The 57,671-nt window shown below is 48.8% G+C and carries 56 protein-coding genes and 1 pseudogene (2 of these 57 running past the window's edge); 29 read left to right on the top strand and 28 right to left on the bottom strand.

The window, feature by feature from the left end; genetic code table 11:
• The 3 genes in view from araD to HGT71_RS00830 are tightly spaced (at most 16 nt apart) and all read right to left on the bottom strand, a layout consistent with a single transcriptional unit that may run on beyond the window.
• Positions 1-380: the 5' portion of an L-ribulose-5-phosphate 4-epimerase gene (araD, locus tag HGT71_RS00840; protein ID WP_214216120.1), read on the bottom strand. It extends 319 nt beyond the left edge of the window; 380 of the gene's 699 nt are visible here — the first part of the coding sequence; it begins with the start codon at positions 378-380; its stop codon lies off the left edge, out of view.
• A 16-nt stretch (positions 381-396) separates the two neighbouring features.
• The gene (araA, locus tag HGT71_RS00835) at positions 397-1,902 is read right to left on the bottom strand and encodes an L-arabinose isomerase (protein ID WP_214216119.1); all 1,506 of its coding nucleotides are present in this window, start codon (positions 1,900-1,902) and stop codon (positions 397-399) included.
• A 12-nt stretch (positions 1,903-1,914) separates the two neighbouring features.
• Positions 1,915-3,594, bottom strand: coding sequence for a ribulokinase (locus HGT71_RS00830; protein WP_214216118.1), 1,680 nt, complete (start codon positions 3,592-3,594; stop codon positions 1,915-1,917).
• Between the two features lie 232 nt (positions 3,595-3,826).
• On the opposite strand from HGT71_RS00830, the gene araC reads away from it, so the two are divergent.
• Positions 3,827-4,732 (top strand): arabinose operon transcriptional regulator AraC, encoded by a 906-nt coding sequence (gene araC, locus HGT71_RS00825; RefSeq protein ID WP_214216117.1) that lies wholly within the window; start codon positions 3,827-3,829, stop codon positions 4,730-4,732.
• A 17-nt stretch (positions 4,733-4,749) separates the two neighbouring features.
• On the opposite strand, the gene HGT71_RS00820 is transcribed toward araC, so the two are convergent.
• Positions 4,750-6,141 (bottom strand): sugar porter family MFS transporter, encoded by a 1,392-nt coding sequence (locus HGT71_RS00820; protein WP_241606582.1) that lies wholly within the window; start codon positions 6,139-6,141, stop codon positions 4,750-4,752.
• Between the two features lie 246 nt (positions 6,142-6,387).
• On the opposite strand from HGT71_RS00820, the gene HGT71_RS00815 reads away from it, so the two are divergent.
• Positions 6,388-7,401 (top strand): LacI family DNA-binding transcriptional regulator, encoded by a 1,014-nt coding sequence (locus HGT71_RS00815; protein ID WP_214216116.1) that lies wholly within the window; start codon positions 6,388-6,390, stop codon positions 7,399-7,401.
• On the opposite strand, the gene HGT71_RS00810 is transcribed toward HGT71_RS00815, so the two are convergent.
• On the bottom strand, positions 7,371-8,816 hold the full coding sequence (locus HGT71_RS00810) for a glycoside hydrolase family 32 protein (protein ID WP_425328661.1): 1,446 nt from the start codon (positions 8,814-8,816) through the stop codon (positions 7,371-7,373). The genes HGT71_RS00815 and HGT71_RS00810 overlap by 31 nt on opposite strands.
• Before the next feature lie 204 nt (positions 8,817-9,020).
• Here HGT71_RS00810 and HGT71_RS00805 point away from each other — a divergent pair, with 204 nt between their 5' ends.
• On the top strand, positions 9,021-10,256 hold the full coding sequence (locus HGT71_RS00805) for an oligosaccharide MFS transporter (protein WP_214216114.1): 1,236 nt from the start codon (positions 9,021-9,023) through the stop codon (positions 10,254-10,256).
• Positions 10,257-10,299: 43 nt separating this feature from the next.
• Here the strand turns inward: HGT71_RS00805 and HGT71_RS00800 are convergent, their stop codons facing one another.
• Complete coding sequence (locus tag HGT71_RS00800; protein ID WP_048913200.1) at positions 10,300-10,641, bottom strand: zinc ribbon domain-containing protein YjdM; 342 nt, start codon at positions 10,639-10,641, stop codon at positions 10,300-10,302.
• A 100-nt stretch (positions 10,642-10,741) separates the two neighbouring features.
• Positions 10,742-11,665: an aminoimidazole riboside kinase gene (locus tag HGT71_RS00795; RefSeq protein ID WP_214216113.1), complete on the bottom strand. Its 924-nt coding sequence runs from the start codon at positions 11,663-11,665 to the stop codon at positions 10,742-10,744.
• A gap of 89 nt (positions 11,666-11,754) precedes the next feature.
• On the opposite strand from HGT71_RS00795, the gene HGT71_RS00790 reads away from it, so the two are divergent.
• Positions 11,755-12,987 carry an amino acid permease gene (locus HGT71_RS00790; protein ID WP_214216112.1) on the top strand — a complete coding sequence of 411 codons (1,233 nt, stop codon included), beginning with the start codon at positions 11,755-11,757 and terminating at the stop codon, positions 12,985-12,987.
• 33 nt (positions 12,988-13,020) lie between these two features.
• On the opposite strand, the gene exaC is transcribed toward HGT71_RS00790, so the two are convergent.
• Positions 13,021-14,541 (bottom strand): acetaldehyde dehydrogenase ExaC, encoded by a 1,521-nt coding sequence (exaC, locus tag HGT71_RS00785; protein ID WP_214216111.1) that lies wholly within the window; start codon positions 14,539-14,541, stop codon positions 13,021-13,023.
• Positions 14,542-14,754: 213 nt separating this feature from the next.
• Here exaC and HGT71_RS00780 point away from each other — a divergent pair, with 213 nt between their 5' ends.
• Positions 14,755-15,330: a class I SAM-dependent methyltransferase gene (locus tag HGT71_RS00780; RefSeq protein WP_214216110.1), complete on the top strand. Its 576-nt coding sequence runs from the start codon at positions 14,755-14,757 to the stop codon at positions 15,328-15,330.
• Between the two features lie 12 nt (positions 15,331-15,342).
• Here HGT71_RS00780 and HGT71_RS00775 read toward each other — a convergent pair whose 3' ends face one another.
• The 4 genes from HGT71_RS00775 to HGT71_RS00760 form a co-directional block, all read right to left on the bottom strand.
• Positions 15,343-16,509 (bottom strand): amidohydrolase, encoded by a 1,167-nt coding sequence (locus HGT71_RS00775; RefSeq protein ID WP_214216109.1) that lies wholly within the window; start codon positions 16,507-16,509, stop codon positions 15,343-15,345.
• Position 16,510: 1 nt separating this feature from the next.
• Entirely contained in the window at positions 16,511-17,083 is a 573-nt protein-coding gene (locus HGT71_RS00770) for a TorD/DmsD family molecular chaperone (protein ID WP_214216108.1), read from the bottom strand.
• 126 nt (positions 17,084-17,209) lie between these two features.
• A complete protein-coding gene (locus tag HGT71_RS00765) occupies positions 17,210-17,458 on the bottom strand; it encodes a GlsB/YeaQ/YmgE family stress response membrane protein (protein ID WP_048912025.1) in 249 nt (82 codons plus the stop codon).
• A 142-nt stretch (positions 17,459-17,600) separates the two neighbouring features.
• Positions 17,601-18,254, bottom strand: coding sequence for a transglycosylase SLT domain-containing protein (locus HGT71_RS00760; protein WP_214216107.1), 654 nt, complete (start codon positions 18,252-18,254; stop codon positions 17,601-17,603).
• 252 nt (positions 18,255-18,506) lie between these two features.
• Here HGT71_RS00760 and ldcA point away from each other — a divergent pair, with 252 nt between their 5' ends.
• The 5 genes from ldcA (at position 18,507) to HGT71_RS00735 (ending at position 21,802) form a co-directional block, all read left to right on the top strand.
• Complete coding sequence (ldcA, locus tag HGT71_RS00755; RefSeq protein WP_214216106.1) at positions 18,507-19,430, top strand: muramoyltetrapeptide carboxypeptidase; 924 nt, start codon at positions 18,507-18,509, stop codon at positions 19,428-19,430.
• 38 nt (positions 19,431-19,468) lie between these two features.
• Positions 19,469-19,819: a hypothetical protein gene (locus HGT71_RS00750; protein ID WP_244986346.1), complete on the top strand. Its 351-nt coding sequence runs from the start codon at positions 19,469-19,471 to the stop codon at positions 19,817-19,819.
• Positions 19,820-19,920: 101 nt separating this feature from the next.
• Positions 19,921-20,169, top strand: a complete 249-nt coding sequence (locus HGT71_RS00745) for a glycine zipper domain-containing protein (RefSeq protein WP_048913611.1) — start codon at positions 19,921-19,923, stop codon at positions 20,167-20,169.
• Positions 20,170-20,452: 283 nt separating this feature from the next.
• Positions 20,453-21,367 (top strand): DMT family transporter, encoded by a 915-nt coding sequence (locus HGT71_RS00740; RefSeq protein ID WP_099822708.1) that lies wholly within the window; start codon positions 20,453-20,455, stop codon positions 21,365-21,367.
• Between the two features lie 252 nt (positions 21,368-21,619).
• Positions 21,620-21,802 (top strand): hypothetical protein, encoded by a 183-nt coding sequence (locus HGT71_RS00735; protein ID WP_099822707.1) that lies wholly within the window; start codon positions 21,620-21,622, stop codon positions 21,800-21,802.
• Positions 21,803-21,854: 52 nt separating this feature from the next.
• Here HGT71_RS00735 and HGT71_RS00730 read toward each other — a convergent pair whose 3' ends face one another.
• Positions 21,855-22,691, bottom strand: a complete 837-nt coding sequence (locus tag HGT71_RS00730; protein ID WP_241595883.1) for an endonuclease — start codon at positions 22,689-22,691, stop codon at positions 21,855-21,857.
• Positions 22,692-22,886: 195 nt separating this feature from the next.
• On the opposite strand from HGT71_RS00730, the gene HGT71_RS00725 reads away from it, so the two are divergent.
• Positions 22,887-23,807 carry a Kdo(2)-lipid IV(A) acyltransferase gene (locus HGT71_RS00725; RefSeq protein ID WP_214216103.1) on the top strand — a complete coding sequence of 307 codons (921 nt, stop codon included), beginning with the start codon at positions 22,887-22,889 and terminating at the stop codon, positions 23,805-23,807.
• Between the two features lie 26 nt (positions 23,808-23,833).
• Here HGT71_RS00725 and HGT71_RS00720 read toward each other — a convergent pair whose 3' ends face one another.
• Complete coding sequence (locus HGT71_RS00720; protein WP_214216102.1) at positions 23,834-24,580, bottom strand: molybdate ABC transporter permease subunit; 747 nt, start codon at positions 24,578-24,580, stop codon at positions 23,834-23,836.
• A gap of 18 nt (positions 24,581-24,598) precedes the next feature.
• Positions 24,599-25,549, bottom strand: a complete 951-nt coding sequence (locus tag HGT71_RS00715) for an extracellular solute-binding protein (RefSeq protein WP_214216101.1) — start codon at positions 25,547-25,549, stop codon at positions 24,599-24,601.
• A gap of 156 nt (positions 25,550-25,705) precedes the next feature.
• On the opposite strand from HGT71_RS00715, the gene HGT71_RS00710 reads away from it, so the two are divergent.
• Positions 25,706-26,788, top strand: coding sequence for an oxidoreductase (locus HGT71_RS00710; protein WP_214216100.1), 1,083 nt, complete (start codon positions 25,706-25,708; stop codon positions 26,786-26,788).
• A gap of 40 nt (positions 26,789-26,828) precedes the next feature.
• Here HGT71_RS00710 and HGT71_RS00705 read toward each other — a convergent pair whose 3' ends face one another.
• The gene (locus HGT71_RS00705; protein ID WP_214216099.1) at positions 26,829-27,839 is read right to left on the bottom strand and encodes a zinc-binding alcohol dehydrogenase family protein; all 1,011 of its coding nucleotides are present in this window, start codon (positions 27,837-27,839) and stop codon (positions 26,829-26,831) included.
• 177 nt (positions 27,840-28,016) lie between these two features.
• On the opposite strand from HGT71_RS00705, the gene HGT71_RS00700 reads away from it, so the two are divergent.
• Positions 28,017-28,256, top strand: coding sequence for a DinI-like family protein (locus HGT71_RS00700; protein ID WP_214216098.1), 240 nt, complete (start codon positions 28,017-28,019; stop codon positions 28,254-28,256).
• A gap of 41 nt (positions 28,257-28,297) precedes the next feature.
• Here HGT71_RS00700 and HGT71_RS00695 read toward each other — a convergent pair whose 3' ends face one another.
• Positions 28,298-29,686 (bottom strand): sugar porter family MFS transporter, encoded by a 1,389-nt coding sequence (locus tag HGT71_RS00695; protein ID WP_214216097.1) that lies wholly within the window; start codon positions 29,684-29,686, stop codon positions 28,298-28,300.
• Positions 29,687-29,809: 123 nt separating this feature from the next.
• Between HGT71_RS00695 and HGT71_RS00690 the strand changes: the two genes are divergently transcribed.
• The gene (locus HGT71_RS00690; RefSeq protein ID WP_244986388.1) at positions 29,810-30,001 is read left to right on the top strand and encodes a hypothetical protein; all 192 of its coding nucleotides are present in this window, start codon (positions 29,810-29,812) and stop codon (positions 29,999-30,001) included.
• Here the strand turns inward: HGT71_RS00690 and HGT71_RS00685 are convergent.
• Positions 29,998-30,459, bottom strand: coding sequence for an Lrp/AsnC family transcriptional regulator (locus HGT71_RS00685; RefSeq protein ID WP_214216096.1), 462 nt, complete (start codon positions 30,457-30,459; stop codon positions 29,998-30,000). The two genes, HGT71_RS00690 and HGT71_RS00685, sit on opposite strands and share 4 nt — an antisense overlap.
• A 141-nt stretch (positions 30,460-30,600) precedes the next feature.
• Between HGT71_RS00685 and HGT71_RS00680 the strand changes: the two genes are divergently transcribed.
• Entirely contained in the window at positions 30,601-32,283 is a 1,683-nt protein-coding gene (locus tag HGT71_RS00680) for an alpha-keto acid decarboxylase family protein (RefSeq protein ID WP_214216095.1), read from the top strand.
• On the opposite strand, the gene HGT71_RS00675 is transcribed toward HGT71_RS00680, so the two are convergent.
• The 4 genes from HGT71_RS00675 to HGT71_RS00660 all read right to left on the bottom strand — a co-directional run bounded on the left by HGT71_RS00675 (position 32,273) and on the right by HGT71_RS00660 (position 35,094).
• Entirely contained in the window at positions 32,273-33,178 is a 906-nt protein-coding gene (locus HGT71_RS00675) for a DMT family transporter (RefSeq protein WP_214216094.1), read from the bottom strand. The two genes, HGT71_RS00680 and HGT71_RS00675, sit on opposite strands and share 11 nt — an antisense overlap.
• The gene (locus HGT71_RS00670; RefSeq protein WP_214216093.1) at positions 33,175-33,738 is read right to left on the bottom strand and encodes a TetR/AcrR family transcriptional regulator; all 564 of its coding nucleotides are present in this window, start codon (positions 33,736-33,738) and stop codon (positions 33,175-33,177) included. The genes HGT71_RS00675 and HGT71_RS00670 overlap by 4 nt, the downstream gene beginning before the upstream one ends.
• Positions 33,739-33,799: 61 nt before the next feature.
• Positions 33,800-34,552 (bottom strand): SDR family oxidoreductase, encoded by a 753-nt coding sequence (locus tag HGT71_RS00665; protein WP_214216092.1) that lies wholly within the window; start codon positions 34,550-34,552, stop codon positions 33,800-33,802.
• A gap of 65 nt (positions 34,553-34,617) precedes the next feature.
• Positions 34,618-35,094: an OsmC family protein gene (locus tag HGT71_RS00660; RefSeq protein ID WP_214216091.1), complete on the bottom strand. Its 477-nt coding sequence runs from the start codon at positions 35,092-35,094 to the stop codon at positions 34,618-34,620.
• Positions 35,095-36,261: 1,167 nt separating this feature from the next.
• Here HGT71_RS00660 and HGT71_RS00655 point away from each other — a divergent pair.
• A complete protein-coding gene (locus tag HGT71_RS00655) occupies positions 36,262-37,482 on the top strand; it encodes a cupin domain-containing protein (RefSeq protein ID WP_241595866.1) in 1,221 nt (406 codons plus the stop codon).
• 211 nt (positions 37,483-37,693) lie between these two features.
• Positions 37,694-38,722 (top strand): TIGR04086 family membrane protein, encoded by a 1,029-nt coding sequence (locus HGT71_RS00650; RefSeq protein WP_214216090.1) that lies wholly within the window; start codon positions 37,694-37,696, stop codon positions 38,720-38,722.
• 247 nt (positions 38,723-38,969) lie between these two features.
• On the opposite strand, the gene HGT71_RS00645 is transcribed toward HGT71_RS00650, so the two are convergent.
• The gene (locus tag HGT71_RS00645; RefSeq protein WP_214216089.1) at positions 38,970-39,509 is read right to left on the bottom strand and encodes a P-loop NTPase family protein; all 540 of its coding nucleotides are present in this window, start codon (positions 39,507-39,509) and stop codon (positions 38,970-38,972) included.
• Positions 39,510-39,825: 316 nt separating this feature from the next.
• On the opposite strand from HGT71_RS00645, the gene HGT71_RS00640 reads away from it, so the two are divergent.
• Both HGT71_RS00640 and HGT71_RS00635 read left to right on the top strand, forming a co-directional pair.
• Positions 39,826-40,224 (top strand): bifunctional diaminohydroxyphosphoribosylaminopyrimidine deaminase/5-amino-6-(5-phosphoribosylamino)uracil reductase RibD, encoded by a 399-nt coding sequence (locus HGT71_RS00640; protein ID WP_214216498.1) that lies wholly within the window; start codon positions 39,826-39,828, stop codon positions 40,222-40,224.
• A gap of 623 nt (positions 40,225-40,847) precedes the next feature.
• Positions 40,848-41,030, top strand: a pseudogene (locus HGT71_RS00635) (integrase); the annotation flags it as partial.
• A gap of 102 nt (positions 41,031-41,132) precedes the next feature.
• Here HGT71_RS00635 and icd read toward each other — a convergent pair.
• Positions 41,133-42,383 (bottom strand): NADP-dependent isocitrate dehydrogenase, encoded by a 1,251-nt coding sequence (icd, locus tag HGT71_RS00630; RefSeq protein ID WP_214216088.1) that lies wholly within the window; start codon positions 42,381-42,383, stop codon positions 41,133-41,135.
• 380 nt (positions 42,384-42,763) lie between these two features.
• Between icd and rluE the strand changes: the two genes are divergently transcribed.
• From rluE to HGT71_RS00585, 9 genes are all read left to right on the top strand, one after another.
• On the top strand, positions 42,764-43,369 hold the full coding sequence (rluE, locus tag HGT71_RS00625) for a 23S rRNA pseudouridine(2457) synthase RluE (protein ID WP_214216087.1): 606 nt from the start codon (positions 42,764-42,766) through the stop codon (positions 43,367-43,369).
• An 18-nt stretch (positions 43,370-43,387) separates the two neighbouring features.
• On the top strand, positions 43,388-43,828 hold the full coding sequence (locus HGT71_RS00620) for an NUDIX domain-containing protein (RefSeq protein ID WP_099822684.1): 441 nt from the start codon (positions 43,388-43,390) through the stop codon (positions 43,826-43,828).
• Positions 43,829-43,984: 156 nt separating this feature from the next.
• Entirely contained in the window at positions 43,985-44,938 is a 954-nt protein-coding gene (locus HGT71_RS00615; protein ID WP_214216086.1) for a DMT family transporter, read from the top strand.
• A 92-nt stretch (positions 44,939-45,030) separates the two neighbouring features.
• Positions 45,031-46,152 carry a tRNA 2-thiouridine(34) synthase MnmA gene (mnmA, locus tag HGT71_RS00610; RefSeq protein ID WP_214216085.1) on the top strand — a complete coding sequence of 374 codons (1,122 nt, stop codon included), beginning with the start codon at positions 45,031-45,033 and terminating at the stop codon, positions 46,150-46,152.
• Complete coding sequence (gene hflD / locus HGT71_RS00605) at positions 46,152-46,805, top strand: high frequency lysogenization protein HflD (RefSeq protein WP_338327766.1); 654 nt, start codon at positions 46,152-46,154, stop codon at positions 46,803-46,805. The genes mnmA and hflD overlap by 1 nt, the downstream gene beginning before the upstream one ends.
• 37 nt (positions 46,806-46,842) lie before the next feature.
• Positions 46,843-48,213, top strand: coding sequence for an adenylosuccinate lyase (purB, locus tag HGT71_RS00600; RefSeq protein ID WP_214216084.1), 1,371 nt, complete (start codon positions 46,843-46,845; stop codon positions 48,211-48,213).
• Between the two features lie 100 nt (positions 48,214-48,313).
• A complete protein-coding gene (gene phoP / locus HGT71_RS00595; RefSeq protein WP_214216083.1) occupies positions 48,314-48,985 on the top strand; it encodes a two-component system response regulator PhoP in 672 nt (223 codons plus the stop codon).
• Positions 48,975-50,441, top strand: a complete 1,467-nt coding sequence (phoQ, locus tag HGT71_RS00590) for a two-component system sensor histidine kinase PhoQ (protein WP_214216082.1) — start codon at positions 48,975-48,977, stop codon at positions 50,439-50,441. Before phoP ends, phoQ begins: the two co-directional genes overlap by 11 nt.
• 68 nt (positions 50,442-50,509) lie before the next feature.
• The gene (locus tag HGT71_RS00585; protein WP_214216081.1) at positions 50,510-51,652 is read left to right on the top strand and encodes a ribosomal protein uL16 3-hydroxylase; all 1,143 of its coding nucleotides are present in this window, start codon (positions 50,510-50,512) and stop codon (positions 51,650-51,652) included.
• A 38-nt stretch (positions 51,653-51,690) separates the two neighbouring features.
• Here HGT71_RS00585 and cobB read toward each other — a convergent pair whose 3' ends face one another.
• Genes cobB through lolC form a run of 4 tightly spaced genes read right to left on the bottom strand, consistent with a single transcriptional unit; the run spans position 51,691 to position 55,721 of the window.
• Positions 51,691-52,521 carry a Sir2 family NAD+-dependent deacetylase gene (gene cobB, locus HGT71_RS00580; protein WP_048912014.1) on the bottom strand — a complete coding sequence of 277 codons (831 nt, stop codon included), beginning with the start codon at positions 52,519-52,521 and terminating at the stop codon, positions 51,691-51,693.
• A gap of 59 nt (positions 52,522-52,580) precedes the next feature.
• Entirely contained in the window at positions 52,581-53,825 is a 1,245-nt protein-coding gene (lolE, locus tag HGT71_RS00575) for a lipoprotein-releasing ABC transporter permease subunit LolE (protein WP_214216080.1), read from the bottom strand.
• Positions 53,825-54,529 carry a lipoprotein-releasing ABC transporter ATP-binding protein LolD gene (gene lolD / locus HGT71_RS00570; protein ID WP_214216079.1) on the bottom strand — a complete coding sequence of 235 codons (705 nt, stop codon included), beginning with the start codon at positions 54,527-54,529 and terminating at the stop codon, positions 53,825-53,827. The genes lolE and lolD overlap by 1 nt, the downstream gene beginning before the upstream one ends.
• Positions 54,522-55,721, bottom strand: a complete 1,200-nt coding sequence (lolC, locus tag HGT71_RS00565; protein ID WP_214216078.1) for a lipoprotein-releasing ABC transporter permease subunit LolC — start codon at positions 55,719-55,721, stop codon at positions 54,522-54,524. The genes lolD and lolC overlap by 8 nt, the downstream gene beginning before the upstream one ends.
• Before the next feature lie 272 nt (positions 55,722-55,993).
• Between lolC and mfd the strand changes: the two genes are divergently transcribed.
• Positions 55,994-57,671, top strand: the beginning of a protein-coding gene (gene mfd, locus HGT71_RS00560) for a transcription-repair coupling factor (protein ID WP_214216077.1). It continues 1,778 nt past the right edge of the window; only the first 1,678 of its 3,456 coding nucleotides appear in the window; the start codon lies at positions 55,994-55,996; its stop codon lies off the right edge, out of view.

Below are 57,671 nucleotides of genomic sequence, written 5' to 3'. Positions count from 1 at the left end.
GGGATCTCTCCGTAAAAATAGTCTGCATGGGTGGTACCTAACGCCGGTAAACTCCGCCCTGCTTGCGCCCAAATCGTGGCATGACGCGAATGAGTATGCACAATCCCGCCCAGTTGAGGATAAGTAAGATAAAGATAGCGGTGGGTCGGTAAATCGGAGGAAGGCCGATAATGTCCCTCCACCACTTCACCACTCTCTACACTCACCACCACCATATCCTCTGCGGTCATGCTCCGATACTCGACACCAGAAGGTTTTATCACTATCCACTGTCGCGTCTCATCCACCCCACTGACATTCCCCCAAGTGAGAGTCACCAGATTGTGCTGGGGCAACGCTTGGTTTGCCGCGAACACTTGTTGCTTTAGCGCCTCAAGCATAAGACCTCCTTTCTACTCAGCGTTGAAAACGGAAATACGCATCGTTCCAACGTAACTGGTCACGGAAACTCGCCAAGGTGGTGTGCTGATCGATGACCGCCATTTCAATACCGTAGAGGTCGGCTAAGCGACGCGTATCCTCAATGGTTAAGGCCTGACTGAATACCGTATGATGGGCACCGCCAGCAATCATCCATGCCTCAGAGGCCGTAGGTAAATCGGGCTGAGCACGCCATAACGCATTGGCAACCGGTAGCTTAGGTAACTTATGGGGTGCAGTAATGGCCTCAACTTGATTGACCAATAGTCGGAATCGATCACCGAGATCAATCAGGCTCACATTAACCGCTGGGCCCGTAGCGGTAGAGAAAATCAGCCGTGCCGGGTCGGCCTTACCGCCAATGCCTAAGGGCTGGACATCGAGAATCGGTTTCTGAGGCGTGGCAATCGTTGGGCAGACCTCAAGCATATGCGAACCCAGTACTAGGTCATTCCCCTCCTCGAAGTGGTAAGTATAATCTTCCATAAAAGAGGTGCCGCCCGGCAAGCCGATGGCCAGGACTTTAAGCATTCTCACTAACGCGGCGGTTTTCCAATCCCCTTCACCGGCAAAACCATACCCTTGTTGCATCAACCGTTGCACAGCCAGACCGGGCAGTTGCGCCAGTCCGTGTAAATCCTCGAAGGTCGTAGTGAAAGCGTGGGCCTCACGCTCTTGCAGAAACTGTTTTATCCCCAGTTCAATACGGGCGGCATCGATCACATTTTGCCGCTTATCCCCCTTAGATTGCGCGGCTGGGGTCAATTGATAAGAGGCTTCGTATTGATCCATCAAGGCATTGACTGCTCCCTGACTGACCTGATTAACCACCGACACTAAATCACCGACAGCCCAAGTGTTGACTGAGTAGCCAAAGCGGATTTGTGCCGCAACCTTATCCCCCTCAGTAACCGCCACTTCACGCATATTGTCGCCAAAGCGTACGACTTTAAGCGATTGCGTATCTTGTTTAACGATAGCGGTGCGCATCCACTGAGCCAAGCGCTGTTGAGTCGCCTGTTGCTGCCAATGCCCGGTAACCACTTGGTGTTCTAACTGCATTCTCGCGCCGATAAAGCCAAATTCCCGCCCGCCATGTGCCGTTTGATTTAGGTTCATAAAGTCCATATCAATCTCGCCCCATGGTAAGGCGGCATTATATTGGGTATGGAATTGCAGCAACGGTTTATGCAGATCCACTAAGCCATTAATCCACATTTTCGCCGGTGAGAACGTATGCAGCCAAACCACTATCCCTGCACAATGCGTATGATAGTTGGCTTCGCGGGTGAGCGCGGTCACCTCTTGTGGCGTGGTAACCAAGGGTTTGAGTACCAATTGGCAGGGTAAAGTCCCCGATTGATTAAGGGCGTGCACGACCTTTTCACCCTGTGTAAATACCTGCTTTAAGGTCTCTGCGCCGTAGAGATGCTGGCTACCGATTACAAACCAAATTTCGTACTGCTCGAAAATATTTTTCATCATTCTCTCCTGCTACGCTGCATCAACTTTGTGCGGATGCCGATAGTGTGATTCGACGCTGACTGCCCACTGGCAGTAGCGTTGGTATAGGTGTTGGTAGGCTTCGACATTAGCGGGTTGCGGCGATAGCGTTTTCTCAATCCCGCTGGCCATCACGCGTTGAGCACTGGCGATATCCGGATAATGTCCGGCGGCCACCGCACCGAAGATAGCGGCCCCCAAGGCACAGCACTGGTCCGAGGCAACAATCTCTAGAGGCCGATTTAAGACATCGCAACATACCTGCATAATGGCCGGATTTTTACGGGCGATGCCGCCCAACGCCATGACATGATCGATGGCAACGCCTTGTTCGATAAAGCAGTCCATAATGGCTCGCGCACCAAAGGCGGTAGCCGCAATCAAGCCACCGAACAACGCAGGAGCCTCCGTCGCCAAGGTTAAGCCGGTAATCACCCCTTTTAGGCGCTGATTGGCAACGGGCGTACGACGACCATTAAACCAATCGATAATCAGAGGAAGGTGGTCAAGCTTAGGATCGCGCTGCCATGCTTCAGTCAGGTCACTGAGTAGGCATTGGCTATAGCGTTCAATTTCAGGTGCGAGGGTGGGTTGCTTGTCAGCTAATTGCTGCAAGGGCCAGCGTAACACGCGTTCAAACCACGCATAGATATCGCCAAAAGCCGATTGGCCTGCCTCCAAGCCAATTAATTCAGGGACAACACTGCCCGGAACCTGCCCACAGATCCCCTGAATCGTTTTCTTACCGAGATGTGTAGGGTCAATTGTGACAATGTCACAAGTTGAGGTGCCAATTACTTTGACTAATGTGTTAGGTGGAGCACCGGCGCCAACGGCCCCCATATGGCAATCGAATGCCCCCCCACTGACCACCACTTGAGTGGACAAGCCAAGCTTTTCGGCCCAGTCTGCACTGAGCGTTCCGACGGCTTGCTCGGCGGTAGAGGTAGCCTGATAGAGCGGATAAGGAAGGTACTCAAATAAGCGCGGTTCAATCGCTTCGAAAAAGTGTTGTGGAGGCAACCCCTGCCAATCGTCATGCCATAAGGCTTTATGGCCTGCACTGCAGCGCCCCCTTATCAAAATGTCTGGTGTCACTTTGTTGGTTAACAGTCCCGGAACCCAATCACACAATTCAACCCATGATGCTGCGTGTTGGGCGACCAGGGGATCTTGGCGCGTGATGTGGATAATTTTGGCCCAAAACCACTCACTCGAATAAACGCCCCCCGTGTAAGCAGTGTAGTCTACCGCTCCCGCCGCCTGACACTGGGCGGTGATTGCTTCAGCCTCTTGGACTGCAGTATGATCTTTCCATAGCATAAACATGGCATTGGGATTCTCGGCAAACTCAGGCCGTAGCGCCAACACCTGCCCTTGGCTATCTATCGGCGCAGGCGTCGAGCCGGTACTGTCGACCCCGATACTGATAACATTCTGTCGCTGAACGTCTGTCAACTGCTGCACTGTCTCAGTGATCGCCTGCTGCATCGACTCAATATAATCAGCGGGATGATGGCGAAATTGTCCATGTTCTGGGCGACAATACAGGCCCTGCTGCCAGCGTGAATAGTAAGCAACACTACTCGAGACTTCCGCGCCGGTTTCGCAATCAACGGCCAATGCACGAACTGAATCACTCCCAAAATCAAGACCTAAGCTGATAGGCATGATCGCTCCCCTTATCGTAAATTCTCAGTCCACCTTACGGGGTGCTACGTATTTGACGTAAGGGCGAGGATGCTAAGGATATGGAGAAAACCGCTATCTATAAATGAAGTGTGATGGAGCACTAATTTCTGCTCGATGAGATAACACCTCCGCCTCAATCCTCCCTACTATGCTCTGACCCTGCGAAAATCGGTTGCACAATAGCGCCTCAATGTAAGGCTAAGGATCTATGATGTTACGTACATTGACCTCCAGTCATGCCCCAGAGCCTCAACTCGATCCGTTATTACCCGGCTACTCCTTTAATACGCACTTGGTGGCTGGGCTCACCCCGATCGATAAAGCGAGTTATCTGGATTTTTTTATCCATCGCCCAGAAGGGATGAAGGGCTACATCATCAATTACACGGTGAAAGGTGAAGGGATTATTTTAGAGGGCACTACGCCCCATGCGTGTCGCGCCGGCGATCTGTGGCTGTTTTCGCCTGAGGCGGTCCATCATTATGGACGTCATCCTGATGCAGCCTGTTGGCACCATCAATGGGTCTATTTTCGACCTAGGGCCTATTGGCGAGAATGGCTTAAATGGCCATCCTTAGTGGCTCACACTGGCTTCTATCGCCCGCAAGAGGAAGACGAAGCGATTTATAGCGCCCTTTTCACTCAAATCATTGAGACGGTAAGTCTAGGCGGCCTCTATTCGGAGATGCTCGCCATGAATCTGTTAGAACAATTATTAATTCGACGCCAACAGTCGGTCACCGACCCGCTGCAACGACAGCTGGATCCGCGTATTCATGCCGCCTGCCAATATATGAACGAGCATCTTAGTGATAATCAGTTGGACATTAGCGATGTGGCTGAAAGCGTCTGCCTCTCCACCTCGCGCTTGTCGCATCTTTTTCGTCAGCACTTAGGGGTGAGTGTTTTAAAATGGCGGGAGGATCAACGGATCAATCAAGCAAAACTGTTACTGAGTACCAGTCAATTGTCGATCGCCGCTATTGGTAGCAGTGTGGGATTTGATGACCAACTCTATTTCTCGCGCGTCTTTCGTAAATGTACCGGTAGCAGCCCCAGTGAGTTTAGAGTCAACTGTAGCCAGCAACGATTAACTAATGCAGAAGGCCAGCGCTAATACGCTGGCCCTCGTCGTTAGACGCCAATATTGCGTAGCTTTTCGCCGCGCATCAGACGTCGCTCGATAAATTCTAGTGTCACATTTTTGGTTTCCGGGATTAACCAGAGCGTGATAAGAATAAAAGCAATATTCATCACGGTGTATAACCAGAAAGTGCCTGCGGCGCCAATGGCATCGAGTAAGGTTAAGAAGGTTGCACCGATAATCATATTGGCGACCCAGTTGGTGGTGGTCGAACAGGTTACGCCAAAGTCGCGACATTTAAGCGGTTGGATCTCAGAGCAGAGGATCCAAACGACTGGCGCGGCGCTCATCGCATAACCGGCAATACATAGCATGGTCATGGCGACAGAGAGCCATGGGAGTAAAGGTGAAGCGTGGCCTTGCTCAAATAACTTCAAGCAGTAACCCAAGACAAAGGTTCCGAGCGACATAACACAAAAGCCGATAATTAATGCCGGTTTACGCCCGGCTTTATCCACCATAAATATGGCGATAAAGGTGGCAAACATAAAGGTGAGTCCTACCACTAAGGTCGCGATCATCTGCTGCTCAGTCGTGGTAAAGCCTGCCATCTTAAAGATCCGCGGTGCATAATACATAATGATATTCATTCCCGTGAACTGCTGCATTGCTTGCAACAGCATGCCGAGAAATACAACCCGCCGAACGTTACGGTTTGCCAAGAATAAGCGCCAGCCACCTTGTTTAATCCGTAAGCTCTCACGAATTTCGTCGAGTTCATGACGTGCTTGCTCGGAACTGTCACGTAATAAGCGCAGTACCTTTTCGGCTTCGATATCTCTGCCCTTTTCAGCTAACCAGCGTGGGCTGTTAGGCAAAAAGACCACCATAATAATCAGGGCGACCGCAGGGAAGGCTAACACTCCAAGCATCATTCGCCAGTTTCCTGAGTAGCTAAACGCCGTATCCGATAAAAACGCGAGTACAATCCCGAAGGTGACCATCAGTTGGTACATGCTGATCATCTTGCCGCGCACATTCTCGCTCGCCATTTCAGAGAGATAGAGCGGCGCGGTATAAGAGGCGATACCCACGGCTATGCCAAGTAGTACCCGGGCAATCAATAATAGTTCGATATTCGGCGCTAACGCAGAACCCACCGACCCGATGGCAAAGAGTAGCCCACCAATCAGTAGGCTGTACTTGCGCCCTAAATGAAACGATAACCAGCCATTACCCAGTGCGCCGATGGCGGCGCCCAACATCATGCTGCTCACCACCCACTCTTGTAGCCGATTACTGAGCGTAAAGTGATCAGCAATAAAAGGCAGAGCGCCCGCGATGACGCCGATATCTAATCCAAACAGTAGGCCAGCCACTGCGGCCGCCACGGAAACAAACAGGGTCATTCGACGTGTCTCCTGTCCCTCTTTTTTAGTCATCTCAGCAATCTTCATTATTTTTGCCTATAGCGGTTAGGTAAACGTCTTCACCTTAAGCCAATCTGTGACGGCTGTTCAGAGCGAGAAAATGCGAAGATATGGACAAAACAGCTGTCACCTGTTGTTTTGTGATCTCCCTTGGAGTTCGGAGGATTACGCAAGGATGGAAGACTGCACACGCGGAGTTAGTGCTGTGACCGGTTTCGCTTTTTGGTAGACTACCGGTAAGCATAAAAAGGGGATGATATGGCTTCACTTAAAGACGTTGCTCAGTTGGCAGGAGTATCCATGATGACGGTGTCCCGGGTGATCAATAATGCCCCACGGGTCACCCCAGCAACGCGTCAGCGTGTCGAAGAGGCCATCAAGCAGCTCCACTACGTGCCGGACCTGTCTGCACAGAAAATCCGCGGGCAGGCCAATAAGCCCCGCACTCTCGCTGTTCTGGCAGAAGATACCGCCACCACCCCTTTCTCTGTTGATCTGCTATTAGCTATCGAGCAAACAGCCCAGCGGCTAGGCTGGGATAGTTTCATCATTAACGTTTCCGCGGCAGATGATCGACAACGGGCGGTCCGCGAACTGTTGGCGCATCGACCTGATGGCATTATTTATACCACGATGGGACTGCGTAAAATTCAGCTACCTGAAGCTCTACAGGGCCTGCCCGTGGTATTAGCTAACTGTGTATCGGACGATCCACACCTCGCCAGTTATATCCCTGACGATTATCAAGCGCAATATGATGCCACACACTACTTACTGGCACGTGGCTACCAACGTCCTCTCTGCTACTGGTTACCCGAGCACGAACTCGCGCCAATGGCGAGACGGTTAGGCTTCGAGCACGCTTGGCGTGATGCGGGCAAAAGTTTGGATCAGGTGACGCAATTGCATATGCCGAAAGGGGATGAAGGTTACTTAGCGTTCGCCTCGGTGCTGGCAACACATATTACGCCCCCTTCATTCGCTTATGACGTGGTGGTGTGTGGTAATGATCGGGCCGCCTTTGTGGCCTATCAGCAACTTCTGACGATGGGTATCAAGATCCCGCACGAGATGGCCGTAATCGGTTTCGATAATTTGGTGGGCGTCGGTCATCTCTTTTTACCCGGATTGACCACCTTACAGCTCCCTCATTATCAAATTGGCGAGCACGCGGCTCGCCATCTGATTGAGCAGTGGGACAAGCCTGGCGTGCATAAGTTCGCCTGTCCCCTACTGGAGCGTCAGTCTATTGCCGAGCGTAGCGGCCAATAATTTAGCTGAGTGATCGCCACATCCCCTGCGGTACTGAATACCTTAAGCTGGCGATCGCCTTCCGTTGGATAGATACGGCTAGAGAAGACGGCTTCACCGTCATTGATAAACACCTCGATCGATGAGCGATCGATAAAGATCTGCCAGTGCATCATGGTGCAATCACTTATCTCGAAATGCCGTGAATCCGCTAATCCTTCAATCGAATAGTCGCGCGTCAGCGATAACCGTCGCTCCGCCACGTTATAAAGCAGAGTGAGACCCTGACCTACATGCAGACCAAAGGTGGTAGCACTTGCCTGGTGGAGTTCCCAGCGAATACTCAACTCCGCAGCCTCTCCAGACGTTTGCAGCAACTTCTCTCCAGTCAGTTGCAGAGGGGCCCAGTCACTGCCCTCGCCACGTAAAGTCTGTAACTCGCGAATCGGGCGCTGGCGTAGTTGCCCTTTTTCTTCCGTTAACTCACGCGGGAGCGTAAAACATCCACACCATCCTTCCGCCTTGGTCGGCATCGGTGACTCCCACATATCCATCCAGGCTATCACGATACGGCGGCCATCCGCGGCGACAAAACTTTGGGGAGCATAAAAATCGTGGCCATGGTCCAACTCTTTAAAGGCTTGCTGAGCGGTGAAATCACCGCCCGCAGACCAGTGGCCCGCAATCACGCCACTTTGAAATAGATTCATAAATCTATCCCCCTGAGCGGCGATTCCCTGAGGTGAACAGAGTAAATAATGGTGCTCGCCTAGTGCAAAGAAATCCGGGCACTCCCACATATAGCCTTCATCCGCCTTGGCATGCGCGAGAACCCGATCAAAGGTCCAGGCAGTCAACGAATCCCCTCGATAGAGCAATACCTGCCCCTGCTGCTGCGCGTCGCGAGCACCAATCACCATCCACCAGCTTCCTGCCTCGTACCAGACTTTAGGATCGCGAAAATGCATAATTCCCGCTGGCGGCTGCAATATAACGCCCTGTTTGGTGAAGGTAATACCGTCGTCGCTGGTCGCTAAACACTGTACTTCACTGATTTGACTGTCATCCCCTACCTCGCCCAACCAACGATGGCCAGTATATATCAACGCCAATTGCCCTTTATCAATCACAGCACTGCCAGAGAAGCAGCCATCACGATCCGCTTCGCTATCAGGCGCCAAGGCTATTGGTTGGTGATGCCAGTGCACCATGTCCTCACTGGTGGCATGGCCCCAATGCATGGGTCCCCAATCCGCACTGAAAGGGTGATGCTGATAAAAAGCATGATAGCGTCCATTGAAATAGACCAACCCATTCGGATCGTTCATCCAGCCCGCACGGGGCGCAAGATGAAAATGAGGATAGTAAAGGTTACCGCGTTGAGGATAGCGCGCATCGAGCGCCTGTTGACCCTGTTCCAAACTATTCATAGCAATCACTCCTAAACTGAATTGCTGTTATTGTTAACGTTAACCCAGCGTACTGCAAAGAGATTATCATTTAGAAGTGTGCGTTAAATCACAAATGTTAACGTTAACCAAGGATAAGTGTGATAAAGATTACGCTTTAGTACTCAGCATATTCTCAAAAATTTAAAACAGCGTATCACTATCCCTAATCGACGCATTCGGGAGACGATGATGGTGCTTTCAATCCCTTTTAAAAACCCTAATTACCGTATTGCTTCGGGCTACTCAGCCCTGTTTTTTATTTGTTGGTCGCTCTGGTGGTCGTTATATGCCATCTGGCTTAAGCAACGTATTGGCCTAACCGGCGCGGAGCTGGGGATGCTGTACGCGCTGAATCAAACGACGAGTATCGTTTTCATGCTCGGATATGGCGTAATACAAGACAAGTTGGGCTTACAAAAAACCTTGATGTGGGTGATTAGCGCTGCACTGGTACTCACCGGCCCCTTTATGACCTTTATCTACCAGCCTCTGTTACTGAACTCGTTCTATATAGGCGCTATCATTGGCGCGCTATTTCTCGGCATCGGTTACTTAGCTGGCTTTGGCCTAGTCGAAGCCTTTTCTGAAAAGATCAGCCGCCATTTCCATTTTGAATATGGCACGGCAAGGTCATGGGGTTCCTTAGGTTACGCCTTAGGGGCATTTGTGGCGGGTATTTTGTTTAGTCTTGATCCAAACCTTAACTTTTGGCTCGTCTCGCTGTTTGGTGTGGGCTTCGCGTATCTCAATTACCGCTTTACCCCGCCAAAACAGGTGGTTCAGCAGCAGAAAACCATCACTCGCCAAGATTTTACCGCCGTGCTAAGCGATAAACACTTTTGGTTGTTCGTCCTATTCGTCATTGGCACATGGTCTTTTTATAATATCTTCGACCAGCAGCTATTTCCGATTTTCTATACTCAGCTCTTCAGCTCGGCGACGTTGGGAGCAAAGATCTATAGCTACCTCAACGCGTCACAAGTGATCCTTGAAGCCTTGTTTATGGCGATCACCCCGCTATTAGTCAACCGAATAGGGGCCAAAAATGCCTTGTTATTGGGCGTGATGATCATGGCAATTAGGATTTTCTCTTGCGCAGTCAGCGTCAACCCTTACCTGATTTCAGCCGTGAAATTACTGCATGCCTTAGAAGTTCCTCTCTGTGTGATAGCCGTTTTTAAATACAGCACGCTGTACTTCGATAAACGCCTCTCCTCAACAATTTTCCTGATAGGCTTTCAAGTCGCCAGTTCTCTAGGCGTTGTGATCATCTCTTTTCCACTGGGGGCGTTACATGACCAGTATGGCTACCAACATCTATTTTGGATTATCTCAGCGATAGTCAGTGTTATGTTGCTGTTTGGGGGGATATTTTTGGGAAGACGTAAACTGCCGACGCTACCTGATAAAAAAGTGACACTGTAACTAAATCCCCCATAACCTCGGCGGCTATGGGGGAAATTATTGCTTAGCTATTCTTTTTCACAAACTCGGATTTCAATTTCATCGGGCCAAAGCCGTCAATTTTACAATCGATATTGTGGTCACCCTCAACTAAACGGATGCTTTTGACCTTGGTCCCGATTTTAAGCGGTGTTGAGCTACCTTTTACTTTTAGATCTTTGATCACGGTAACCGCATCACCGTCACTCAGTAAATTACCGTTCGCATCGCGCACAATAAGCCCCTCATCATCACCTGCCGTGGCAGTGGTGGACCATTCATGGCCACATTCAGGGCAGTTTAGCGTACCGTCATTTTCCCAGGTAAAGGTGGATTGGCATTGGGGGCAAGGAGGAAGTGCTTGCATGAAAAACCTCATTCTAAAAAAATAAAAACCCTATACTTTGTGGGTGTATTGTAACTGTTTTTCATCACAAACACATTAAAATAAACGACGGGACTGGCGCTTAGAACTGTTTAGTGATCTCAGAATAGTATGGCAGTGCCGTCATCGCGCCTTTGGCGGTGGTAGCTAATGCGCCGCAGACTTGCGCAAGCGCAAGCACGCTTTCGAGTTGAGCGCTCGATTGTGGGAACCCGCGCGTTGAGAGCCCATACAGCAGTCCTGCAACAAAAGCGTCCCCCGCCCCCGTCGTATCGACACTGACCACGGGTTTCGCTTCGTGATAGCTCAGGTTGCCTTGATAGAACGCGGTTACCCCCTCTTTACCCCGGGTGATAACAAGCAGCTCTGGCTTATAGGCCTCAACCACCCGTGCAATACCTTGCTCGAGCTGATGACTGCCACTGATAAACTGTAATTCATCTTCCGAGAGTTTGATAACGTCCGCAAGCGTAAGTGCTTGCGCTAAGGTGTCACGTAACGTTTGTTCGTTTGGCCAGAAGTCTTCACGAATATTCGGGTCAAAACAGACTTTCCCCCCCGCGCGGCGGATCCGCGCCATCGCCTCGAGCGTGGTAGCACGGCTTGGCTCACGACTCAGCGCGATAGAGCAACAATGTAACCATTCTTCTGCTTGAAAGCCTGGCAGGTCTTGATTCACGAGAAAGAGGTCAGCACTCGGCTTCACCATAAAGGTAAATGAACGCTCTCCTTCCTCATCCAGTCCCACAACCACCGTCGACGTGCGTTGTTCCGCGTCAAAATGCATATAGTCGGTAGAAACTTGCTCTTTTTTCAGGGTATTTTGTAAAAATTTACCAAAAGGATCTTCGCCCACGCGTCCGATAAACGCGCTGTTACCGCCTAAACGAGCGATTCCCACCGCGACGTTAGCAGGCGCGCCACCGGGGCATTGTAATAGACGACCTTCACTTTCTGGTAGTAGATCGATTACCGCATCGCCTAGTACCCATACTTTCTTACTCATAGTGACTCCATCAATCGTTCTAACAGTAATCAAATTAATGTGATAGATTAGCGGCCTTTTTCAATTTAACCAGGATAATCAATTCATCGATGGCAAGATTTTGGTCAAAAGAAGCTACGCTATGGGGTTTTGCCCTTTACGGTACAGCGGTAGGTGCAGGCACACTCTTTCTCCCTATCCAACTCGGTTCCGCAGGGACCCTGGTCCTCTTCCTCACTGCCCTTGTTGCGTGGCCACTGACCTATTGGCCGCATAAAGCCTTAAGTCAGTTTATCCTCGCGGCTCCAGCGCGTGAACCCGGAGATGGTATCACTAATGCGGTAAAATATTACTATGGAAAGCGTGTGGGTAATGTCATTACCTTCCTCTATTTTATCGCTTTCTTCGTTATTATCTTAATTTATGCCGTAGCTATTACGAATTCCCTTATCGAGCAAATATCTGCCCATTATCCCTTGTCACATCTCGCCAGGATAGGCTTGAGTCTGTTGGTCGTGGTGCTGTTAAATTTGATCTTCTTAATGGGACGTCAAGCAACGATACGGGTGATGGGCTTTTTGGTTTTCCCTATACTGGCCTACTTCTTCTTTTTGTCCTGCTATATGGTCAAAGATTGGCATCCCGAATTGCTGTCGCTTCATGGCGAATTTACCACGGCCAGCTTACACCAAATATGGTTGTCTCTCCCGGTAATGGTCTTTGCGTTTAGCCATACGCCTATTATCTCAACCTTTTCGGTGGCACAACGTGAAGCCCACGGCGACGAGGCGATCTCTAGCTGTAAACGTATTATGCGTTGGGCCTATTTGGTGATTAGCCTGAGCGTGTTGTTTTTCGTTTTCAGTTGCTATCTCTCTATCCCCAATGCGTATATTCATGAAGCAAAGGATAAAGGATTAACGATTCTCTCGGCACTGTCGATGAAGCCTGATTCACCAGCTTGGTTAGCGCTATCTGGGATAGTCGTGGCAATAGTCGCGATGTCGAAATCGTTCCTAGGCACATACTTCGGGGTAATTGAGGGGGCAACTGAACTGACGCGTACCACTCTTAAACAAGTCGGTATTAACCGGAGTCATCGATTCAATCGCGCACTGTCTGTCTTGATTGTATCGCTGATTACTTTTGGGGTGTGCAGTATCAATCCTAATGCGCTATCGATGATTTATGCGATCAGTGGCCCATTAATCGCCATGATTCTGTTCATTATGCCAACGCTTTCAACTTGGCTCATTAAAGAACTGAAACCTTATCGCAGCGTAGGGAATTTTATTACGCTGATTGTGGGGATTCTGTGTGTATCGGTAATGTTTATTCATTAATCGATAAGGGCGGCAGTTTGCCGCCCTATTACCTTAAAATAGCCCCAAAGGTTCGATGCCATAGCTAACCAGTAAGTTCTTAGTCTGCTGATAGTGGTCTAGCATCATTTTATGTGTCTCACGGCCTATGCCTGACTGCTTATAACCGCCAAACGCTGCATGGGCCGGATAGAGGTGATAGCAGTTCGTCCAAACACGACCCGCTTGTACCGCGCGCCCTACGCGATAAGCCCGATTCGTATCACGCGTCCAAACCCCAGCCCCTAAGCCATAAATGGTATCGTTGGCGATAGCAATGGCTTCTGCTTCATCTTTAAACGTGGTGATACCAATCACCGGTCCGAAGATCTCCTCTTGGAATACCTGCATGCTATTATCACCCTTGAGTAACGTCGGCTGAATATAGAAGCCTGATCCTAACTCTCCTGATAAGGATTCTGCCTGTCCACCCGCGAGCACTTCAGCCCCCTCCTGCTGTGCAATATCCAGCCAAGAGAGGATCTTATCGAATTGTTGTTGAGACGCTTGCGCGCCCACCATCGTCTCCGTATCGAGTGGATGACCCCGCTTAATGGTTTTCATGCGCTGCATCACCACCGCCATAAAACGGTCGAAGATCGAGGCTTGAACCAACGCACGTGAAGGACAGGTACAAATTTCACCCTGATTTAAAAAGCCCAGCACTAAACCTTCTGCCGCTTTCTCGATAAAGCTTTCCTCAGCGTCCATAATATCTTCAAAGAAGATATTGGGTGATTTACCGCCAAGCTCGACGGTAGAGGGGATAATATTTTTGGCTGCCAGTTCCAATATATGGCGACCCGTGGCCGTCGAGCCGGTGAAGGCGATTTTCGCGATACCCTTATGGCCAGCTAACGCCTCACCTGCTTCACGACCAAAGCCATGCACGATATTCAACACCCCTTTGGGGAGGAGATCCCCCACTAGCTCAGCAAACAAGGTAATCGATAACGGCGTTTGCTCTGCGGGTTTAAGTATCACACAATTGCCCGCGGCAAGCGCTGGGGCTAATTTCCATGCCGCCATCAACAGTGGGAAGTTCCATGGGATAATCTGCCCCACCACGCCCAGAGGCTCATGGAAATGATAACTGACTGTCGTCTCATCAATTTCCGCGCAACTCCCCTCTTGCGCTCTCAGGCAGCCAGCGAAGTAACGAAAATGGTCCACGGCGAGCGGCACATCAGCCGCCAAGGTTTCACGTACCGGTTTGCCGTTATCCCATGTCTCATTCACGGCAAAACGTTCGCTGGCCTCTGCCAGCCTGTCGGCTATTTTTAATAAAATTTCCGTGCGCTGCTGAACAGACACCTTACTCCAGCCTATAAACGCTTTCGCGGCTGCCTCGACCGCCAAATCGATGTCTTCCGCCTGTGAGCGAGGAAACTCACCAATAACTGAGCCATCGACGGGAGAAGTATTAGTGAAATAACCGCCTGATGTGGGTGGGGTAAACTGGCCATCAATATAGTTGGCGTAGCGGTCTTTTAGCTCAATTAACGATGCTTTTTCTTTCGGTGTCGCGTAGCGCATATAACCCTCATTCACATGTTAAATAAGTGTTAAATTAGCTGGCGTGATGGGTTTTGTCACAACCTAATAAGATTTTTTGTGAGTGAGGTAAAAAGTTTTTGACGAATTTGCTTACAGACTAATCTTATAAAGCATAAAAAAATCGTTCTATTCTGGCACTTTCACTCTACACTGAAGACTAAGTAGTTCATTGAGTACTAACAGGAGGTTGATATGCTGGCTTCAGCAATAAATATGTTCCGTTCAAAAGCAGGATTTGTCCAACAATTCATTCGTAATCCTCGCGCGATTGGCAGCATAACCCCCTCATCTCTTATACTTTGCGAAACAATGGCACAGTGCGCTGACTGGCAAAATGTCACTCGTGCGGCAGAATTAGGCGCAGGAGATGGCGTACTCACCCGCGTTTTACTGCAACATCTTGCTAACGATGCCTCATTGGACGTGTTTGAAATCAGCCCGCCCTTAGTTAAAAAATTGCGGCAGATTCAAGATGACCGCATGTCTATTCATTCACACTCGGCTGAACATTTGACCGGCCACTATGATGTGATCTTCTCTGGACTCCCGCTGTTATCATTACCCGCGAAAATCCGTCACGCCATCTTAGAAAAGGTCCATGAAACACTCGCGCCGGGCGGTGTATTTATTCAATTCCAATACACCTCCCTCACGCAACCAGAGTTATCTCGCTATTTTATTTGGGAAAGACAACGTGTTTTAAAGAATGTCCCGCCCGCTTGGGTGTACCGGTGCCAGCATAATTGGTCTGATAAAACCTTAGGCTAAATCCATTACGACTCAACGACGATACTCTGCACGCGCATACGCAACGTTAAGCCACCAATCGATACCTTGACCAATGACTCCATCATCAAAATCGTACTCAGGATGATGGCACATTGGTTTATCGCCTATCCCCAAGAAGCCATATACCCCTGGTGCATAATCAAGGTAAAAGGCAAAATCTTCGGAAGGCCCTACTGGGCTATTCGCAAGATAGCAGGACTCAACACCGCGCCATGACTGCAGTGCAGTAACCAATTCCCCTGCTAATTCGGTATTGTTAATCACCGCAGGACAGCCCGCAAGATAAGTAATATCGCCCTTACCGCCGAAACCTTGTGTAACGCTGTCGAGTAATTGCTGCATACGCTGTTTTACTTCAACCCGGACGTGCGGATCATAGGTGCGTACCGTGCCCGTCAAGGTCACTTGATCAGGAATGATATTATGGGAACTGCCCCCCTGAATGGAACCGAAGCTGATGGTCGCCGTGTGGAGAGGGCTTATAGATCGGCTGACGATCGTTTGATAGTCCGCGATTAACCGCGACGCCATAACAATAGGGTCGACACACCGCTCGGGAACCGCACCATGTCCGCCTTTACCCTGTAACCTCAGGCTGAAAATATCACTGGCGGTAAGGGTTGCCGCTTGATTAACCTCGATAATACCTCGAGGGCGGCCCGGCATATTATGCAGACCATAGATCTCATCAAAAGGAAAACGCCTATGCAGCCCATCGTCGAGCATTGCTGGGGCGCCCAGTAAGTTCTCTTCAGCACACTGGAAAATAAAGACTAACGTCCCAGCAAAGTCACGGTGTTGGCCCAATAATTTTGCGGCCCCCAGCAACATCACGGTATGACCATCATGGCCACACCCGTGAAATCTGCCAGCGATCGTCGAGCAATGTGCCACCTGCGAAGCATCGTGCCCTTCTTGCATGGGTAGCGCATCCATGTCCGCACGCAAGGCGATCATTTTACCTGGTCGATTACCTTCGATCAGGGCGACGATGCCGGTTTTCCCGATACCCGTGTGGATCTCATCCATATTGCACTGTTGAAGATAGGCTTTGACGGCAGCGGCCGTAGCGACTTCTTCAAATGCGGCCTCAGGATGCTGATGCAAGGCACGGCGCAAGGCGACTAACTCATTAATCAATCCAGTGTCATAATGCATCTTACTGCTCCTCTTCGTCTTCAAGACCCTCAGTCTCTATCAACTCTTCGGCCATTGCTTGCACCGCACCGCGGGTTGTCATCGCGAGTGCACGATAAAATCCAGTCTGCGCATGGGCCTCGACTTTACCTAAGAATGCACCACACCAAGGTAGCAGTAGTGTTTCAAAGAGAATGATAATGGCTTGGTTTTCGTCATCCTCAGCGTGATCTTCCAACCACGATGCGGCAAGCAGAAGTAAACCGAAATGGTCTGCAGGCGTATCGGAAAGTGACATACCGCGAGTGGTTAAGAAGTTTTTCACTTCAGCTTCGGCAGGACCTTGTGGCCATTGGTGACCAAAAGGCGTAACTGCCGGCGATTCACCACTAAATAGCGCATCGTAATCGGCACATAAGGTGTCACGCGGGTAGGGGCGTTGTAACTGAGCCAGAAGCTCATCTTGTTCGAGGGGCCAGTGTTGATTGAGTTTGCCTTGTGCGAGAAGGTCCCAGAGTGGCTCGACCGCGGGATCGTTTGGGTGGCGGTAGAAAAGTGTCCCTAAAATTCGACAAAGTAACGAGAATTCATTCATCTGATTGGCCTATGGTTAGCAATTGCGTTGAACAATTGTAACATGAAGGCGATGCACTGCAGTGATTCCTGATCACTAGACATAAAAAAAGGCCATCATCAGATGGCCTTTTTCATTCGTCAGAATTTAGCTTCTGATTTTGCGGTAGATCCACAGTACGACGATTGCGCCGATAACTGCGACCACAAAGCTTCCGAAGTTGAAGCCGTCAACACGACCATGACCGAAGAACGTACTGATCCAGCCACCTACGACCGCACCCACAACTCCCAGAATAACGGTAACGATAAAACCGCCGCCGTCTTTACCTGGCATAATCCATTTCGCAAGGATCCCTGCGATCAGACCAAAGATAATCCACGAAAGAATACCCATTTACTGCTCCTTATCTGACAAACATAAATTTAGTCATTCACAAAGTGATTAATGAATATTTTTAAACACTGTCAAAATTATTATAGGCAACAATTTTAACAGTGGCGAATAAAAATTAATAAAAACTTTATTATTTATGATGTTAACTGTCTTGATAAGCTTCGGTTACTTTACGCAGATACCGTGGCGCTTGGGCTGCAGGGTGTTCGCGTTGTACATAACTGATAAACTGCTCAGGTGTCATGCGGTTAATTTTCGCAATCGCTCGCTCACGACTTGATGAAAAAATACGCATCAAGGCTCCTGCGCCATTGGCATAGGAAACAATGGTGGCATAGCGTAGCGTCACCGGATTTTTAATTCCCGATAACTCATTTTCTTGAAGCAACTTCAAATAGGCCGTACCAATTTGAATATTTTTTGCCGGATCTTTTAGCTCGTGTCCGGTCGGTTGCCCACGACGTCCCGTCGCTTGGTAGACGGCACGCCCCGCCGTCGAGGCTTTTATCTGCATCAAACCGATAGCGTTAGAGTGACTCACCACTTTTGGATTTCCACCGGATTCGACACTAATAATGGCGCTGACAAGTTTCGGGTCAACGCCATAATGACTGGCGGCATCTTGGGTATAATGGGACCAATGATCGTTGGTGATCACTTTACCCGGTTTAGGAATAGCTTGTGGGTCGAGTAAAAATTTGGAGCTTTGGTCAGAAGGAATTTCTGAAATTTGTGTCGGATGCTGTGAACAGGCTGACAGCGTAAGAACCGTCAACAGCAAAAGTTTGCTTTTCACGTCATGGAGTTCCTAGAGAATGAATTGCGAGCTATATTACTCAGCAGCAAAAATTTAAAAATGGCAGTTTGTCTTAAAATCACGACGCCCCTTGCCTCATTAATCAGAATATTTTCATGATTTGAACGGTTTTTAGCATAAAAAGCGGAAAGATCCTAATTTTGATTCCCCATCATCAATTTTTTTACAGAGTTCTTGCCATCAAAGGTTGCCTGACTCATCATAAATTTTTGCCCATAACTGAGTACATTTATGTCGACATCTCGCACTATACGTTTGATAGCGCCTTCGGGGTATTGTCAGAATCAACCGGCTGCTGAGCTTGCCGTTGAACGACTCAGCCGCACTCATCGAGTCGAGAATACCTCCGTCATCCGTCGTCGTTCGCAGCGCTTTGCGGGGACAGATGCTGAGCGGCTGAGCGATATCAACGAATTAGCCTCACTGACCGACCTCCCGGACATCGTTCTGGCCGTACGGGGGGGATATGGCGCAAGTCGGCTGCTGGCGGATATCGACTATAGCGGTATACGTGAACGGTTTAGCCATCAGCCGCCATTACTCTGCGGTCACAGTGATTTTACCGCCTTACAGCTTGCACTTCTGGCTAAATCTGAATTGGTCACCTTCAGCGGACCGATGCTTGCCGGGAATTTCGGTGCGCAGACGCTATCACATTTCACTGATACGCATTTCTGGGGGTTACTCTCCCAGCCAGAATATCGCCTCGATTGGCAGGATAGTCGTGAATACACTGGACGCTGGCAAGGGCAACTCTGGGGCGGAAATTTAGCGATGATCTGTTCTCTTATCGGTTCGCCTTGGTTACCGAAAATCAATCAAGGGATCCTGGTTATCGAAGATATCAACGAAAGCCCTTTTCGTGTCGAACGAATGTTACTGCAACTGCATCATGCGGGTATTTTGGCGCAACAACAGGCGGTTATCACCGGTAGCTTTACCCATGGAGAACCTAGCGATTACGATAATGGTTACCAGCTGGACACAGTCTGGGAGTATCTTGAACAAAAAACCGGTATTCCTTTTATTAATCATCTCGACTTTGGTCATAATGCCGATACCGTGACCTTGCCGATCGGGGCACAAGCCACGTTAATTGCGCAACAAAAGCAACGACAATTGCTGTTGAGCAGCTATCCTTATTTACAACCTTAATTAGTCGAACCCGCTGTGACGCAATAAAGGGAGTTATGATGCGAGGAATGATTTATGTAGTCCCCCTGTTCCTTTTACTGTCAGCTTGCAGTCATAAACCTTATGGGCGACTCTGTCCGGGTGAAATCTCGACGCTAAGTGGACAAGTGACGGGTCGCTCTCAAGCTTGGGTTTTCGACGAAATTCAGCGGTTCACCGTCACTGACAATGGAACGACTGTGCAGAGTGGTTACCTTCATAGTGTTAACCGTTCTCTTTATGTTCCTAGTGCTACCACCTCTGAAGGTTTTTTGGCGCAACGTCTTTCGACCGATCGCTTTAGAATTATTGATGCGGGGCAGGATGCAATGGTCACTTGGACCTGCCCTGTTTCTGCACCAGCGCCTTAAAGTGCTATCCGGTTAGGAAAACTCTGTAAGCGCTACATAATTTTTTTTCTTTGCTATAGTTTAATCATTAACATTACATCAGCCTACCAAGGAGCATTTCAATGGTTAGTAAAATCCAAGATAAAGTTGAAGAGTATGCAGGTGCAGCGGAAGAAGCCTACGGTGATGTCACTGATCAAGGTGATCACTCTGCTCGTGGCGCAGCCCGCAAATATGCTTCACAAGCGAGCTATGCAGTGAAAGATGCGGCTGACACTATCAAGCAACAAGTTTCTGACAAGCCTTACGCAGGCTTAGCCGTTGCCGCGGCAGTCGGTGTTGCCTTTGGTTACCTGCTAGGCAGAAAATAATCTGCCCTGATCGCATAGAAAGCACCTTCGGGTGCTTTTTTTACGTCTACGCTCCGAAATACTGTTGCAAAACGTGCGATGTGGGGCTATTTTTAGGTGACGAAATACTTGAGTGAATTAATCAAGTATTCGCCTAACTTACTCACATTGCTCTAGTTATCTTGCCCGCACTTTGCGGGCTTTTTTTTTATCGGCGGATAATCGCTTTCTGCACGCGAACCATTGATAAGTTCTATGATATAGTCCGCGCCCACTTATTATTCTGACACTAAACAGGAGCATTATGGACGTTAGAAAACAACTTGATGGTACTGCGGTTATCGCAATGCTATTGATTTGTCTTGTTTGGAGTTCACAACAAGTCATATTGAAAGAAATTGCCGGTAACTTCTCTCCTCTTCTATTACTGGCCTTTCGTTCAGGTATCGCCGCATTAATGCTAGGAGTATTAATGACGGTACAACGCCAACGTTTCCCTATGGCCAATGGTATGTGGTTAATGGGCGGTTTGGTCGGCCTACTGTTCTCGCTCGAATATTTCTTCGTTTCAGAAGCCGTCAAATACACAACAGCAGGTCACGTGGTCGTCTTTCTTTATACCTCGCCCATTTTTGCTGCAGTAGGGTTAAATTTTGCTATTAAGGATGAACGTCTCTCTGGGTTACAGTGGGTGGGGATTGTCTTCTCCTTCATTGGAATCTGCGTCTCGTTTTCCGGTGGGTTCGGTGATAGCACCATGCTTAAGGGTGACTTCTTTGCATTACTTTCTGGCTTAATGTGGGGCGCGACGACGGTGGTTATTCGCAGTACTCGTGTTAATCAGATGGGATCGCGCCCTATCCTACTTTATCAATTGATTGTCTCGTTTATTATTCTCTTACTCGCGAGCTGGTTAAGTGGTAATACGCTGTTTGAACCCACGTTAAAAAATATCACCGCCCTGACTTTTCAATCTGTGGTGATCTGTTTTATCAGCTTTTTGGCGTGGTTTGCTTTACTGAAGAAATATGTTGCTTCGCAACTCGGTGTGCTGACTTTCATGACCCCACTGTTTGGTGTCATTTTAGGTGCCTTACTTCTGCACGAAACCATTCAAAATACATTTGTTTGGGGAGCTAACTTAGTAGTGATTGGTATCATTCTGGTCACGGTGAAAAGTGGCGGTATCAGAATCTTTAGACGCCGTCGTCCATTATAAGTTTCTACGTTAGCGCTCAGCGCCGCGAGTAGACCCTGACGGTCTACTCGATTTTTCCCGCTTTATCCTTCCGCACATTCAGTTAAGAAAAAGAAATTTCAATTTTTGTAAAAAACACAGCCGTCATCTGATTGTCACACTATAGTTGTTATATGGAACTAGGAATTAGCAGTGATGTGATAAAAAAATCCTAATTCCAATTCCCTACGGGGACCGTTAAGTCTGGTGTAGAACAATCCGAGGAGAAGACGAATGTTTACCTTAACACGAAACGAATTTGAATCGATTAATCCTGACTACCGTGGTGTATGGCAAAAAGAGTGCACCGAATTGCCTAAATGGCCGCAAATCCGTGAGCAATATGTTGGCAAGCGTACTATCTTACGTCAGGGTGCGTTACTGATTGAAGATATGCACTTCGCTATCATGACTTGACCCACCCGTCTGATGAGAAAAAGGTAAAGTGGATGACATCTTTACCTTTTTTTTATTCGTCTAAAGGAATGACTTCAACCCCACTGAATAGCGCTCGGCAGAGAATGCGGTAGCTATCCCCATCGAAGCTATTTTCGTGCTGTTCCCGCGGCAAACTCGCTAAAGTGTTCACTGTATTAATATAACGCCAGTGATCGATGATATGGTAATCATTAAACCCTTCCCGCTGCTCGTGGATAGCCACTCTCCCTTTATAAGGCCACATTTTTATCTGCCAAGTAGAAAGGGCTTGGATAACACGGCGACTATGCTCCTCAACAGTTTCCTTCCCTTGGCACACTCCTCGGCATTTTCCCAACATCGACCGAAAACATCCCCGGCCTCGCTGTGTGGTCTCAATTCCTAAGGTGGCAAGGCAAAGCTGATGCTCGTCGGCTAGATTCCTGATAAATTCCATCGCCGATCGCTTATTACGAAAGAGGCCGTAAAGATTCGGGGTGCGGGCAAAGTTCTGTTCGCTGGAACTGACAAATGCGATACGCGGCTCAAGCCATTGCAAGCTAAAAAGCGAGCGTTGTTTGCGTAACTGCTTATTGTGAAGCGGGATAAGTTGCTTGATAAGGGTGGCCTCGAGCAGCTGTGCACCGATATCTCCTGCGGTCTCGGAGAAGGTAATTCTATCCGTTTGCCGCAATAATTTCGCCTCTCTGACCGTACGTAAATGTGATAGTACACGAGAACGAATATTGACACTTTTACCAATATACAAAGGCACGTGGCTGTTCGCCGCCCAGAAAAAGTAGACGCCGGGCGTCGCAGGAAGGTGCGCTAAGGTGTCGCGAAGTTGTTGCGGGTAACGATAAAGTTCAGTGTCATGTTCACGGGCCATAGAGCGTCTCATCATTATGCTATAGGTTAAGTGTAGCAAATTGATAGGGCTTAAGGGCTGACTTAAGAAAATTACAATCCGTAGTCATCTCTATGATGTGTAGGGCTTTTACAAAGCTAAGCCAGCATTTTTACTCCGATTACGATATAATGCTCGCCATATTGTTAAAATTTATTTAGATGATTAGGGCTTATAATGACCATTTTGCCTAAGTTTACACGTCAATTACTGCATCCACGCTATTTTCTATTATGGTGTGGCATTGGCGCGCTTTATTTAGTCGTGCAGTTACCCTATAAGTTCTTGAACACCTTAGGTCCGTTAGTCGGACGATTGGCGATGAAAGTAATGACCGATCGCGTCTATGTCGCTGCACGAAACTTGCACCTCTGTTTTCCCGAGAAGTCGGAGCAAGAAAGGGAGAAACTGCTTAAAGAGAACTTTGAGTCAGTGGGGATGGCGTTATTTGAAACCGGCATGGCATGGTTTTGGTCAGATGCGCGAGTAAAAAAGCACTTCTCCGTCACGGGGCTGGAACATATTTCGAAAGCGCAGCAAGAAGGTAAAGGCGTCCTATTATTGGGTGTCCACTTTCTGACGTTGGAACTTGGTGCCCGTATTTTTGGGATCTATAACCCCGGGATCGGCGTCTATCGGCCGAATAATAATCCGGTGATTGATTGGCTACAGACCTACGGTCGTATGCGTTCCAATAAAGATATGATTAATCGTCGTGATGTAAAGGGTATGCTACGGGCCCTGAAAAAAGGGGATATTTTATGGTATGCCCCAGACCATGATTATGGCCCGAAAAGCAGCGTGTTTGCGCCGTTTTTTGCTGTTGAGCAGGCGGCATCGACGAAAGGAAGTTATATGCTGATCCGCATGAGCCAACCAGCCGTCATTCCTTTTCTAGCACGCCGATTACCAGGTAATAAAGGTTACGAGATGGTAATCTTGCCTGCTGCGGAAGATATCCCACTGGACTCTGATATTAATACTGCCACCGCGCTCAATAAATTGGTCGAGCAGTGTGTCATGATGGCCCCAGAGCAGTATATGTGGTTACATCGCCGCTTTAAAACCCGCCCACCCGGCGAGCCTTCGATGTATTAACCCGTCACCCGCCTTTTGTTGGCGGGCTAGATTTGTGGTTTGCGTGAACGAAAGAAACACCATAATGGAAACGGTAGACTGGTTAACAACAGTATCCACAATAGGGCATAGACCGCATCAACTCCGCCATTTTGTAGGTTTACATACAGTTTGACCGGTATCCCCTGCGGGAAATAGCAGAAGATCATCACAATCCCAAATTCACCCAATGCTCTGGCCCAGGCTAAAGAAAGACTATTGAGTAAGCCACGCCTAGCCAGTGGCAGTGTCAACCGGCAGAAGATCTGCCAACGACTTGCTCCAAGTGTCTCAGCCACTTCGCTGACCGCCGAGGGAACCGCCTCGAACGTACTTCGCGCCATCAGTACGTAAAAAGGCAATGCTGCGTAGAGTTGGGCGAGAACAAAAGCTGCCGGAGTGTTAGTCAGGTTAACGCCCAGTCGCGCAATCATCTCCCCTATCGTGCCATAAGGACCGTAGGCCGCTACCAGTAAAATCCCCATTGCTAGAGGGGGGGTTAACAGGGGAATAAGGAGTCCAATTTCGATCGCAACCCGCCATGATGACCGAGTTTTCGCTAACCATAGCGCAACAGGCGTACCGAGTAACACGATCAGAGGCAGGCTGACTAGACTGAGACTCAATGAGGTCCAGACGGCGCGTACATCGCCATAAGCCAATGTAAAATGCTGCCATGGCGTGACCACCAGCAAGGTGATAAACGGCACGGCGAGCAGGCACAGTGCTGGAAACAGTAAACCACGCAGTAACATCAGCAACAACGCACAAGGTTACTGCTGATACAGGGCTTTCCCTTTCGGCTGATCATAGCCATTATCCTTGAAAATCTGTTGGGCTGGGGCACTGGTGAGGTAACGGACGAACTGTTGCGCCAACTCAGGATGGGGCGCATTGTTCAGCACCGCAGCGTAGAAGACCAGGGGCTGAGGATGATACGTTTTAGGCTGACCAGTATGATCGGCCAAGGTAAAGCTAACCTTGTCGTACCATTGCTGGCTGTAATCTGGATTGCTTAGGTTAATTTGGTCGGGCAGTACCACATAAGGCAGTTTCGCCGAGCGGGTTGCGCTTTCATAGCCCGAGGCTGCATCGACTTGTCCCGCCTCTAAACGCGCTAACAGGCCGCCCTCCGCCGCAATCTGTTGCGGGTTAATCAAATCACCCATGATAGTGCTGGCTAATCCCGGTTGCTGATAATAACGTTCTGCCAGTTTTAGGGTAAAGATAATGTTTTGGCCTTGTGGATCGCTGGTAGGGTCCGTGCGGCCAAAACGTAAGCCAGGCTCAGACAGGATTTTCCACCAAGGCGTCTTATTTTTATCGCCTGACTGAGCAAACTGCTGTGCAAAACGGCTCTTTGGATTATAAGCGATCACCATACGTGTACTGGCGACGGGTTGTGCTTGATCGACCAATCCCGCTTGTTTCAATACCTCGATCGGTCCAGGCATGATTGACACAAAGACATCTGCAACCACTTTTTTTGACGCTAACAAGCCTGCCATTCCATATGCCCCCTGCCCTTGCCCCTGATAATCAACATGATTTTTTTTGGCAAAGTCTGGTCCCAAGCCGTTATCCATCACCACGCCCATCGACCCGGCATAGGTGACCGTCAAGGTATCAGCAATCGCCGATTGGCAGGAAAAACCAAGGCTGCTCAGTAACAGTAGAGAGGTTAAATAACGTTTTCTTGCGGTATAAGGTGATAGGGTCTGCACGAAAGGCACACTCGCTTAGGAATAAGATCTTTACACCATAATCGGCCTAAAAAACGAAATCAAGTCGCTTAATGCACTGCTTGTTCGCCACTTGCACGGCTAACGTGTTAAATTAGTTAAGATAATCTAACATTTACCCTACAAAAAGGACGCAAAATGAGTCAGGCTCCTCAACAAACTACCCCACGCATCAAGGTGGCACTCATCGGTTACGGGTTTGTCGGTAAAACCTTCCATGCACCCTTAATAAGCGCCATTGAAGGGTTAGAGCTGATCATTATCGCTTCCAGCGACAGTGAAAAAGTACATCGCGATTATCCGGCTGTCGAGGTTATTGCCGATCCCGAAACCGCTATCACTCATCCTGAAGTCGATCTTGTGGTGATTGCCAGCCCGAATGCCACCCATGCCCCCCTCGCCAAACTCGCTTTGCTGGCTAATAAGCATGTTGTTGTAGATAAGCCTTTCACCCTCGATCTCGCCGAAGCACGTGAACTTATCGAGATCGCTGGCCAACAACAACGCTTACTCTCCGTCTTCCATAATCGCCGTTGGGACAGTGACTTCTTGGCGATCAAGACCCAGTTGCAAGCTGGTAAAATCGGTAATATCGCTCAGTTTGAGTCTCATATGGACCGTTTTCGCCCACAAGTCCGTGATCGCTGGCGTGAGAAAGCCCAACCGGGCAGCGGCTTATGGTTCGATATCGGCCCACATTTGATCGACCAAACGCTACAGCTATTTGGATTACCCGACTCAGTTGAAGGCAATATCTGCTTATTACGTGAAGGCGCGCAGATTGATGACTGGGCACACGTAATAATGAACTACCCTCAGCATCGGGTCATTTTACATTGCTCAATGCTTGCCGCAGGCGGTAGCTTACGCTTTGTCGCCCATGGTACCGAAGGCAGTTTAGTCAAAACAGGGATTGATCAGCAAGAAGCCCAACTGGCCGCAGGCGTCCGACCGGGAGACGCTATTTGGGGTCAGGATGACGATCCAGTGGTCTATTACTGCCCAGAAGGCAAGGCACATTCGCTTGCAACACCCGCCGGCGATCAAAGTCGCTACTATCACGGTATCGCTGATGCGTTACGCCAAGGGGCCCCGAATCCGGTTTCTGGGATTGAGGCACTGGCGGTCATGGCCGTGATGGAGGCAGCCGTTGCGGCTTCGCAAAGCGGTCAGCGCCAAGTCATTGCGTTAACCGAGCAAGAAATCGCCCAACTGCGTTAGTCTCTCGCTTGCATGAAGGGAGTTTTATACTCCCTTCACCTCACGTCGATGAAAAACCAGACAGTACAATTTTACCCTTCGCCTTATGGCTTTCTAGCATCGCATGCGCCTTACGTAAATTATCCGCATTGATGACACCATAATGTTCTGCCAAGGTCGTTTTTAATACTCCTTGATCGATCAGGCTAGCCACACGCGTCAGAATCTCGTGTTGGCGGATCATATCCTCGGTTTCAAAAAGCGAACGTGTAAACATCAGTTCCCAATGCAGAGAGATTGCTTTACGTTTCAGTGGCAGTGCATCGAGGGTTTTTGGGTCATCGATTAAGCCTAATTTTCCCTGAGGGACTAACAACTCGATAATTTCTTTGTAGTGGCTGTCGGTATGGGTCAGGCTCGCCACATAATCCACTTGCTTGATGCCTAGCTGTGCACAGCCCTCAACCAACGATGTTGTATGATCAATCACCTCATCAGCGCCTAAAGCCTTAACCCACTGCGAGGTTTCCGGGCGTGAGGCAGTGGCGATAACGCGTAATTGAGTCAGTTTACTGGCCAGCTGGGTTAAGAGTGAGCCCACTCCCCCTGCCGCACCAATAATCAATAAGGTTTTAGGCTTTTCAGTCTCCACCGCTAATCGGTCGAATAACAGTTCCCACGCGGTTAAGGCCGTCAGAGGTAGCGCCGCGGCTTCCGCATCACTGCATTGATTAGGCTTTTTAGCGACGATACGCTCATCCACTAAGTGGTATTCCGCATTAGTCCCTGGACGAATTAACGAACCTGCATAGTACACCTTATCCCCGGCGGCGAATAAGCTGACCTCCTCGCCCACTGCCACCACTTCCCCCACGGCATCCCATCCGAGGATACGCGGTTCTGCTGTATTGGCCGTGCGCCGTATTTTCGTATCGATGGGGTTCACAGAAATCGCCGCAATCTTCACTAATAAATCGCGCGCGTCTGGGCTCGGTTTATCCGTCTCGATTTCATAAAGGGCATGGGGATCAGTAATAGGTAATTGGTGGTCTTGGTAAACAATCGCTTTCATAACACTCTCCATAGAGTTTGTCTTTCGGTTCTTCGCCTGATTAAAGCATAGTGGATTATCTTGAACTCGAGTGCCAACGATTTCAAATACCCCTACCTTAAGGCATAAAAGCCCTACTTGACAATCACTTAACCACTAGGCACTATACTGTTTATCTATACAGTTATTGGGTGGGTTATGTACGTAGAATTGGTGTATGATAAAAGAAATGTTGCCGGGCTCGATAACGCTGCAGAGATTATTCTGCAAGAATTAACCCAGCGAGTAAGACGACTATTTCCTGATGCTGAAGTCCGGGTTAAACCGATGCAAAGGAATAGCTTAAATAGTGATGCCAGTAAGAGCGATCGAGAAAAGCTTAACCGGATGTTAGAGGAGATGTTCGACGAGGCCGACATGTGGCTGGTTGCCGAATAAATTAACGCCTGAGGGTGACGCCCATCACCCTCAGGGCTTGATTACTTCCCGATATCTCGCAAGGCCTTACCCTGCATTAAGTTGCGTTCAATATGCTCTAACGAAACATTTTTCGTTTCCGGTACTAGCCATAACGTAATCACAATAAAGAGCAGATTTAATCCGCCATACAACCAGAAGGTATTGGCATTGCCAAAACTCTCCAGCAAGGTCAGAAACGTTGCCCCAACGATCATATTGGCGACCCAGTTAGTGGTAGTGGATAAAGTGATGCCGAAATCACGCCCTTTCAGTGGCTGAACCTCTGAGCACAGTAACCAGATCACTGGGCCTGCCGCCATGGCGAAACCAATAATAAACAGCAGTAACATTACGATGGCCGTGTATTGAATCGCTATCGAATGGATACCGTTATGAATAAACAGGCCTAGCACGCCCATCCCCACCGCCATGACCAAGAAACTGGTTAGTAGCATCGGTTTTCGTCCCCAGCGATCAACCAAACCTACCGCAATCAGGGTGGCCAACATATTGGTTAAACCGACCACTACTGTGCCCCACATCTGCTGTGAAGTACTGGCAAATCCGGCGATGGCGAAAATCTTGGGCGCGTAATACATCACCACATTCATTCCGGTAAATTGTTGCATCACTTGCAATAACACGCCTAAGCCCACTGAACGGCGGAAATTAGCATTAGTACGGAATAATGACCATCCGCTCTGCTTAACCTTTAAGCTTTCGCGTATCTCATCCAGCTCTTTTTTGGCTTGGGTATCGGTACTGCGTAAGCGCTCAAGGACCTTCTGCGCATCGTGATAACGACCGGTCGCGGCTAGCCAGCGTGGACTATTGGGAAGAAAGATCACGCCGATAAACAATACCAACGCAGGAAGTGCGATAACACCCAACATTAGCCGCCAGTTGCCGCTATAGCTTAACGCGGCATCAGAGAGAAAGGCCACCACAATACCGGTCGTTAACATCATTTGATACATCGAAATCATCGAGCCACGATAGCGCTCAGGCGCGATTTCTGCGATATAAAGTGGGGCAGTGTAAGAGGCAAATCCGACTGCCAAGCCAAGCAGCACCCGTGCGCAGACCAGACTGGTGACATCAGGGGAAAACGCAGACCATAATGAGCCAATAATAAATAAGATTGCCCCAGCTAGAATGCTTTTTTTGCGGCCAAGGCGGTAAGACATCCAGCCTGCGGTTAAGGCCCCTATCGCGGCACCAAACATCATAGCACTCACGACCCACTCTTGCTGGTGACTGGTTATTGAAAGGTCTTGCGCTAAAAAGGGCAATGCACCGGCGATAACGCCAATATCCAGTCCAAACAACAGTCCAGATAACGCGGCGATCCCGCCGACAAACCAGGTAAAATGTTTCGCTTTACGTTGTCGAAGCGGTGTATCAGACATGTTTACATCCCAATAAGTTATAGTTATGTAAACACATGGTAATGTTATGTCATGATAAACAGTGTGTTACCGGTCACAGAATGTTGCTAAAATGTTTACTCTTTTTGAAAGGAAATATTAATCGTGCGCCACTACACCTACTTATTTGTCGGTCTACTGTTAACCGGCTGTTCAACCGCTCCCCCACCACCGCCACGGTCTACTGCCGCCTGCGTCGCGTACCAACAGATGATGACCGCTCCTCTTCCGCCATATGAGCATGAGCAGTTACGTCAACAATGTGAACACTCGCGCGCCGATCCGAACGCTCCTTAGACCGGCCGTGTCGGAAGTTGGCTTATCTGCTTCAGTTTTTTTAATACCACGAAAGATTTAACATGGCTAATAACCTCGCTAGCTAATAAGGTGTGAGAAATAAAATCGGCTAGCTGCTCTAAATTAGCGGCAATAATCTTCAATAAATAGTCGGCTTCACCGCTGACCATATGGACTTCCTGAATGGCTGCCTCTCCGTCGATAATATGTTGAAAATGCCGCATCGATTTAGGGTCGTGGCTAGGTAAATTGATGTGTACATAGGCTAATACCTGTAGGCCAATCGCTTGCCCATTTACCCTAGCCGAATAGCCCTGAATAATCCCGGCCTCTTCCAGTGCGGTTCTGCGACGTGAACACTGCGAGGCAGACAACCCCACTTTTTCGCCCACTTCTTGGTTGGTGAGACGTCCATCAAGCTGCAACGCCGAAATAATTCTCCAATCGAAATTATCCATCCTATCCTCGCACGATTTATGTAACTAAAGCCGATTCAGTACAAAACACGCACACTTCTTGTACCGCTTTGCCGCTAGACTGATTAGAAATATTTATTTTCTGCACAAATCATTCATCACTTTTAGCACGAGGTGACATCGATGCAAATGCAATTGGGACAATTTTTACTGCGGCGATTACATGAAGTCGGTATCGAACATCTCTTCGGCGTACCGGGCGATTTTAATCTCTCTTTCCTTGAACAAACCGTACCCCCTTCCCCTATAAGGTTTATCAATAATTGTAATGAGTTAAATGCCGCTTATGCCGCAGATGGCTATGCACGTAGCAAGGGGATAGGCGCTTTCGTTACCACTTGGGGGGTGGGCGATCTGAGCGCACTCAATGGTCTCGCGGGGGCTTACGCTGAAAATATTCCCGTGGTGCATATCAGTGGCTTACCGCCGCTGCATGCGGTCAATGATCGCGCCCTTCTTCATCACACCTTAGTCGATGGCGATTACGATAATATTGGTCGTTGTGTCGCGGAGTTTACCGTGGCGCAAACGCGCCTGACTCCGGCGAATGCAGTGATGGAGATTGATCGCTTGCTGCAATGTTGTTGGCTTGAACGGCGTCCCGTTCATCTACAGCTACCGTCCGATATCACTCATTTAATGATTGAGGTACCCACCCAGCCCTTATGTCTAATCGAGCCGACGAGTGATCCACGGCAACTCAATCGCGTTATTTCGCACCTGCAAGCGCAATGGCGGCCCGAAAATAGCCCCGTTTTTTTACTCGATAACGATGCGGTACGATTTGGCGTTGTCGATTTTATTCGCACGATTGCTGAGAAGCTGGCCATCCGTTATGCGGTACTGCCCAGTGCCAAAGGGATTATGGATGAAGACTCTGCCCTCTATCTTGGGGTATATGCCGGTCAGGCAAGTTTACCTGCCGTCAGTCATGCTATTCATCATTCGGAGTGTGTGATAGGGGTTGGCCTCCGTCTGACAGATTGTAATACTGGGTTGTTTAGCCAGCTTATCGATAACTCACGACTTATCGCGCTCAGACGCTTCGATGTCGCCATCAATGGCGCACAATACCCGGGCGTGATGCTTCAAGAGTTATGCCGACAACTCGCTGAACAACTCCGTGACCGCGAAGCTAGGCCTCTTCCCCCTCGATCTTCCTTACCGCTCTCGACTCAACCGCACACGACATTTTCTCAAGCCTATTTCTGGCAAGCCCTACAAGCGTTTATTCGTCCGCAGGATAGTATTTTTGCTGAAGCAGGCACCGCGCACAGTGGTGCATCCAGTCTACAATTACCTACGGGCGCGCGTTATCACTCGCAGATTATTTGGGGTTCCATCGGTTTTACGCTGCCGGCTCTGCTGGGATCACTTATTGCGCGACCCGAACAACGGCATCTGCTATTTATTGGCGATGGCTCGTTGCAGCTGACCGTTCAAGAACTTTCTACCTTATTACAACAGCGCCTGACACCGATTATTTTCCTTATCAATAATCGCGGATATACCATAGAACGGCTTATTCTTGGCGAAAATTCTGTGTATAACGATGTCAACGAATGGGATTATGCCAAGCTGCCTAATGTGCTCGATAAAGGTAATCATGCCTTATCCTTTGTTGTCGACGATATCCCGTCACTGCATCAAGCGCTGCATGCCGCAGAGCATCCGAATAGGGATAAAGCCATCTTTATTGAGGTACGCTTCTCCCCTTTGGATGCCCCACCTCAGCTCAAACATTTCGCTAAGCGCTTTGCTGACTACGATTACGGCAACTGTGGACCCCGTAACCTCAATCACTGACCGTTACTCGCTTTGGCCAGGCGGTAATCACCAAACTGGCTATGATTAACCCTATCCCCGTCCACCCCATAGGGGATAGGGTCTCATTGAGGATAAATACGGCGAGCAAGGCGGCTACTACGGGTTCAAGTAAGGTAATTGCCGTGGCGATGCTGGCTTTAATTCGGGCCAAGCCTGCACCGTAACATAGGTAGCCAATACCCATTGGAAAGATCGCCATATAGCCGCCCACCGCCGCATTTTGCCAGGATGCGAGCAAGGAACCACCGGTCGCGATTAACAATGGCAAGAGAAGCAGCCCCCCCACGCCAAATGTTGAACCCATTGCCGCACGGCTTATCACCCCGTTTACCATCATCTTTCTTGCGGTCCACGAATATAACGCGTAGGTCAGCCCAGCCAATAAGCCTAAGGCAACCCCGACGGACAAGGATGCTTGAGCAGGATCGCCACCTGCTGAAGGCACGGGGTGTATCTGGGCGAGCAAGCTAATGCCAATGACACCGACGAGTGCGCCCCCTAACCACTGCTTCGTTAAGGCACTTTTTTCCATGCGATTTTCGATTAAGGCAGAAAATAGTGGTGCAGAGCCGATAGAGATGACAGTACCCACTGCTACCCCCGCAAAGTCCATTGAGCAGTAGAAAGCTAGCGGATAGATGGCAACCGCGCAGGCGCCGATAATCAATAAGCGGCGCTGTTGCTGTAATTGAGGGAGCGAGCTTAATATGGCTGGTAGCGCTAATAGCGCTTGCAAGATCCCACCGATCCCCATGGCGACACAGGCGATAGTTATCGGGCTTAATGCTGGCGCTAAGCGTGCGGCTGTCCCTGTCGTTCCCCACGATAAGGCGGCGATCACTACGCAAGTATTGCCGATTAAGGTAGGGCTCATAGGCTCTCCAGTCGTTGGGCTATTATCTGTTTCGCCTGTTGCAATAACGCCGGATGTCCCCTTAACCCAGCCAAGCTGATACAGCCTTCAAGTAAAAAGGCAACTTCTTGCGCCAGCCGTTGGGTTGCGTCGGAGGGAACATTCGGGATTTCGTTCAGCGCGGTAATAATAAACTGTTCGATTTGCGCTTTTTGTTCTGCCACACAACGTCTTTCTAAGGAATCGACTGGAAATTCCGCCGCAGCATTGAGTAGGCCACAACCCCGAAATCCATTTTCATAAGGTTTCTCAGCATGATCTTGATAGGCATCATAAATCGCTAAAATACGATCTTGCGGCGTCATCGTTTGTTGTAATCGGATCGCATAGAGGTCAAGCCATTGTTGATGGCGGAGCGCGAGGTAATCCAACACCAAACACTGTTTCGACACGAAGTGGTTATAAAAACTTTGTTTCGCAACACCGGCGCGCTTGATAATGCTGTCGATCCCCGTCGCATGAATACCTTGATTATAAAATAAGCTATGCGACGCTTGGCGGATTTTTTCTTTAGCCGACATGATGCCCTCCCTATAGACAGACCAGTCTACCTATTATGGAGGGGATTACCACTCACTATCGCTATTTGCCCCCTGCAAGATCGATAAAGCTGCCTGTAACGTAAGAGGCTTCTTCAGAGAGTAGCCAAGCGATAGCATAAGCCACCTCTATTGGCTGTCCCCCTCTGCCCATCGGTAATTGCGACTTTACTCGCTCAATACGATCAGCCTCACCTCCCTCGGCATGCATATCGGTATAGATAAAACCGGGTCGCACCGCATTGACGCGAATACCTGCTGCCGCCACTTCCACACTCAGGCCACGGGTGAACGTATCGATCGCCCCTTTAGACGCAGCATAATCGGTATATTCGAAGGCAGAACCCAGTCTTGCTGCCGCCGAGGAAACATTAACAATTGCGCCGCCCCGCCCTTGATAGTGAGTAGACATCCGTTTAACCGCCTCACGGGCGCAGAGTATTGAGCCACTGATATTGGCCGCGAAAAGCTGCGCCAAGCGGGGACCAGAAAGTTGCTCAACCCGTGATTGCGGCAAGAGTCGAGCCGCATTATTGACTAATCCAGTGATCGGCCCCAAGCGTTGATCGATCTCGGAGAACATTTTACTAATTTGTTGCTCATCACTGATATCGGCGGGGATTGCGATGGCACAACCGCCCTGCTGACGTATCATTTCAACGACTGCTTGGGCTTCTTCCGCTCGCTGCCGGTAATTAATACAGATCTGATGCCCGCGTTCAGCAAGTAATAGTGCAGTAGCCTTGCCGATCCCCCGTGAGCCTCCCGTGATTAAGGTGATTTTTTGCTGTGGCACACTCAGGTTCCTTCTATATTGAACAAATCAGCTTTGGCCCATTATGGATGACTGGCCTCGGAACATTAGGCGGCATCGGACGCGACAATAAATTGAGGTTGGTAGGTTACGGGAAAATTAACAGAACGCGCGATAAAACAGACTGGGTGTACGTCATCATGCAGTTTACGTGCGAGATAGAGGTCGGTAGTAGGTAACACGGTAATCACAGGGTGCAAGGTCATCGACAGAAAGCGTCCCGCCCCGCTCGGTAAAACTTCGCCGACGGCAGTAGGACTGTCTTGATAACCGACAACGGTGACACCGGCTGCAGAAGCGAGGTGTAGATACCACAACATATGGCATGCAGCCAATGATGACATTAACAAATCTTCAGGATTCATCTTGGTTGGATCGCCCCCCAACAGGGGATCATTAGAACAAGCGATAACCGCTTTACCGGGCAGTGCAATGTCCCAGGTACGCGCATAACTGCGATAATGCGCGGTGCCCTCACCCAAGTTACCGGTCCAAGTAATAGAGGTGTGATAAGTGTGTTCCATAACGCCGTCCTTTAAAAAGAGTAGAGCGTTACTGAAACAGAGTTTTAGACAACCGTAAAGAAGTTATTTGCCGACTGGGAGTTAAGATTTTTTGGGGCAAGAATATCAAAGCATTTAGCCTCGTAAACTCCCCCAAGATTGGATTAGTAAGGTTTTACATACATCACAGTTACCAATAATGCTGCCATAATAATACAAGGCACGACGATTACCGCGAGTATCGTGATCATCCAGAATTTACGCTTAGATTGAGACATTAGGCGTCCATTGGAGGTCGAAAATAATGGACTATAGAGTAACGTAGAACGGCTGTTCTATCCAGATAAGGCGGGTAAAAAGTAGCATTGAGCAGACCGAGTGGCTTTTAGTCAGGGGGTGATGGATAAAAGGGAAGTGTTAAATTTAAAAAAGATTCACTACGGCTGTTCAGTTCAGTAGGGGCATCTTCTTACTTATATGGTATAGCGGCACTCATCCCTAAGTGATCGAAAATCCCTACTCTTCGACGCTATACCTTAAGCGTAGTCGACAAATAAAAAGATGCAATAATTTTTCTAACTATTAACATCCTAGTTACCAATGCGGTGATTCACCTGACATAATGGCTCTACGTAATGTTTTTGTGCGTTCTACTTGAGAGCCAGGTAAAGCACTTCTTTCTGGAAAAACGCCCACTCCTCCCCGTTGCGAACGTGAAGCATCATGATCAATGGTGCATCCACTTAACATAAGGCACCCTATAATCCAAAATTTATGCATGACTTGCCTATCCTGTGCGGGGTATTGAAGTGAAACAGTAACCGAGTTGCGAATTATTTTGTTATCGATATTAACGATTAACTTGCCTAGATTGCTGATGATTAAAAGGCTATCCCTACGCCTGTCCGTAAACGAATTGTAAATAAAATCCTAAATGTAACGCCTAGCTGGTAATTGTTGACGGCAACGAAAAGGATACTTCCCACATTATCTGAAGTGAGTCATCATCCAGCGCTTGAAAGGCAAAGATTATCGGTCTCTGCACTGCTGCGCAGCTCGCTGGCGGTAATAAAACCCCTCCTGTTTCGAAACGGGAAAATAACATTGTTAATACAATGTTACATCATCTATTTCTGATTCACCGTCTGCTGGCGTAAAAGTAAAGCTACACACAGACAGGAGGTTTAGATGGCTAATTTTACACGTCGCAATTTTATGTCTTTCGCCGCAGGGGGCACCATGATGCTTGCGGCAGGCGAAGTGCTTGCACACGATAATGATACCAAAGCCTATGCGTTTAAGGCTGATTTCCCTGGCCCCCACGATCCATTGCGCGAACAGGAAAATAAGGATTTAGTTAATCCACCGGCAACCGATAGTGGAACACTGCCTAACCTTCGTTATTCCTTTAGTGACGCCCATATTCGCCGCAGTAGTGGCGGATGGACCCGACAAGTGACCAATCGGGAATTAGGGGTCTCGACTACGATCGCTGGCGTAGATATGCGCCTCAATGCGGGGGGAATTCGAGAACTGCATTGGCATAAAGAAGGCGAATGGGCTTTTATGACTTATGGTCATGCCCGAGTCACGGCGTTCGATACCGAGGGAGGTTGGTTTATCGATGATATTTCTGCCGGAGACCTGTGGTATTTCCCACCGGGAATTCCGCATTCTATTCAAGGCATTGGTAATGACGGTTGTGAATTTTTACTGGCTTTCGACGACGGTGGATTTGACGAGGACAGCACTTTCTTACTTTCTGACTGGTTTAAACATATCCCCCCTGAAGTATTAGCCAAAAACTTTAATGTGCCTGTATCGACTTTTTCACATTTACCCTCCCCGCAAGATGAATATATTTTTGCCGGGAAAGTTCCCGGTGATATTTCATCTGCCAGCCCTAAAAAAGGAAAAAAATCTAAACAGAAATTCACGCACCGCATGATGCAACAGTCTCCTATCACCTCAGCTGGAGGTGAGGTCCGCATCACTGACTCATCCAATTTTCCCGTGTCAAAAACCATTGCTGCCGCATTAGTCGAGATTGCGCCGGGCGGTATGAGAGAGCTGCATTGGCACCCTAATAACGATGAGTGGCAATATTATCTCGAGGGGCAAGGAAGGATGGGTGTATTCGCCTCGTCAGGTCAAGCCCGTACGTTTGATTATCGTGCGGGCGATGTCGGTTATGTCCCATTTGCCATGGGGCACTATATCGAAAATACTGGCGATACCCCGCTACGCTTCCTCGAATTATTTAAAAGCGATTATTATGCTGATATCTCACTTAATCAGTGGTTAGCCAGTACACCGCTTGAATTGGTGAAGCAACACCTACACCTCGATGATCAATTTATGTCAGCGTTATCGGCGCAAAAAAATCCGGTTGTCAAAGGCGCATCGTAATTTTTATGTAAAAGATGGGCGGGTTAACATACCGCCCCATTCGACTAAACCGCCCCTCACTAACGCCTTAACTCTCCGCTCGAAAGCCAGCAGTACAGCGATTTATCATTTTTTTGTGAGATGCATAATCAGATTAAAGATCAAAAATTAGAATTTTCCTAACTTTGAACTATATTGATTATTGAGTCATTCTTTTAAAATGGAGTTAAAGATGGAATTACAAAACGAAATTAAAATTACCAACAGGATTTCTTGGGGTAGCATTATTGCAGGCGTGATTACCGTTTTAGCAGTCTCGCTACTATTAACCACTCTCGGCGCGAGTTTAGGCTTCTCTCTCCTTTCTCCTACACAGGATGATATTGTTAACGGTGCTGATAAGGCCGTAATGATATGGACTGTTATTGCATTGATTATTAGTTTGGCGGCAGGCGGATTTGTGGCGGGTCGTCTAGCCGGTGCTGATGGCTTAATTCATGGTTTCCTTATTTGGGGAACGACCTTATTAGTTGCTACCGTATTAGGTTTCTCTGCAGTTGGTGGCCTACTCAAATTAACCGGGAGTGCAGTCAGCTCTGTAGCCTCCGGTGCGGGTAGCGTAGTCAGTGGTGCGGGTAAAGCCGTTGCCAATACCGCTGATTTCAGCAAAGACATGTTCGATAAGCTAGGGGTAAATACTAATATCGATATGTCTGATACCAATCAAGAGGTTATTAATGCGCTGAAGAAATCGAATATTCCTGAATTACAGCCTCAATATCTGCAAGACCAGCTACAGCAAGCAGGTAACGATGTAATGGATGCCGGTAAAGCGATTGCCACCCATCCGGATAACAGCGACCAAATTATTAGTCAACTGACTGATAGACTGAAATCTCGTACTGAGACCATCAGCAAGTCGGTAAACCGCGATGATGTGAAAAATGCCTTAGCGCAAAATACCTCCATGACACAGGAACAAGCTGACCAAGCGGTTGATAATTTTATTCAAGCGCGTGATAAAGCAGTACAACAAGCGAATCAAAGCATTAACCAATTACAAACCAAGGTCGACCAAGCGAAAGCGCAATATGCGCAATTTAAACAAGAAGCAAAAGAGAAAGCTGATGCGGCAGCCAAAGCAGCAGCAAAAATTTCTCTGTGGTCGTTCGTCGCATTACTGCTGGGCGCGATCGTCAGCGCTGTGGCAGGAATGTGGGGCGTCAATACTCTGCCTAACGGCAAACGTATTAAAGCCTAAGTGTTTACGCCCTAATCTTCGGATTAGGGCTTTTTTCTCGAAACTTGTGTACTTATCCGCCTTTAAAGATCTAACGACATTTCAGCCCTATTCTCTCCGCTTCGCTAACCACTCCTCAATTATTCTTTAACCTTATACCGAATAAAATGACTGATCTCTTCACAGTACGGATAATCGTTGCTGTGTAATAAGCTCAGTAGCTATTACAGAGCGTCACGCTTATAAGTACCTAGCCTGTTATCCGTGACTATTTATTGAGTTGCCATTTGTGGTAGAAATTGTTGAGATCACCAGGTGAAGACAGTAATAGCTTGGGGATTGCGGCTTGCTCGAAGAGCGACAGATAACGGAGATAATTTTTCGGCGAGTCAAAGAGAATATGCTTCAGCATTTCCCTAGAAACTTTTTCATTTTGAACACCAATTCCCCCTACCCGCGGTTTAGCTGAGTAACAGCGCGCAATATAACGCAACAGTGCTGTGGACACTGGGATATCAAGTAATATTAGCCCCGTCGCGCGTTGCAGACGCGAATGTAGGCATTTACCATAATTACCCTCTATCACCCAACTACTTCTCGCGATCACCGTATCGTGTAACTGTAAGAATTCTTCAGGGGCACGAGGAATCCATTGGCTATTAGGCTGATGATGTAATTGGTCAAGATGAATAATGGGCAGCGATTTCTTTAGGCCAATAGCCTTTGCCAGCGTGGATTTTCCACTATTTGAAGGCCCAACAATACAAATACGTTGGCCAAGGTCATCTAATGATACACAGAGGCTCATCTCTTACTCCTTGCAAAAAGTGATAGGCCATTTCAGCCTTCAAACAAATAGCCCTTCAAAGAGCAAGCAGTTCACTGTAACGTAAATGAAAATTTTAGGCTTGATTAGGTTAAACACTTTTGACTCTTATTTTTCAACCCCGCATCGACTATAAGAGAGCTTCTTCACCTATTCGTTATACTGGAGTATATTTATTTATCATGACTTCTACTCAAGTCAGCACCAGCTCAATAAAGGTGGATGACTCCTCAGTGGATATCGTAGATTGTTACTTTTGAATAAGGTCATAGGATGAAGGAAAATTTAGCATTTATGGCTGTTAGCTCTTGAATATTCATCTTTAGCCTTACCCCTCTGTAGACCTAATCCCCCCGTAGGTTGCGTAATAGTTCATAACGGTAAAGTCGTAGCAAAAGGCTTTACACAATCCCCAGGCCATCATCATGCTGAAATAGAGGCTATTTCGAAACTCACCGTACCCATCAGTGAATGCGAATTATTTGTCACTTTAGAACCCTGTTCTTTTCAAGGAAGAACTCCATCCTGTGCCCGCACACTGGCCGAAATGAAACCTAAACATGTCTATATTGCCATGGAAGATCCTCATCCTAGAAATAGAGGGGCTGGACTGAGTATTTTAAAAAGTGCAGGGGTTAACTACACATTGGGGATAGGGGAAAGGGATGTTAACGATTTTCTCTCGTCTTATCTGTAAACAATATCTCTTAAAAAAAATACCGATCACCTTCAGTGACCGGCATCAACGTTCTGGGTAATTTTTTTATATCTATCTCTCAGAGTAAAAGGTAGCCATCGCAATGAAAGCTTCTGATATCAAAGAATACTATTTACGGAAAGTATTACGCTTACTACCTGACTCTCTAAAGTAAGAAACACCCATCCAAACAGCCACTGACCCTAGTACTAATGCAAAAGCTAAAAGCAAAAAATCCATTAAGAATATTCTCATTAAATACACATACGCGGCAGAATTATATGCAGCAATGAAAAAAATTCAATTTGTAAGCAATCAGATAAGATAAGATAAGATAATTAAAGCATGATTACACACACAACGTGTCCTAGCGGGCGCTGTTTGAGATAATCAATGTCAGGATAAGTAAATCACCACGGGTTTAACAGACACCTCAAAGTCATTTTCGAATGAATTTTCAATTAACATAGACCCCACCCCCCGTAATAGCAGTACTGCGATTTTATGGGGTATCTCCTAGCTCAGTTACTTTCATTCCTTCTGACCAGAAACTGGTTATGTCATTTCCAGTTTTTTCAAGAGTTATCATGCGGATAATGTAGTTTGCGTCTAAGCACAACTTCATCACCTGGCCAGAAAATACTGCTCCGACTTTCCACGAACAACGATCGCTCTCGGAACGACTTTATCGTGAACAGGGTATCAATACTCAAAAATTATTGGGGCATAAGACAGCAAAAATGACCGACCGATATAACGATGATCGAGGTAAAGAATGGGTCACTGTTTCACTAAAATCGGGGTAGTTTTGGGGAAGAATTTTGGGGAGAGTTTTGGGGAAAGAATTTTACAGACAAAAAACGGGCACTTTTCAGTACCCGTTCTTATCAATCACGCAGGGTGACTAATTACATGTTAGAGATGATGGCATCACCAAACTCTGAACATTTCAGCAACTTAGCGCCTTCCATCAGACGTTCGAAATCGTAAGTCACGGTCTTATTGGCGATCGCGCCTTCAACACCTTTAACGATTAAGTCTGCGGCTTCAAACCAGCCGAGGTGACGGAGCATCATTTCAGCAGAAAGGATCACTGAACCTGGGTTCACTTTATCCTGGCCAGCATACTTTGGTGCAGTACCGTGAGTCGCTTCGAACAGTGCACATTCGTCACCGATATTCGCACCCGGTGCAATACCGATACCGCCAACTTGCGCCGCCAGGGCATCGGAGATGTAGTCGCCATTCAGGTTCATACAGGCAATAACGTCATACTCTGCAGGGCGTAGCAGGATTTGCTGTAGGAAGGCATCGGCAATCACGTCTTTAATAATAATCTCTTTACCCGTTTTAGGGTTCTTAGCCTTCATCCATGGGCCGCCGTCTAATAGCTCAGCGCCAAACTCTTCTTTCACCAGTTGGTATCCCCAATCTTTGAAGGCACCTTCGGTGAATTTCATGATGTTACCTTTATGGACCAGTGTCAGTGAATCACGGTCATTGTCGATAACATATTGGAAGGCTGCACGCACTAGGCGTTTAGTTCCTTCTTCAGAACATGGCTTAACGCCGATACCACATTGTTCTGGGAAGCGGATCTTCTTCACGCCCATTTCGGTGCGTAAGAAGTTGATCACTTTATCTGCTTCTGCGCTACCCGCTTTCCATTCGATACCCGCATAGATATCTTCTGAGTTTTCGCGGAAAATAACCATATCGGTATCTTCAGGGCGTTTAACCGGGCTTGGTGTACCAGTGTAGTAGCGTACTGGGCGCAAGCAGACATAAAGGTCTAACTCTTGGCGCAATGCAACGTTTAATGAACGGATACCGCCACCGACTGGCGTCGTTAATGGCCCTTTAATCGCGACACGGTATTCTTTGATCAGATCCAGTGTCTCTTGCGGTAACCATACGTCTTGACCGTATACTTCTGTCGATTTCTCGCCGGTGAAGATTTCCATCCACGAAATCTTACGCTCACCGTTATAGGCTTTGTTTACCGCCGCATCGACCACTTTTAACATCACAGGAGAGACATCAACACCAATCCCGTCCCCTTCGATGTAAGGAATGACTGGGTTGTTGGGAACAGTTAATTTGCCTTGATTTAGCGTGATTTTCTGGCCTGATGCAGGAACAACTACTTTGCTTTCCATCAACCTCTCCTTCGAGCGTTTTTGTTAATGACTTGTAATGTGTCGGGGTATGTTACGCGAAATCATCGCGACTTTCCTAGAAAAAAATCATTACGGTATGTCGCAGAATTCTTTTTTATCTCAGTTAACCTATTGCCATGCCTAATATAATTACTGTCGTTATACGGCTGAGTTGCGATAGGGTTCACACTTTTCACTTTACACAATTCCACAACAAAAGATTAACGACGAGCGTTAACCTGGCCTTGTCTAATAAGTCTGGCCCTGAAAAACTTACTGCAATCTCTGTCAGACATCAACTGAAAGCCTATGAATACTAGGGTTAAATTATCTCAAGTCTAGGCTATACTGAGCGAAATAAAGCGCCGGATAACCTTATTATGAAGCCTCTAACCCGCCCAACACGCCGAAGAAAACCGGCTCCCCCGCGACCTCGTCAGGGTCCTACCACAATCATTGTGTTTAATAAGCCGTTTGATGTGCTGCCACAATTCACTGATGAAGCAGGGCGTAAGACGCTTAAAGACTATATAACAGTGCCAGATGTCTACGCTGCGGGCCGTTTAGATCGCGATAGCGAGGGGCTGCTGCTGCTGACTAATAATGGCAAGCTTCAAGCTGACCTAACGCAGCCGGGTAAACGTACTCATAAGATCTATTATGTACAGGTAGAAGGCGATCCGAATGATGAACAACTCGCGCCATTACGAAGTGGAGTCACCTTAAAAGATGGGCCTACCCTCCCCGCTGGCGTCGAGCGCTGTGATCCGCCGCAGTGGTTATGGCCACGAAATCCGCCGATTCGAGAGCGCAAAGCTATCCCTACCCAATGGCTTAAAATTACCCTATACGAAGGTCGTAATCGTCAAGTTCGCCGTATGACGGCGCACATCGGCTTTCCCACATTACGACTTATCCGCTATGCCATCGGCCCCTATCAACTTGATGGGCTAGCATTAGGCGAGTGGCGTAAAATCGATCACTAACTGACTTTAGGAGCCACCATGTTTACGCCGCATATCACCGTTGCCTGTGTTGTCCATGCCGAAGGTAAGCTGTTAATCGTTGAAGAACGTGTCGATGGAAACGTGACCTGGAATCAGCCTGCAGGCCATCTCGAGGCTGAAGAGAGTTTGATCGCCGCGATGGAACGTGAGTTGTGGGAGGAGACCGGACTCCGCTTATCTCCCGAACATTTGCTTGGCGTGCATCAATGGACAGCGAACGATGGTACACCCTTTATCCGTTTCTTATTCAGTTGCGAAATTGAGGCCTGTCTCGATACCTGCCCGCACGATGACGATATCGATTGTTGCCATTGGCTTACGCCTGCAGAGATCTTGCAATCCTCACAATTACGTTCGCCGCTGGTAGCGGAGAGCATTAGACTTTGGCAATCGACCACCCGATTCCCGTTGACGGTGCTACACTGGTTCGAACAATAATTCCTGCGTTAATGGCTAACGATGGAAAAATTTTTTTCATTAAATTTATATGGTAGAAATATATTCTCTTAAGACGTCATTTTGATGCCTAACGGGAAAAATCATTCTCTCGAAATCTCGATATAGTATGGACCTCTACTTGCCGAGGTTATCGAGATGAATTCTGCCATCAAAACGTTACTCTTTATCATTGTTGCTTTAACCTGGGGAACCACTTGGCTAGCAATGAAAATTGCGGGAACCACTATTCCCCCTCTCTTTGCCACAGGCTTACGCTTTCTCTGCGCGGCTCCCCTATTATTGCTCGCCTTAAAATACACCCGCTCACCACTCCTTTTTCCTAAAGGGCAGCGAGTGTTTCAGGCCATTATTAGTCTCTTTTACTTTGCCATTCCCTTTACGCTGATGATTTACGGCGAACGCTGGGTAAGTTCCGGGCTGGCGTCGGTGATTTTCGCCATGATGCCGGTGGCGGTTCTCTGCGCGTCAATCCTGTTGCTACGTGAGAAAACCAACTCGGTGCAATTGTTGGGGTTAACCATTGCCTTGGTGGCGTTGATTTCCGTGTTGCTGCACGAATCACAGGGTGCGGCCTCAGGCCAGCTGGTGGGGATAATGATGCTTATCGCGGCAGTAGTTATTCATGCCGTCATGTATGCTTTGTGTAAAAAACGCTGCTGTGAAGTCTCAGTACTGACTTTTAATGCCTTACCTTGCTTAATGGCAGGCATACTGTTAACCCTAGTCGGCGGTTTTGTCGAACATCCGGTCATTGCTCAGTTCTCTTACCACTCTATCCTTGCCGTCGTTTATCTCGGGGCGTTTGCGGGGGTATTCGGCATACTCTGTTACTTTATGCTGCAAAAGCGTGCCACCGCGTTTCAAGCCTCGATCGTATTCTTAATCTTTCCGATTATTGCGCTGAGTTTAGAGAATATCCTCTACGGTCGTTCGCTATCTTTCGCCTCCCTCTGTTTAATGTGTCCTTTGGCTCTCGGCATATTTTTAACCTTATTTGGCAATCAACTAAATCAGCGGCTTAAAAGAAAGAGCCAATCGGTGGTGTTATCCGCGCAGTTGGAAGTCAACAAGCGTCAACATCGCACATAGCGCGTAATTGAGCGCGGTAATACAGGTGCGATTCGCCTCGGTGCATGGTACACTGAGGCGTTCGTATTGATTGCCAACTTCAGTGAGTATTTATGTTTGACCAGAGTGCAAAAAAAGTCATCGTCGGTATGTCCGGGGGTGTAGATTCTTCCGTTTCAGCATGGTTACTGATGCAACAAGGTTACCAAGTGGAAGGCCTGTTCATGAAGAACTGGGAAGAAGATGATGGTGAAGAGTATTGTACTGCTGCTGAGGATCTCGCCGACGCGCAAGCTGTCTGCGATAAGTTAGGGATCACACTACACAAAATTAACTTTGCTGCCGAGTATTGGGACAACGTCTTCGAGCTCTTCTTGGAAGAGTACAAATCAGGACGCACGCCTAACCCCGATATCCTGTGTAACAAAGAGATCAAGTTTAAAGCCTTCTTAGAATTTGCGGCCGAAGATCTCGGTGCTGACTATATCGCTACCGGTCACTATGTGCGCCGCAAAGATGTCGACGGTAAAAGCCAATTACTGCGCGGCCTCGATAGTAATAAAGACCAAAGCTATTTTCTCTATACCCTAAGCCATCAACAAGTGGCGCAGAGTCTATTTCCTGTTGGCGAACTAGAGAAACCAGAGGTTCGCCGCATCGCCGAAGAGCTCGACTTAGTCACCGCACGGAAAAAAGATTCCACTGGTATCTGTTTTATCGGTGAGCGTAAGTTTAAAGATTTCCTTGCTCGCTACCTACCGGCCCAACCCGGCCCTATTTTTAGTGTCGACGGGCAAGAAGTCGGGACCCACCAAGGCTTGATGTATCATACGCTAGGTCAGCGTAAAGGATTGGGTATCGGTGGACTCAAAGAGAGTAATGACGACCCGTGGTATGTGGTCGACAAAGATGTTGCCAACAATCAGCTGATCGTCGCACAGGGTGGTGAACACCCCCGCCTGATGTCTGTCGGGCTTATCGCTCAGCAACTGCATTGGGTTGACCGCGTCACGCTTACCGAATCACTGCGTTGCACGGTGAAAACACGTTATCGCCAAACCGATATTCCTTGCCTGATCACCCCGCTTGATGCTGAGCGCATTGAAGTACGCTTTGATGAGCCCGTCGCGGCGGTCACACACGGTCAGTCAGCCGTGTTCTATCTGGGTGAATGCTGCTTGGGCGGTGGCGTAATTGAACAGCGCCTCCCTCTTCTGGATTCGGAAAACGCGTAGTGGCAAAAAAAAATATCTATGAGATGACCCTGGCGTTTGCAGGCATCTGTCAAGCTGCGCACCTCGCGCAGCAATTAGCCCGCCACGGGCGTTGCCCCGAAGAGGCCTATCACTGTTCGCTGCGCAGTCTCACCCAGCCCCTAGAACCGACGGGGGGTGCGCTAAACTTTTTTGGCGGTAACGAAGCGACCTTACGCTTCGGATTAGAAACAATGATAGCCGTGCTCAACACCCCCTCACAGAAAGGGGCACTCGCCGAGATAACGCGTTACAGCTTAGGCATGATTGGCCTAGAGCGTAAAGTGGCTAAAAATCGCCAAGCACTCAGCGATCTTGAACAACGACTACGCCAACTCGACCGACAGTTACAACATTTCGGTATTGATTCATCGACCCTCGCTTCCGCCACCGCCAGTATTTATACTGATATCGTTAGCCCCCTTGGCCCACGAATTCAGATTACCGGCGAGCAAGCTATCCTGCAAAACTCTCTGGTACAAAGCCGGGTGCGGGCAGTCCTGCTCACCGGGGTCCGATCAGCGATGCTGTGGCAACAACTCGGCGGCGGACGACTACAGCTACTGTTCTCTCGGGGTAAGCTGGTCGAGATGGCAAAATTAATTTTATCTGGCTTGCCGCACGTAGACGCGTAGTGGCAGCAATGTTTATTTTTTACTCAGGAGTTTACTGATGGAATTATCCTCACTCACCGCGGTCTCCCCTATCGACGGTCGCTACGGTGACAAAGTCAGCCCATTGCGCGCGATCTTCAGCGAATTTGGATTATTAAAATTTCGTGTAGAAGTCGAAGTTCGTTGGCTACAAAAACTTTCATCAGTGACTCAAATCGCTGAAGTTCCTTCATTTAGCGCTGACGCAAACGCTTACCTAGATAAAATTGTCGCGGAATTCTCGGTAGAGGATGCGCAAACGATTAAAACCATCGAGCGCACCACCAACCATGACGTGAAAGCCGTTGAATACTTCCTCAAAGAAAAAGTTGCGGCGATTCCAGAATTGCATGCGGTGACTGAGTTTATTCACTTCGCCTGTACCTCAGAAGATATCAATAACTTGTCCCACGCCTTGATGCTTGAAACGGCGCGCCAACAAGTGCTGCTTCCTGAGTGGCGTAAAGTCCTGAACGCCGTCGAAGCGCTGGCCGCAGAGTACCGTGATATTCCTTTACTCTCTCGTACCCACGGTCAACCCGCAACCCCTTCGACATTAGGTAAAGAGATGGCCAACGTGGCCTATCGCTTAGCTCGTCAAATCGCTCAACTGGAAAAGTGTGAGATCCTCGGGAAAATCAATGGTGCTGTTGGAAACTACAATGCGCACCTTGCGGCCTATCCTGAAGTTGACTGGCATCGCGTCAGTGAAGAGTTTGTTACGGCGTTAGGCATCCGTTGGAACCCTTATACTACGCAAATCGAACCTCATGATTATATCGCAGAGCTGTTTGATTGTGTTGCCCGCTTTAACACCATCATTATCGACTTTGACCGCGATATTTGGGGTTACATCGCCCTCAATCACTTCCGCCAGAAAACCATTGCCGGCGAGATTGGGTCATCTACCATGCCTCACAAAGTGAACCCTATCGATTTCGAAAACTCCGAAGGTAACTTAGGCCTGGCTAACGCTGTACTCCAGCACTTAGCGACCAAGTTGCCGGTTTCACGCTGGCAACGCGATCTGACGGACTCTACCGTGTTACGTAACTTAGGCGTCGGCTTAGGCTATGCACTGATCGCCTATCAATCCACGTTGAAAGGCATCTCTAAGTTAGAAGTGAACCAAGAGAAACTGTTGGCCGAACTTGACCAGAACTGGGAAGTCTTGGCAGAACCAATCCAAACAGTGATGCGTCGTTACGGTATCGAGAAGCCTTACGAGAAGCTGAAAGAGCTCACCCGTGGTAAGCGTATCGATGCGCAAGGGATGCAGCAATTCATCGATAATCTTGTTCTGCCTGAAGCGGAGAAAGTACGTCTGAAAGCAATGACACCGGCTAACTATCTAGGCCGTGCCATCGAGCTAACCGACGAGCTAAAATAATCGGCTGGGGACTTCTCACCATTTTTTGGCTGGCGTTAAGTCCCCGTTTAGACCCTGAGTGTTACTCTTGTGGGTTATTGAATACAGAGAGGGTGTGCAGATGCGCGTGTTAGTGGTCGAAGATAATCCGTTATTGCGGCACCATTTAGCCGTTCAGCTTCGTGAAATGGGCCATCAGGTCGATGCGGCAGAAGATGCCAATGAGGCAGACTATTTCCTCAATGAGTACGCTCCAGATGTGGCGTTAGTGGATCTCGGCCTGCCTGACGAAGATGGGATGAGCCTTATTCAGCGCTGGCGGGCGCAAGAGATTAAGCAACCTATTTTAGTGCTTACCGCTCGCGAAGGTTGGCAATCGAAAGTGGCCGCTCTGCAAGCAGGCGCAGATGATTACGTTACCAAACCCTTTCATATCGAAGAGGTCGCCGCTCGGTTACAAGCCTTACTGCGCCGTACCGCTGGCCATGCCTCGCAAGTGATTCATTTCGCCCCCTTTCATATCGATCTTTCTCGCAAAGAGTTGGCCATCGACCAGCATCCGGTAAAACTGACCACCTTTGAATACACCATCGTCGAGACCTTAATGATCAATGCGGGTAAAGTAATCAGTAAAGAGTCATTAATGTTACAGCTCTATCCCGATGCCGATCTGCGCGAAGGCCATACCATTGATGTACTGATGGGCCGCTTACGCAAAAAAATCCAGCAGCATTATCCACACGACGTTATCACCACCCTAAGAGGCTTAGGATACCGTTTCGATGCCCCATAGCGCCACTGCGCCACCGCGGCGTAATAAATTTTCGCTATCGCCACTCTCTTTACGCGGCCGTTTTTTACTCGCTGCCTCAGCGTTAGTACTGATTATCTCACTCTGTTACGGTATCGTCGCGGTGATTGGCTATGTCATCAGCTTCGATAAAAATACCTATCAAGTAATGCGGGGCGAGAGCAATCTGTTCTTCACCCTCGCCCAGTGGCGGGATAATAAACTGGTGATCGACCGCCCGGATAGCTTAAAGCTCAATTTTCCTACGCTTGTCTATATCTACGATGAGCACGGACGGTTGCTCTGGCAATTACGAGATGTCCCGGAGATCCGTCGCAGCATCGCTAAAAGCTGGCTGCAAACCAATAATTTTTACGAGATCGACGCCAGTAATAAAGTCAGCGTCGCGGCGATCGGCAACAACCGTAAGGCACAGAAAAAAATTGCCGAGCTAGATAGCGATGATACTTTTACTCACTCGGTGGCCGTCAGTCGCTACGATGCTACGGCAACACTGCCTGCCCTGACCATTGTGGTGGTGGACTCTATTCCGCAAGAGCTGCAGCACAGTGAACTGGTCTGGTCTTGGTTTAATTATGTGTTAGCCGCAAACTTCTTATTAGTCATTCCCTTGCTGTGGCTCGCTGCTCGCTGGAGCCTAAAACCTATCGGCCAGCTGTCGGCAGAATTAAAAGCCCTAGAATCTGGACAGCGAGAGTCGTTAGGCGATTCCCCGCCGAAAGAGCTTAAAGGCTTGGTCAGTAACCTAAACCTGCTATTGAAGAGTGAACGTAAGCGTAGCAGTCGCTACCACACCACCCTCTCCGATCTGACGCATAGCCTCAAGACGCCTTTGGCGGTGTTGCAAAGTACCTTACGATCTCTGCGGGGTGCAAAACCGATGCCGATCGAAGAAGCAGAACCCTTGATGCTCGAGCAAATCAGCCGTATTTCGCAACAAGTGGGTTATTATTTGCACCGCGCCAGCTTGCAGGCTGAAAATAATCTACTGAACCGTGAAATACACGCCGTCGCCCCTTTAATAGATGGTTTATGCTCCGCGCTCAATAAGGTTTATCAAAACAAAGGGGTGGATATCACTGTCGATCTGTCACCCGAACTCACCTTCTGTGGAAATCGCGATGATTTAGTCGAGGTGATGGGTAATGTGTTGGATAATGCCTGTAAATATTGTCTGGAATTTATTCATATTAGTGCAAGACAGGATGACAGCACGCTGACCTTAACGATTGATGACGATGGCCCAGGAATTCCTGCGGCGCGACATGAGATGATTTTTCAGCGTGGGCATCGCGTCGATACCCTTCGCCCAGGTCAAGGTATCGGTCTGTCCTTAGCACGTGAGATTGTCGAAAATTACGCAGGCGAGATACGGGTTTCGCGCAGCCATTGGGGCGGCGCACGAATGGAAATTGTTTTCGCCGATCAGATGGTTTGATTTCCTGTCTCATTCTTCTTGTCACACTGCTATACTCTCGCCAGTTTTTCTCACTCTTTGAGGGTATTATGTCTTTCGAACTTGCCATTGACTGGCCTACATTTCTTGCAACCTACTGGCAGAAAAAGCCAGTCGTTATCCGCCAAGCGTTTGCTGATTTCCAGGATCCAATCAGTCCCGATGAACTCGCTGGACTGGCGATGGAAAATGAAGTGGATAGTCGATTGGTCAGTCAAACAGCTGAAGGCTGGCAAGTCGCCCATGGCCCCTTTCAAGATTTCGACCATCTGACTGAAAGCCACTGGTCGTTATTGGTTCAAGCCGTTAATCACTGGCACCCTGCCGCGGCTGAGTTGATGCAGCCGTTCCGCGCCCTCTCTGATTGGCGAATGGATGATTTGATGATCTCCTTCTCGGTGCCAGACGGTGGCGTTGGGCCGCACCTCGATCAATACGATGTCTTTATTATTCAAGGTACAGGACGTCGCCGCTGGCGAGTCGGTAATAATGATGTGGTGGCTCAGCACTCTCCTCATCCCGATCTGCTGCAAGTGGCCCCCTTTGAAGCGATTATCGATGAAGTCCTCGAACCGGGTGACTTGGTCTATATCCCGCCCGGATTCCCCCATGAAGGCTACTCATTAGAAAACTCGCTTAACTATTCGGTCGGTTTTCGTGCGCCATCGGGTAAAGAGTTACTCAGTGGCTTCGCCGATTATGTCTTAGCGCAAGAGCTTGGCAGTCGTCGTTATCAAGATCCTGGGTTAACCCTACGCGGTGATGCGGCGTCAGTCTTACCTGAAGAGGTGGATAACTTACGCGCCATGATGAACGAATTAGTTAATTCAGGGGATTTCACCCCATGGTTAGGTGAGTTTCTCTCACAGTCACGCCATGAGCTGGATATTGCTCCACCACAACCCGCTTACCAAGAAGATGAAGTGCGTAACGCGTTGCAGGAAGGCACACCGCTCCAGCGTATCGGTGGCTTAAAGGTATTACAGCTGGCCTCCCATACTTTTATCAATGGCGAACGGTTTAGTCGCGTAGCGCCTGACTTCTTGCATCTATTAGCCGCGACAACCGAAATCGACTCGGAGCAATTACTTTCTGTGATTGAACAGCAGAATGTGCTGACCCAGCTGACAGGCTTAATCAATGCTGGCTATTGGCATTTCGCCGGAGAGGAAGAAGAGGAAGGGGACGAGTAACAATAATCGGGCAGTCAACACTGACTGCCCTTTGTTGCTTAACACTGGCTAAGAAACATCTCCACCCATGCGGGTAACGTCTGCGAGGCTGGGCCATAGTGACCTTCAATGAATTCCTCTTTCGACGCAGTCGGCTCAAGATTAAATTCGATCGTTTCCGCACCCTGAATTTTCGCTTCATGCACAAATCCGGCAGCGGGATAGACTTGGCCCGATGTCCCCACCGCGATAAAAATGTCACACTCGGCAATCGCCTGATAAATCCCTTCCATCTGCAGCGGCATCTCCCCGAACCAGACAACATGCGGTCGCAACGGCGCGGGGAATTGGCAACAGGTACAACGATCGGTCGGTTGCAGATCATCCAGCCAGGTGATGACTTGCTGGCTTTGAGTACACCGTGCTTTAAGTAGCTCGCCATGCATATGGATAATATTCGCACTGCTCGCCCGTTCGTGCAGATTATCAATATTCTGCGTGACCACCAGCAAATTATCGCCCAACAAGGTACCCAGTTTTGCTAACGCACGATGCGCGTTGTTAGGCATAATTTTAGCCGATTGCAATTGGCGGCGGCGCTCATTATAGAAATTATGCACCTGTTGCGGATCACGGTGATAGCCCTCTGGCGTGGCAATATCTTCTATTGCATGATTCTCCCATAAGCCATCGGCGGCGCGAAATGTCGCAATACCTGATTCGGCGGAGATCCCGGCCCCGGTCAGTACCACCACTTTCGGCAGAGGTTTGGAGACGAGTTTCGCTATGCGTGCATCTTCGAAATAAGATTGTCGAAAACGTTGGCGCATTTTTCGCTTGTTCTTTTTAAAACGGGCGACGCGAATGCGACGACGGTTGCTGGTACGCATGAAAACTCCTGCAGAACACGTTAAACATGGTGCTCGCCACTCAGCGAGCCCCTCATAAATTACTGCCCGCTTAATACTCGCGCAGGATCAATACGGCTTGCTCGGCGAGCGGGATACCAACTGGCCAGTAAACTCAGTAACAACGCACAACACAGCACGATCACAACGTCACGCCAATGCAGTACCGAGGGCAGAAAATCGATAAAATAGATATCGCCGGAGAGAAAATGATGCCCGGTCAACGATTCAATGCCCTTAATCAGCCGTGTCAGGTTCAGAGCGCCAAGCACCCCCAGCACAACGCCGATCAGGCTTCCGGTGATCCCTGCCAGTAATCCGTACCAGATAAATATGGCACGAATCAGCCGATCTTTCGCGCCCAACGTACGCAGTACGGCAATATCGCTGCTTTTATCTTTTACCGCCATTACCAATGTCGACACGATATTAAAGCAGGCCACCCCAATCACCAAGATCATGGCTAAATACATGATGGCGCGGATCATCTGAATATCGCGATACATATACCCGAAATCAGAAGTCCAGTTACGGATATAGACATAACCATGAGTGGCTTCACCAGCGGCACGAACGACAGCGGGTGCTTGGAAGGGGTCACGCATTTTCAACGCAATACCCGTTACCGACTGTCCCATATCCAAATAGTGTTGCGCATCGGCTAACGGGACTAAGGCTAGACTATGATCGAGCATCCCGCTTAACTGTAGGATGCCACTCACCTGCAGTCGAATACGCTTAGGTTCTAACAGTTTATTCTGCTGGTCGTTGTTGGGGATCAGCACCGTAAGCCAATCACCGGTCTTGAGGCCGAGACTCTTCGCAATTCCACCGCCAATAATAATTTGCTGCTGACCGGCATGAAACGATGACCAAGCATTGTTTTGCACAAATTGTGGCAGGCTACTTAATCGTGTCTCTTGCTGAGGATCCACCCCTTTCACTTGAATAGCTTGTAATTTTTGAGCGCTCTCAATTAATCCGGTAAAGGTAATAAAGGGCGCGGCCGCCGCTACGCCCTTCACCTGCTCAATCGGTTCAAGTAAAGATTGCCACTGCTGGAAAGGTTGATGCACGGGAATAATCTCGCCGTGAGGCACGACATCCAAGATGCGTTTGTTTAATTCACGCTCGAAGCCATTCATTGCACTCAAGCCGATGATCAGCACCGCGACCCCTAGCGCAATACCGGCGGTCGAGAGGACTGAAATCAAGGAGACCATGCCCCCCCGACGACGTCCACGGCTAAAGCGGAGTGCCAGTAAGAAAGAGAGAGAGCCTCGCATTAACTCACCCCTTGTAAGACCGGCTGAGCATGTAAGACACCGTCACGCATTTCCATCTGGCGGTCTAAGCGCTTAGCGAGGGCGAGGTCATGGGTCACCACCAAGAATGCGGTCCCTTGGCTCTGATTTAACTCCCCCAACAGGGCGAAAATCGCATCGGCATTACGCGCATCCAGGTTCCCGGTCGGTTCATCGGCCATCACCAAACTCGGCTTATTCACCAAGGCGCGCGCAATTGCCACACGTTGACGTTCCCCACCCGATAACTCGGATGGACGGTGTTTCCCGCGTGGACTGAGGCCTACCGCTTTCAACATCTCATCGGCACGATGGGCCGCCTCTTGCGCAGAACAACCGCCGATCAACAGTGGCATTGCCACATTTTCCAAGGCAGTAAAATCTGGCAGTAAATGGTGAAATTGGTAAATAAAGCCAAGCTGTCGGTTGCGTAAATCGGCCTTGGCCGAGGCACTTAGCGTATTCAGGGATTGCCCCTTAAAGAGCACCTCGCCGGAGGTAGGTTGGTCTAGGCCACCCAATAAATGCAGTAACGTACTCTTCCCCGACCCAGAGCTACCAATAATCGAAACCAGTTCCCGCTCGGCAATACTAAAACTGACTTGCTTCAACACTTCGGTGCTGACTGCGCCCTCACGATACGTTTTACATAACGCTGAACACTGTAATAAAGGAGTATTATTCATAACGTAAGGCCTCAGCGGGTTGAACGGTGGCAGCGCGCCACGATGGATAAAGAGTTGCCAATAAGGCCAAGATCATCGCACAGAGAGTGATCATCACCACTTGGCCGATATGAATATCAACCGGCAATGCCGCACCCTCTAACAGTAAGCCGATAACCGGCAATAAATGATTTAATTGACTCGCCAGCAGGCAGCCCAATAACGCGCCACATAAGGAACCGATGATCCCGGCGCTAGCACCCTGAACCATAAATACCGTCATAATCTGCCGACGCGTTAAGCCTTGAGTTTGTAATATCGCCACCTCACCCTGCTTCTCCATAATCAACAATCCCAGAGAGGTAATGATATTAAAAGCTGCCACTGCCACGATCAGGCTCAGTAACAGCCCCATCATATTTTTTTCCATGCGAACGGCTTGAAACAGATCGCCTTTACGCTCCCGCCAATCTTTCCAGACCGATTTCTCAGGCAGCGCATGCTGATCAATCTCATCCACGGCTAAGGGATGGTCAAGCCACAGTCGCCATCCTGTAATCTGTCCTGCGGGATAAAGCATGATGCGGGAAGCATCCTGTTGATTGACGAGAATTTGATAACTATCGACTTCGCTGTTGGCTGCATAGACCCCAGCGACAGTGAATAGACGCTGACTCGGCATCCGTCCCATCGGCGTAAATTGACTCACTGAGGGCACCATTAGCCGAAGCTTATCGCCGGGTTGTACGCCGAGCTGATTAGCCAGTTGTGCACCGAGAATCACTTGATAGCTTCCCGCTGCCGGAATATGACGAGGACCTTGCTCGATATAAGACAGTAATGGGTCCTGCTCCCCCGGTGCGAGGCCGAGCATCACCCCCACTGACACATTGTGCGCGCTTTGCAGCACGACGTCGGCGGTCGTTAAGGGTGCCACACGGTTAACACCCGCGAGCTTGAGAGAGGATGCAGGAAAGTGTTGCGGGTCGATATGCCCAGCCGGTTGAGATACCACGGCCTGCGGCATTAATCCAAGAATATTACCTTCAAGTTCCCGTTCGAAGCCATTCATCACCGACAGTACCGTGACCAATGCCAACACCCCTAAGGTAATACCAATCGCTGAGAGCCAAGAAATAAACCGCCCGAATCGATCAGTTGCACGGCCACGCATGTAACGCAGACCAATAAATAAAGCGACAGGTTGATACATGTAGTCCATCCCGGACGGTAAAAAAGGTTATGGGAATGATAATGGAGGTATCGCCTTTATGAAACCTTTACCGGAGTGATCATCAAGGTAAACTTTCGGAAAAACGCTTAGTTGTATAAAAATACGCCAAACGCATCCCCTTATCGATGAAAGCGAATACCGCTTCGCAGTGCAGAGTGCTACTTTAAAGAGAGAGAAAAACGCGGCGCATCACGTTTCTGTCCTCCTGGCAGCAACGTTAATGCATCAATAAAATGAGATAATCTAAGTTTATGACGGATATTCAGCAATATTCGCTGCCGAGTAAGGCAGGCGATGTGCGGCAATTAGGTGAACTGGTTGGCTCTGCCTTTGCCATTGAGGCGGCTCGCATCGCAGAACAGCATGATGGCTTGGTGGTCTTGATCGCCAGTAATATGCAAAATGCACTGCAGTTAACCAGTGAAATCGGCCAATTCACTACCCTGAATGTGAATACCTTGCCTGATTGGGAAACGCTTCCTTACGATAGCTTCTCCCCCCACCAAGATATTATTTCAAGCCGTTTATCCATGCTCTATCAGCTGCCATTGATGGAGAAAGGCTTATTGATCCTGCCGGTTAATACGCTGATGCAGCGTGTCTGCCCGCACAGCTTCCTGCATAGCCATGCCTTAGTGATGCAGCGCGGGGATAAACTCTCTCGCGATACCTTGATTCGTCAACTCGACCAAGCGGGCTATCGCCACGTGGAACAGGTGATGGTCCACGGTGAATATGCGACCCGTGGTGCACTGCTCGATCTCTTCCCGATGGGCAGTGAAGCCCCTTATCGCTTGGATTTCCTCGATGATGAGATCGATAGCCTACGCTCGTTCGATGCCGATACGCAACGCACGCTTAACGAAGTCGAGGCCATTAGCCTGCTGCCTGCGCATGAATTCCCGACGGACAAAGCGTCCATCGAGCGCTTTCGTACCCAGTGGCGTGAACAATTTGATGTGCTGCGTGAATCGGAACATCTTTATCAGCAAGTCTCTCGCGGCACCTTACCCGCAGGGATAGAGTACTGGCAGCCGCTGTTTTTTGATGAGCCATTGCCGCCGCTCTTTAGTTATTTCCCGAAACAAACGCTGTTGGTCAATACCGGTGACTTAGCTGGCAGCAGTGAACGTTTTTGGCAAGACACCGGTAACCGTTATGAGAATCGTCGTGTTGACCCGATGCGGCCTCTAGTCGAACCGGCTGCCCTTTGGTTAGCGCCCGATGTTTTATTTGCCGAATTAAAACGCTGGCCACGTATCCAATTATTATCGCAAGCGCTGCCTAAAAAAGCCGCTAATACTAACTTAGGTTACGCAGTTTTACCGGCGCTTCATCAACCGGATAATCAACAGAACCCGCTCGATCCGCTGCGCACCCTGTTAGAAGCACACCGCGAGGATCGCGTAATCTTTTCTGTAGAAAGTCAGGGTCGCCGCGAGCGTCTGCAGGAGATGTTGGCGCGTATTAAGCTACGCCCGACCTCTATCACTCAGTTCACTGATGCGCAGCAAGCGGGTGCTTACCTAATGGTCGGCGCGGCGGAAAAAGGCTTTATTGCCGCACCACAACAACTCATCTTTATCTGTGAGAATGACCTATTAGGTGAGCGTGTGGTACGCCGTCGTCAAGATACGCGTCGGGCGATTAACCCAGATGTGCTGATTCGCAACTTAGCCGAACTGCATCCCGGACAACCGGTGGTGCACCTCGACCACGGTGTCGGGCGCTATGTCGGCATGACCACCTTGGAGACCGGCGGTGTCACCGCTGAATACTTGGTGCTGAACTACGCCAATGAAGCAAAACTCTATATCCCTATCTCGTCGCTGCATCTTATTAGTCGTTATGCGGGGGGAGCTGATGAGAATGCACCGCTGCATAAACTGGGCAGTGATGCGTGGAACCGTGCACGTCAGAAAGCGGCGG

This window comes from Rosenbergiella epipactidis (genome assembly GCF_018494055.1).
GTDB lineage: Bacteria > Pseudomonadota > Gammaproteobacteria > Enterobacterales > Enterobacteriaceae > Rosenbergiella > Rosenbergiella epipactidis.
Note: the sequence above shows the minus strand (reverse complement) of the source record. Positions and strands in the feature narration are given on the sequence as shown.

Excerpts from the sequence above, each read along its gene's own strand:
- mnmA (WP_214216085.1), top strand. The coding sequence starts at position 45,031 with ATGTTTGACCAGAGTGCAAAAAAAGTCATCGTCGGTATGTCCGGGGGT.
- HGT71_RS00790 (WP_214216112.1), top strand. The coding sequence starts at position 11,755 with ATGGCAAGATTTTGGTCAAAAGAAGCTACGCTATGGGGTTTTGCCCTT.
- HGT71_RS00650 (WP_214216090.1), top strand. The coding sequence starts at position 37,694 with ATGGAATTACAAAACGAAATTAAAATTACCAACAGGATTTCTTGGGGT.
- araA (WP_214216119.1), bottom strand. The coding sequence starts at position 1,902 with ATGAAAAATATTTTCGAGCAGTACGAAATTTGGTTTGTAATCGGTAGC.
- purB (WP_214216084.1), top strand. The coding sequence starts at position 46,843 with ATGGAATTATCCTCACTCACCGCGGTCTCCCCTATCGACGGTCGCTAC.
- HGT71_RS00745 (WP_048913611.1), top strand. The coding sequence starts at position 19,921 with ATGGTTAGTAAAATCCAAGATAAAGTTGAAGAGTATGCAGGTGCAGCG.
- araC (WP_214216117.1), top strand. The coding sequence starts at position 3,827 with ATGTTACGTACATTGACCTCCAGTCATGCCCCAGAGCCTCAACTCGAT.
- HGT71_RS00645 (WP_214216089.1), bottom strand. The coding sequence starts at position 39,509 with ATGAGCCTCTGTGTATCATTAGATGACCTTGGCCAACGTATTTGTATT.
- HGT71_RS00710 (WP_214216100.1), top strand. The coding sequence starts at position 25,706 with ATGAGTCAGGCTCCTCAACAAACTACCCCACGCATCAAGGTGGCACTC.
- exaC (WP_214216111.1), bottom strand. The coding sequence starts at position 14,541 with ATGCGCTACGCGACACCGAAAGAAAAAGCATCGTTAATTGAGCTAAAA.
- HGT71_RS00815 (WP_214216116.1), top strand. The coding sequence starts at position 6,388 with ATGGCTTCACTTAAAGACGTTGCTCAGTTGGCAGGAGTATCCATGATG.
- HGT71_RS00780 (WP_214216110.1), top strand. The coding sequence starts at position 14,755 with ATGCTGGCTTCAGCAATAAATATGTTCCGTTCAAAAGCAGGATTTGTC.
- HGT71_RS00830 (WP_214216118.1), bottom strand. The coding sequence starts at position 3,594 with ATGCCTATCAGCTTAGGTCTTGATTTTGGGAGTGATTCAGTTCGTGCA.
- HGT71_RS00750 (WP_244986346.1), top strand. The coding sequence starts at position 19,469 with ATGCGAGGAATGATTTATGTAGTCCCCCTGTTCCTTTTACTGTCAGCT.
- HGT71_RS00730 (WP_241595883.1), bottom strand. The coding sequence starts at position 22,691 with ATGGCCCGTGAACATGACACTGAACTTTATCGTTACCCGCAACAACTT.
- lolE (WP_214216080.1), bottom strand. The coding sequence starts at position 53,825 with ATGCGAGGCTCTCTCTCTTTCTTACTGGCACTCCGCTTTAGCCGTGGA.
- lolC (WP_214216078.1), bottom strand. The coding sequence starts at position 55,721 with ATGTATCAACCTGTCGCTTTATTTATTGGTCTGCGTTACATGCGTGGC.
- phoP (WP_214216083.1), top strand. The coding sequence starts at position 48,314 with ATGCGCGTGTTAGTGGTCGAAGATAATCCGTTATTGCGGCACCATTTA.
- HGT71_RS00700 (WP_214216098.1), top strand. The coding sequence starts at position 28,017 with ATGTACGTAGAATTGGTGTATGATAAAAGAAATGTTGCCGGGCTCGAT.
- HGT71_RS00800 (WP_048913200.1), bottom strand. The coding sequence starts at position 10,641 with ATGCAAGCACTTCCTCCTTGCCCCCAATGCCAATCCACCTTTACCTGG.
- HGT71_RS00655 (WP_241595866.1), top strand. The coding sequence starts at position 36,262 with ATGGCTAATTTTACACGTCGCAATTTTATGTCTTTCGCCGCAGGGGGC.
- phoQ (WP_214216082.1), top strand. The coding sequence starts at position 48,975 with ATGCCCCATAGCGCCACTGCGCCACCGCGGCGTAATAAATTTTCGCTA.
- HGT71_RS00820 (WP_241606582.1), bottom strand. The coding sequence starts at position 6,141 with ATGACTAAAAAAGAGGGACAGGAGACACGTCGAATGACCCTGTTTGTT.
- HGT71_RS00675 (WP_214216094.1), bottom strand. The coding sequence starts at position 33,178 with ATGAGCCCTACCTTAATCGGCAATACTTGCGTAGTGATCGCCGCCTTA.
- rluE (WP_214216087.1), top strand. The coding sequence starts at position 42,764 with ATGAAGCCTCTAACCCGCCCAACACGCCGAAGAAAACCGGCTCCCCCG.
- HGT71_RS00615 (WP_214216086.1), top strand. The coding sequence starts at position 43,985 with ATGAATTCTGCCATCAAAACGTTACTCTTTATCATTGTTGCTTTAACC.
- HGT71_RS00795 (WP_214216113.1), bottom strand. The coding sequence starts at position 11,665 with ATGAGTAAGAAAGTATGGGTACTAGGCGATGCGGTAATCGATCTACTA.
- icd (WP_214216088.1), bottom strand. The coding sequence starts at position 42,383 with ATGGAAAGCAAAGTAGTTGTTCCTGCATCAGGCCAGAAAATCACGCTA.
- HGT71_RS00660 (WP_214216091.1), bottom strand. The coding sequence starts at position 35,094 with ATGGAACACACTTATCACACCTCTATTACTTGGACCGGTAACTTGGGT.
- HGT71_RS00670 (WP_214216093.1), bottom strand. The coding sequence starts at position 33,738 with ATGTCGGCTAAAGAAAAAATCCGCCAAGCGTCGCATAGCTTATTTTAT.
- HGT71_RS00695 (WP_214216097.1), bottom strand. The coding sequence starts at position 29,686 with ATGTCTGATACACCGCTTCGACAACGTAAAGCGAAACATTTTACCTGG.
- HGT71_RS00680 (WP_214216095.1), top strand. The coding sequence starts at position 30,601 with ATGCAAATGCAATTGGGACAATTTTTACTGCGGCGATTACATGAAGTC.
- lolD (WP_214216079.1), bottom strand. The coding sequence starts at position 54,529 with ATGAATAATACTCCTTTATTACAGTGTTCAGCGTTATGTAAAACGTAT.
- HGT71_RS00805 (WP_214216114.1), top strand. The coding sequence starts at position 9,021 with ATGGTGCTTTCAATCCCTTTTAAAAACCCTAATTACCGTATTGCTTCG.
- HGT71_RS00685 (WP_214216096.1), bottom strand. The coding sequence starts at position 30,459 with ATGGATAATTTCGATTGGAGAATTATTTCGGCGTTGCAGCTTGATGGA.
- cobB (WP_048912014.1), bottom strand. The coding sequence starts at position 52,521 with ATGCGTACCAGCAACCGTCGTCGCATTCGCGTCGCCCGTTTTAAAAAG.
- HGT71_RS00770 (WP_214216108.1), bottom strand. The coding sequence starts at position 17,083 with ATGAATGAATTCTCGTTACTTTGTCGAATTTTAGGGACACTTTTCTAC.
- HGT71_RS00720 (WP_214216102.1), bottom strand. The coding sequence starts at position 24,580 with ATGTTACTGCGTGGTTTACTGTTTCCAGCACTGTGCCTGCTCGCCGTG.
- HGT71_RS00765 (WP_048912025.1), bottom strand. The coding sequence starts at position 17,458 with ATGGGTATTCTTTCGTGGATTATCTTTGGTCTGATCGCAGGGATCCTT.
- HGT71_RS00775 (WP_214216109.1), bottom strand. The coding sequence starts at position 16,509 with ATGCATTATGACACTGGATTGATTAATGAGTTAGTCGCCTTGCGCCGT.
- HGT71_RS00585 (WP_214216081.1), top strand. The coding sequence starts at position 50,510 with ATGTCTTTCGAACTTGCCATTGACTGGCCTACATTTCTTGCAACCTAC.
- HGT71_RS00705 (WP_214216099.1), bottom strand. The coding sequence starts at position 27,839 with ATGAAAGCGATTGTTTACCAAGACCACCAATTACCTATTACTGATCCC.
- HGT71_RS00620 (WP_099822684.1), top strand. The coding sequence starts at position 43,388 with ATGTTTACGCCGCATATCACCGTTGCCTGTGTTGTCCATGCCGAAGGT.
- HGT71_RS00735 (WP_099822707.1), top strand. The coding sequence starts at position 21,620 with ATGTTTACCTTAACACGAAACGAATTTGAATCGATTAATCCTGACTAC.
- ldcA (WP_214216106.1), top strand. The coding sequence starts at position 18,507 with ATGTCGACATCTCGCACTATACGTTTGATAGCGCCTTCGGGGTATTGT.
- HGT71_RS00740 (WP_099822708.1), top strand. The coding sequence starts at position 20,453 with ATGGACGTTAGAAAACAACTTGATGGTACTGCGGTTATCGCAATGCTA.
- HGT71_RS00725 (WP_214216103.1), top strand. The coding sequence starts at position 22,887 with ATGACCATTTTGCCTAAGTTTACACGTCAATTACTGCATCCACGCTAT.